Below are 56122 nucleotides of genomic sequence, written 5' to 3'. Positions count from 1 at the left end.
CGATCCACATGGCGGAGGAGGGGGCTGATTTCCTCGAGGTCTATCACTTCTACCGCGAGCAGGGTTACAGCATGGAGGAGAGCTATGGCAGCGCCAGCCGCGCCTTCCGGGGTTCGTTGCCGGGCGGGCTGCCGTTCACCAAGGACCTGTCCTACCTGAAGGGCTTCATCCTGATCTACAACTACATCCAGCTCGCAGTGCGCAAAGGCAAGCTGGAGCAGATCCCGCTGCTGTTCTGCGGCAAGACCACCCTGGAAGACACCCGCACGCTGCGTCAGTTGGTGGACGAAGGCCTGGTGGTGCCGCCGAAGTACCTGCCGCCGCAGTTCCGTGACCTCAACGCGCTGTCGGCGTGGATGTGCTTCTCCAACTTCCTCAACCACTTGAGCCTGGAGCGCATCGAGGCGGACTACGCCAACATTCTCTGACCGACCTTGTCGGGGCGAAGGCACTCGCCCCGGCAGAGCGGCACGAACCCTGTAGGGGCGAATTCTTTCGCCAACCAGCCCGCAGGGCTGGCCTGTGATGTTTCAGGAAGGAAATGCACATGCCCGCTTCCCGCCTCTTGCTGATCCTCTTCGTTCTGATCCTGCAAGGCTGCAGTGCGCTGCTGTTCTACCCGGACCAGCACCTGCCCTTCACGCCGGAAAAGGCCAAGCTGGAGTATCGCGATATCAGCCTGACTGCCGCCGATGGCACACGCCTGCATGCCTGGTGGCTGCCGGCCAAGCCTGGCGTGGAGGTGAAGGGGACGGTGCTACACCTGCATGGCAATGGCGGCAATGTCGCTACGCACCTGGGCGGCAGCTGGTGGTTACCAGCGAAGGGCTACCAGGTGCTGTTGCTGGATTATCGTGGCTACGGCCGCTCCGAGGGTTCGCCCAGGCTGCCGGACGTCTACCAGGACATCGATGCCGCCTTCGCCTGGCTGGACCAGGCGCCGGAGGTCCAGGGCAAGCCGGTCGTGCTGCTTGGCCAGAGCATCGGTGGCGCCTTGGCCGTGCACTACCTCTCCGAGCGTCCACAACGGCGCGATCTGCTCAAGGCCCTGGTGCTCGATGGGGTGCCGGCCAGCTACCGCGAAATCGCCCGCTACAGCCTGTCCAATGCCTGGCTGACCTGGCCATTGCAGGTGCCGTTGTCCTGGCTGGTGCCCGACGGTGACAGCGCCATACGTGGCATTGGCGAGCTGAAGGGCTTGCCGCTGCTGATCTACCACAGCATCGATGATCCGGTGGTGCCTCTTTCCAACGGCGTGCGCTTGTATCAAGCTGCGCCCCCGCCGCGGGTGTTCCAGCCGGTCCGTGGCGATCATGTGCAGACCTTCGCCGATCCCACCTGGCGGAAGGTAATGCTGCTTTACCTCGAAGACCCCACGGGCTTCGTCGGACTGCGCCGGCTGGCTGAAGTCCCGAATACAGAGAGTCCCCAATGAGCGAACGCAATCCCATCCCGCTGATCCTCACCGGCATCGGCAGCATTGTCGGCACCGTGATGGTGCTCTGGTTCTACGGTTACCTGCACTTCGCCAAACCCGAGGACGCGCTTCTGCTGTCCGACTTCACCATGCTCAAGACCATCCCCGGCGAGGACTACAAGGTTTCCCTGGAGCCCGCCGCGCAAGTGGCGCAGTGCATCGACGGCGTGCTGGTGATGTTCGATACCCAGCAAAAAGGCCTGACTGGCGTGCTCGTGGACAACAAGAAGAAAGCGGTGCGCTGCGTGGGTCAGGAGACCCCGCAAGAGGTCAAGTAAGGGGCTAGCTTCCGTAAGGAGGTGACTCGCATGAACATTCGTATCTGGCAGGGCGATATCACCACCCTGGAGGTGGACGCCATCGTCAATGCCGCCAACTCCTCGCTGCTTGGCGGCGGGGGTGTTGATGGCGCCATTCACCGCGCCGCCGGCCCCGATCTCCTCGCGCTGTGCCGTACCCTTGGCGGTTGTCCCACGGGCGAGGCACGCATCACGCCGGGCTTCCGCCTGCCTGCACGGTTCGTGATCCACACCGTCGGCCCGGTTTGGCGCGGCGGCAATCATCGTGAACCGGAACTGCTCGCCAACTGCTACCGCAACAGCCTGGCCCTGGCCGAAGCCGAAGGGCTGGCGAGCATCGCCTTTCCGGCGATCAGTTGCGGCGTGTATGGCTATCCGCTGGAGGCAGCGGCGCGTGTCGCGGTGGCCGAGTTGAAGCGGTCGAGGCCCGAGGGCAGCAGTTTGCGTGAAGTGCTGTTGGTGGCGTTCGGCGGGGACATGGTCAGGGTCTATCAAGAGGCTCTGACGTAGGTTGGTGCTGAGGAGCGATGCCCAGCACCATAGTTTCCGGCTTTGACACCATCGTTGGGCTTCGCTGCGCTCTGCACCAACCTACGTTTCGTTAGCGCAACGACTTCGGCGACAACAACCGCAGCCCATTGAACACCACCAGCAGGCTGGCTCCCATATCGGCGAAGACCGCCATCCACAGCGTGCCTTCGCCCATCAACGTCAATGCCAGGAACACCGCCTTGATGCCCAGTGCCAGGCTGATGTTCTGCATCAGCACCCTGTGGGTACGGTGAGACAGACGGATGAATTGCGGCAGCTTGCGCAGGTCGTCGTCCATCAGCGCCACGCCGGCGGTTTCGATGGCGGTATCCGTGCCGGCGGCGCCCATGGCGAAGCCGATGTCGGCGCGGGCCAGCGCAGGCGCGTCGTTGATGCCGTCGCCGACCATGCCCACGGGCACGTTGCCGGACTGGCGCCTGCTGATTTCCGCCAGTTTGTCCGCGGGCAGCAAGTTGCCGCGTGCGTCGTCCATGCCCACCTGGCTGGCGATGGCCTGCACCGTGTGCGGGTTGTCGCCGGACAGCATGAGCGTCTTCACCCCCAGCTCATGCAGCTGGCCGATGGCCTCGCGGCTGCTGTCACGCACTGTGTCGGCCACCGCGAACAGCGCCAGCACGGCGTTTTCCCCACACAGCGCCACCACTGTCTTGCCCTGGGTTTCCAGGCCGTCCAGACGCGCTTCCAGGCCTGCCCCGCAAAGGCCGAGTTCCTCCACCAGGCGGTGATTACCCAGGTGGTAGGTTTGACCCTCGATCTGACCGCTGACGCCCCGGCCGGGCAGGGCGGCCAGGTTATCCACAGCGTAGAGCGCGATGCCGTCTGCCTCGGCGGCGCGGGCCACGGCCTGGGACACCGGGTGGTCCGAACGGGCCGCCAGGCTGGCCGCCAGGGCTCGGGCGTCACGCTCATCCGCGTGCAGCAGCTCGAAGTCTGTCTGCCGGGGGCGGCCCTCGGTCAGGGTGCCGGTCTTGTCCAGTGCGATCCAGGCCAGCTTGCGGCCAAGCTCCAGGAAAACGCCTCCCTTGATCAGGATGCCGCTCCGCGCCGCCGCGGACAGGCCGCTGACGATGGTAACGGGGGTGGAGATCACCAGCGCGCAAGGGCAGGCGATCACCAGTAGCACCAGTGCCCGGTACAACCAATCGAGCCAGAGGCCGTCGAACAGCAGGGGCGGGAGCAGGGCGGTGAGTACGGCGATGAGGATCACCACTGGGGTGTAGATGCTCGAGAACCGATCGACGAAGCGCTGGGTAGGCGCGCGCGAACCCTGGGCGGCTTCCACCGCATGAATAATGCGTGCCAGGGTGCTGTCGTCGGAGGCACGGGTGGCGCGGTATTCCAATTCGCCCTCGCCATTGATTGTGCCGGCGAACAGCGGATCGCCCAGGTCCTTATCCACAGGCAGGCTCTCGCCGGTAATCGGGGCCTGGTTGACGCTGGAGCGCCCGCTCAGCACTTCACCGTCCAGAGCGATGCGCTCGCCCGGCCGCACCCGCAGGCGGGTGCCGGGCTGTACCTCACGGGCTGGGCGTTCGCGCCATTGGCCGCTTTCGAACACCGTGGCCTGTTCGGGCGCCAGTTGTAGAAGGCCGCGAATGGCGTCCCGCGCGCGTTCCAGCGATCGCGCTTCAAGGAGCTCGGCAATGGCGAACAGCACGCTGACCATGGCTGCTTCTGGCCACTGACCTATCAGCAGGGCACCGGTGACGGCGATGCTCATCAGTGCATTGATGTTCAGGTTGCGGTTCTTCAGGGCGATCCAGCCCTTCTTGTAGGTGGGCAGGCCGGCGCCGAGGATGGCGAGTATTGCCAGGCCGGCAATTGCCCATTCTGGCGCCAGGCCAAACCACTCGCAGGCTTCCGCTGCCAGCGCGGCCAGTCCAGCCAGCGCCAGGGGCCACCAGGGTTTTTTCGCTTGAGCCGGGGCCGTGGCGGAAGCGCCTTCGGCGAGTGGCACTGCCTGCATGCCCAGACTCTCGATCAGGCGTTGCAGGGGCTCGACGTCGTCGAAGCGATGGCGTACGCGCAGCAGACGCTGCATCAGATTGAATTCCAGCGCCTCGACTGCCGGGACCTTGCCCAGGGCGTCGCGGATCAGGCGTTCTTCCGTGGGACAGTCCATGGCATCGATGCGCAGGCTGCTCCAGCGAGCTTCGGCGGTAGCGGCGATGGCGGCTACTTCCGGCGTGGCGGAGCGGGGCGCATGGTCATGGTCGTGGCAGCAATGGTGGCTCATGGGTCAATTCCTGTTTGACGCTTCGAGTGGCATTGCACACCCTGTAGCAACTACAGAGTCAAGCGGAGGTGCCGCATGAAGATCGGCGAACTTGCCACCCTCACCGGGTGCCCTGTGGAAACCATCCGCTACTACGAGCGCGAAGGCCTGTTACCGGCGCCCTCGCGCAGCGCGGGCAACTACCGGCAGTACGACACGGTCCACGTCGAGCGGCTGTCGTTCATCCGCCACTGTCGTTCGCTGGACATGACCCAGGAGGAAATCCGCGCCCTGCTGGCCTTGCGCGATCGTCCCGAGGCCGATTGCGGCACCGCCAACCGGCTAATCGAGGAGCACCTGCACCATGTGGAGGTGCGCATCGCGGAGCTGCAGTCACTGCGCGACCAGCTCCATGACCTGCGCGCGCGCTGCAGCGGGGAGGGCGCAAGCGAGGCCTGCGGCATTCTCCGCGAACTGGAGCAACCGGGGCCGCCGCCGGTGACCAGCGAGGAATGCGCGCACGCCGGCCACCTGCACGTACCGGGCGTGCATCGGCGGGGCTGACTTGGCGTGCGACGGTCTAGTGGTTCGTGTTGTCGCGCTGATCACTCAATTGCCGCAGGTAGCGGCGTGAAAGGGCCAGGAAACGGGGCGTCGGCCCGATATCCTCGTACAGCGGGTCGCCCTGTTCATCGGTGGCGACCACCTGGCTGCCCTTGACGTAGGGGAAGCTGGCCTCCAGTTCCTCCAGTGCGGAACCGACCAGTTCTCCAATCAGCTCCTCGACACTGCGCTTGGGGTACATCTCGGCCAGGGCGGCCAGTCGCGCGGCGGACTCCAGGTCCAGGTGAATGCTGTACTCGCTGCGGGTCAGGCGACCCTTGGCGTTCTGCTCCCAATGGCGGACTAGTTCTCGGATTTTCATAGACACCTCATCCTCTTCCCACGTGGTTGTGGGTGGCTTTGAACTCCGGGCGGTCTCTGCCACCCGGGAGTCGTCATTCGTGATGGCGGCTATTGTTCAGACTAGCTCGCAGGCGCCTGGGGATACGCCGTTCGTCGCGCCCTTGTATCTGCATGGCGCTATCGGCAATCTGGAGGTCGAATCCAGCTAAGGAGGGGAAGGCAATGGCCGAAATAGACGCGCGCTTGCGCGAGGACGTCCACCTGCTCGGCGAGTTGCTCGGCGACACCATTCGCGCCCAGCTGGGAGATGCCTTCCTCGATAAGATCGAGCGCATTCGCAAGGGCGCCAAGGCCGCGCGTAAAGGGTCGGCTCAGGGAGAACGCCAGCTCATCGAGACCCTCGACAGCCTCAGCGACGGCGAGCTGCTACCGGTGGCTCGTGCCTTCAACCAGTTCCTCAACCTGGCGAACATCGCCGAGCAGTACCACCGCATCCGTCGGCGCGGCCCGGACGAACCGCAACCCTTCGAAGACTCGGTCCTCGGTGACCTGCTGCAGCGCCTGATCCATGCCGGTCATGGACCGGAGCAGCTGGCCCGGCAGCTCGGACGCCTGGACATCGAACTGGTGCTGACCGCCCATCCCACGGAAGTCGCGCGGCGCACCCTGATTCAGAAATACGACGCCATGGCCGCGCAGCTGGCGGCCCTGGACCATGCGGACCTTAACGAAGCCGAGCGCGAACAGACGCGCCTGCGCCTGCTGCGGCTGATCGCCGAAGCCTGGCACACCGAGGAAATCCGCCGCAGTCGGCCGAGTCCGGTGGATGAGGCGAAATGGGGCTTCGCGGTGATCGAACACTCCCTCTGGCACGCCCTGCCCAACGTGCTGCGGCATGTCGATCAGACGCTGCACGCCGCCACCGGGCTGCGCCTGCCATTGACCGCCGCGCCGGTGCGTTTCGCTTCATGGATGGGGGGCGACCGCGACGGCAATCCCAACGTCACCGCCGCCATTAGTCGCCAGGTGCTGCTGTTGGCGCGCTGGATGGCGGCCGACCTCTATCTGCGCGATGTCGATCACCTCGCCGCCGAGCTGTCCATGCAGCAAGCCAGCGATGAGTTGCGGGTGCGGGTGGGTGTTCATCCCGAGCCATACCGTGCAGTGCTCAAGCAACTGCGCGACCGCCTGCGCGCCACCCGTGCCTGGGCTGAAGCGGCGCTGGAGCGCGAAATCGCACCCGGTGCCGAGGTGCTCAGCGAGAATGCTCAATTGCTGGAACCCCTGGAGCTCTGCTATCACTCGCTACACGCCTGCGGTATGGGCGTGATCGCCGATGGCGCGCTGCTCGACTGCCTGCGCCGTGCGGCCACGTTCGGTCTGTTCCTGGTGCGCCTGGATGTCCGCCAGGACGCCAGCCGTCACGCTGCCGCCCTCGGTGAGATCACCGATTACCTTGGCCTCGGCAACTATGACAAATGGGATGAAGAGGCCCGCCTGGTCTTCCTCCAGCGCGAGCTGGACAACCGCCGTCCTCTGCTGCCTGCGAACTACCGGCCCTCTGCCGATACCGCCGAAGTGCTCGCCACCTGCCGCGTGGTGGCCAACGCTCCGGCAGCCTCCCTCGGCTCCTACGTTATCTCCATGGCCGGGGCGCCGTCCGACGTGCTGGCCGTGCAGTTGCTGCTCAAGGAAGCCGGGTTGCAACGAGCTATTCGTGTGGTGCCACTTTTCGAAACCCTGGCCGACCTCGACAACGCGGGTCACGCCATCGACCGTCTGCTGAGCCTGCCTGGCTATCGCGCCCGGTTGCACGGTCCGCAGGAAGTGATGATCGGCTACTCCGACTCGGCCAAGGACGCCGGCACCGTCGCCGCCGCCTGGGCTCAATATCGTGCCCAGGAACGCCTGGTGGACGTTTGCCGCGAGCATCAAGTGGAGTTGCTGTTGTTCCACGGCCGCGGTGGCACCGTGGGGCGCGGCGGCGGTCCGGCGCACGCGGCCATTCTGTCGCAACCACCGGGGTCGGTGGCTGGGCGATTCCGCACCACGGAGCAGGGCGAGATGATCCGCTTCAAGTTCGGTTTACCGGGTATCGCCGAGCAAAACCTCAATACCTACGTGGCGGCTGTCCTGGAGGCGACCCTGCTGCCGCCGCCGGAGCCAGAGCCCGCCTGGCGCGCAGCCATGGACCGCCTGGCTGCGGACGGTGTGACCGCATACCGCGCCGTGGTGCGCGAGCATCCGCAGTTCGTGGAGTATTTCCGCCAGGCCACGCCCGAGCAGGAACTGGGCCGCCTGCCTCTGGGCAGTCGACCCGCCAAGCGCCGCGCCGGTGGGGTGGAAAGCCTGCGGGCGATTCCGTGGATCTTCGCCTGGACCCAGACCCGCCTGATGCTACCGGCCTGGCTAGGCTGGGAAGCGGCCCTGGCCAACGCCCAGCAACGTGGCGAAACCCAGTTGCTGGCGCGAATGCGCGAGCGTTGGCCGTTCTTCGCCACGCGCATCGACATGCTTGAGATGGTCCTGGCCAAGGCCGATGCCAATATCGCCGCGCTTTACGACGAGCGGCTGGTGCCTGAAGAGCTGAAATCACTGGGTGCGCAGTTGCGCGACCTATTGTCGCAGGCGGGTACTTCGGTACTGGCTCTGACCGGCCAGTCCGAGCTTCTGGCGCATAACCCGGAGACCCGTGAAGCCATCAGTGTGCGCAATACCTACCTTGACCCCTTGCACCTGCTTCAGACGGAGCTCCTGGCCCGTTCCAGACGCTGTGAAGAGCATGTCGAGGGCCCTCTGGAACAGGCCCTTCTGGTGAGCGTGGCGGGTATCGCGGCGGGGCTTCGCAACACTGGTTGAGGCCGTTTTAGCCCCTACTTCCGGCGTCTTGTGCGCTATAGGGGCGCTGTGTATCTTGAACGTCCTTTTTGGCCCGACAGCGACGCCGAAACCCTATTCTGAGATTGGCCCCATGAGGCAAATCCGACCGATCTGAAAACAAAATCTTTGAGGAGCACATCGATGCGCGTGATTCTGCTGGGGGCCCCTGGTGCCGGCAAAGGTACTCAAGCCGGTTTCATCACCAAGAAGTTCGGCATTCCGCAAATTTCCACCGGCGACATGCTGCGCGCAGCCGTCAAGGCCGGTACCGAGCTCGGCCTGCAGGCCAAGAGCGTGATGGATGCCGGTGGCCTGGTTTCCGACGACCTGATCATCAACCTGGTCAAGGAACGCATCGCCCAGCCCGACTGCGACAACGGCTTCCTCTTCGATGGCTTCCCGCGCACCATTCCTCAGGCTGAAGCAATGAAGCAAGCCGGCGTGAGCATCGATCACGTGGTCGAGATCGCCGTGGACGACGAGGAAATCGTCGGCCGTATCGCTGGCCGTCGCGTACACCCGGCTTCCGGCCGCGTCTACCACACCGAGCACAACCCGCCGAAGGTTGCCGGCAAGGACGACGAAACCGGTGAAGATCTGATCCAGCGCGAGGACGACAAGGAAGAGACCGTGCGCAAGCGTCTCGCCGTGTACCACTCGCAGACCAAACCGCTGGTGGATTTCTACCAGAAGCTCTCTGCTGCTGAAGGCACCCCGAAGTACAGCGCCATTGCCGGCGTAGGCTCGGTGGAAGAGATCACCTCCAAGGTGCTGGCCGCGCTCAGCTGAGACGCTGCCCGTATCTGACCAACGGCCCGCTTGCGGGCCGTTGGCGTTTATAATGCGCGCCTTTTTCTGCGTCTGGACTGATCGATGACCACTCTGCTGGCCCTGGATACCGCCACCGAAGCCTGCTCCGTCGCCCTGCTGCATGACGGCAAGGTGCTTAGCCACTACGAGGTGATCCCGCGTCTGCACGCCCAGCGCCTGCTGCCGATGATCCAGGCCCTGCTGGGCGAGGCCGGCGTGCCGCTGTCGGCGCTGGATGCCATCGCCTTCGGTCGTGGCCCCGGGGCTTTCACCGGTGTGCGTATCGCCATTGGTGTCGTCCAGGGGTTGGCCTTTGCCTTGGATCGTCCGGTGCTGCCGGTGTCGGACCTGGCCGTGCTGGCCCAGCGCGCCCACCGCGAGCAGGGTGTCGATCAGGTGGCCGCCGCCATCGACGCTCGGATGGATGAGGTCTACTGGGGCTGCTACCGCCTGGACGCCGGTGAAATGCGCCTGGCTGGGTTGGAAGCCGTATTGCCGCCCGAGCAAGCGCTGCTGCCGCGTGATGCCAGCGGTGACTGGTACGGTGCCGGTACTGGCTGGGGTACTTTCGCCGCGCGGATTCCGGTTGCGATCAGTGGTCAGTCGCCGAACCTGCTGCCCCACGCCGAAGACCTGCTGAGCCTGGCCCGTTTCGCCTGGGCGCGAGGCGAGGCTGTGCCCGCCGATCAGGCTCAGCCGGTCTACCTGCGCGACAACGTCGCCACGCCCAAGGCGCCGCAGTAGAATTGCGTCAATGAGCCCTGCGCCGCGGATTGCCAAGCCGTGGCCGGGCGGCTAGAGTCCACCCGCAATCATTTCGAAACGCCAGCACTGCCGAGCAGTAATCGATGCGCATCGACGGCTTCACCTCTTCCTTTCCGCTGGAACGCAGCCCCCGCCAGGGCAGCGCGGTCACGCCTTTTCGCGAGATCCAGCGTGAAGAAGAAGCTCGCCGCGAGCAGCCGGGCACCCCGTCCTCGACCCAGGGTTACGAACAGGCTCCCCAGCCCCGCCGCGTGCAGGCCAGCAATGGCTCCGGCGACAGCCTGCCGGTGCGTCCGCAGGATCTGATCCAGCAGCAGCGCAACATGAGCAACCGCGCCGCCCAGGCCATTGCCAGCTACAGCACCACCGCCCGCATGACCGCCGAGTACGACGCCCCCGAAGTCCTCGGTCTCGATCTCTACGCCTGATGCTGCCTTACCATCTGGGCTGCCCGTCCTGGAACGAGCCGGCCTGGCGCGGTAGCTTCTATCCCGCCGACCTGCGTCCTGCCGATACCCTTGGCCACTACGTTCAGGTGTTCAACGCGGTGGAAGGCAATACCACCTTCTATGCCCGTCCCTCCGCTGACACCTTGCAGCGTTAGGCGAATACGATGCCGGAGCGGTTTCGATTCTGTGCAAAGGTGCCCCGCGATATCAGCCACGAAGGCGATCTGCGTGACCAGTTCGCCGCCACGTCGGACTTCCTCAAGCTCCTGGCTCCCCTTGGCCAACGCCTGGCGCCGCTCTGGCTGCAGCTGCCGGCGGCCTTCGGCCCGAGCCGCCTGGGCGAACTGGCTTGCTGGCTGGACGAGTTCCAGCATCAGCCCATCGCGGTGGAAGTGCGAAGCCCGGCCTTCTTCGACAAGGGGGGCGATGAGCGGCTGCTCAACCGCCTGCTGCATGAGCGTGGCGTGGAGCGAATCTGCCTGGATTCACGGGCGTTGTTCAGCGTTCGTTCTCAGGACCCGGCGGTGCTTCATGCTCAGTCGAAGAAGCCACGTGTGCCGGTGCGGCCCACGGCCTTCAGTGGCAGTCCGCAGGTGCGCTTCATCGGTGGGCCGGACCTGGACGCCAACCAGCCATTCCTCGAGCCCTGGCTGAACAAGGTCGCCGACTGGATCGAGCAAGGCCTTACGCCGAACGTCTTTCTGCACACCCCGGATAACCATCTGGCCGCGGCCCAGGCCCTGCGCTTTCATGCCAGCCTGTGCGAGCGCTTGCCTGAATTGCCGGAGCTGGTGATTCCGGAGCCGCCTGCGCAACAACTGGGCCTGCTCTGAGAGTTAGCGGGGGTGCGCGCATCCACAGTTCGCGGGATCACGAAATGACCTGCTTCGCCTTGGGCTAGGCTATCGAACTCTTCCCCACGGATTGCGGAGCCTGCCATGTCCACACAAGCCCAACGCGGTGAAGCCTTCGCCAGTCTGCATCGAGGCCCTGGCGTTCTCGTTCTGCCCAATCCCTGGGACGCCGGCTCGGCGAAGATGCTCGCCCACCTGGGGTTCCATGCACTGGCCACTACCAGTGCCGGCCTGGCGTTCGCCTTGGGCCGAAGGGATGCCGAAGGCAATGTCAGCCGCGACGAGGCCCTGGCCAATGCTCGCGAAATCGTGGAAGCCACATCGTTGCCGGTGGCGGCGGACCTGGAGAATGGTTACGGCGATCATCCCGAGGACTGTGCGGCGACTATTCGTGCCGCCGCTTCCGTTGGATTGGTTGGCGGTTCCATCGAAGACGCCAGTGGGCGTCCGGAAGCCCCCATCTACCCCATGGACCTGGCCGTGGAACGTATCCGTGCCGCAGTTGTGGCCGCTCGCGGCCTTGGTTTTCCGTTCACCCTGGCGGCCCGGGCGGAGAATTACCTTCATGGCCGTCCCGACCTGGACGATACCCTGCGCCGCTTGGTGGCTTATGCTGAAGCCGGTGCCGACGTGCTCTATGCGCCTGGCCTGAGCACTCGAGAACAGATTCACGAGGCGGTGCTTGCCGTGGCACCGCGGCCAGTGAATGTGCTGGTGGGATCGGCCAGTTTCAAGCTGAGCCTGGATGAACTGGCCGAGCTTGGGGTCAAGCGCGTCAGCGTTGGTTCGAACCTGGCGCGCGTGGCTCTTGGTGCCTTCTACCAGGCTGCCGAAGCACTGCGCCGGGGCGACTTGGCATCCATGTCCCATGCGATGCCCTTCGACCGCCTGAACGACCTGTTCAAGCCCTGAGCCTGACTTGCGTCGAATCCTGCTCGGTATCGCGGCGCTGACTGTTCTGCTGGCGCCGCCTGTGGGGCAGGGGTGGCGTCTGGAGTTGCCGCCGCGCTGGAATCCCTGGGCGCCGCTGGATGTGCGGGAAGCGCCCAACCTGATGACCCGCTTCAAGGTCTCTCGCATGCAGGGCCATCCCGAACTTTGCCGACAGGCCCTGGCCAGTTCTCCACTGCGGTATGCGGCATTGCCCGATAGTGCCCCGATCGCCGGTTGTCCTCTCTCCAATAGCGTGCGTATCAGCGCATCCGATCTGACCTTCAGCAGCAGCTTCATCGCCACGTGCGAACTTGCGGTAGCCTTCGCCCTATTCGAGCGCCATGGCCTGCAGCCCGCTGCTCAGCAGGTATTCGGCCAGCGAGTGACGCGCATCGACCACCTGGGAAGCTTCGCCTGCCGCAACATCGAAAGCAGCCAGCGTCGGAGCCAGCATGCGTCGGCCAACGCGCTGGATATCGCTGGCTTCCGACTGGCCGACGGTCGCCATATTTCGGTGGCCAGGGATTGGGCTGGGGAGGGAGACAATGCCCGATTCCTTCGTGAGGTGCGGGAAGCAGCCTGTAAACACTTCAAAGTGACCCTCGGCCCGGATTACAACGCGGCTCATCGCGACCACTTCCATCTGGACATGGGGCGATTCCGCATGTGTCGCTGAGACGGGCGCGAAACTGCGTCACCGGTCTGGCAGAATGCGCGGGTTTTTACCGGTCAGGCGATTGCGTCCATGAGTGAAGATTCTGTCAGGGTGAGGGCCGAGGCCCTCGAGCCGGCTTTTACCGAAGCGCTGGATGTTTGGGCTGCGCGCCTGGGCCTGACGCGCGAAGGTGAGGCGGAGTTCGCCCTGCAACTGGGGGGCGAGGGTCTGCAACTGCTACAGCTCGGGCCGGACTCACCTGGGCCGGTGCGGGTGGATTTCGTCGAGGGCGCCGCTGCTCACCGGCGCAAGTTCGGTGGTGGCAGCGGGCAGATGATTGCCAAGGCTGTCGGCGTGCAGCCGGGCGTGCGCCCAACGGTGCTGGATGCCACGGCCGGGCTTGGTCGCGATGCCTTCGTCCTGGCGACGCTGGGTTGCGACATGACCCTGATCGAGCGTCAGCCGTTGATCGCCGCCTTGCTGGAAGATGGCCTGGCTCGCGCCGGTCATGACCTGGAAACGTCGGCCATCGCTGCACGCATGCGCCTGCTGCATGGCAATGCCATCGAGCTGATGCGCAATTGGCAGGGTGAGGCCCCCCAGGTCATCTACCTTGACCCGATGTTTCCGCACCGCGACAAGAGCGCCCTGGTGAAGAAGGAAATGCGCCTGTTCCGTCCCCTGGTCGGGGACGACCAGGACGCGCCGGCCCTGCTGGAGGCCGCCCTGGCCCTGGCCAGTCACCGGGTCGTGGTGAAGCGCCCGCGCAAGGCGCCGATCATCGTAGGCGCAAAGCCGGGTTATGCGCTGGAAGGCAAGTCCAGCCGCTACGACATCTATCCGAAGAAGAAGCTCGGGGCCTGAACTACAGCGTTGGCACCAGCGCAAGCATCACGCTGGACCACCGCACCCCGGAAATCAGGGCGCATACGCCCTGATGAACAGCTCGACCACTTCCTTTACATGCTCTTCGGCTTCTTCCCCTTCCAGGGCTGTCGCGCAGCCAATCAGCATGCGGAAGTTGTGCCCGCCCTTGATCAGGCAGAAGAAATGCTCGGCAGCGTTCTGCGGGTGGTCAATGCGTAGCTTGCCGGCCTGGTTGGCGTGCTCCAGCAGCCCGGTCATTTCCTGCAGGATCTGCAGCGGTCCCGCCTCGTAGAACATGCGCGACAGCTTCTGATCCTGGTTGGCCATGGCCACCATCACCCGGTGCAGCTCCAGGGATTCCCGGCTGTTGATCAGCTGGTGGAAGCTGCGGCCGATGTTCAGCAGCACATGCTCGATGCTGGCGTCCGCCGGCAGCTCGAACAGCAGCTCCGGCAGCTGCTCCTCGCATTTCGCCTTAACCGCGGCAGAGAACAGCGTCTCCTTGTCGGTGAAGTGGCTGTACACGGTCAGCTTGGACACGCCGGCCTCGGCGGCGATGGCGTCCATGCTGCTGCCGTCGTAGCCGTTCTGTAGGAAAAGATTCTTCGCGGCTTCGAGAATTGCCTTTCTCTTCGCGGGATCTTTCGGGCGGCCTGGGCCGCTAGTCGGAAATGAATTGTCTGACATTTCTTTATAAATACTGGACTGGTGAGTTTGCTATTTTTACTATACCCAGCAGTATAAATATTCCAGCTGCTCTTCGCGAAAGGTCATTCATCATGTTTCGCCATGCCTTGCCCCTCGCTTTGCCCATTTCCCTCTCCCTTTTGATCACGGCCTGCGGTAATGGGGAGCCCGTGCAACAAGTGGTGCGACCGGCCATGGTGGCGCAACCCGAGCCTGCTGCCGATGCGGTGGATACCTTCCCGGGCGAGGTGCGCTCGCGTTACGAGCCGGATCTGGCCTTCCGTATCGGCGGCAAGATCGCCAAGCGCCTGGTGGAAGTGGGCCAGCGGGTGAAGAAGGATCAGGCCCTGGCCGAGCTGGACCCGGAGGACGTGCGTCTTCAACTGGAAGCCAGCCGGGCTCAGGTGGCCGCGGCTGACGCGAACCTCAAGCTGGTGCGGGCCGAGCGGGATCGCTACCGCACCTTGCTGGACCGCCAGATGATCAGCCGTTCCCAGTACGACAACGTGGAGAACCAGTACCGGGCCGGCGAGGCGCGGGTGAAGCAGATCAAGGCCGAACATAACGTCGCCAGCAACCAGGCTGCCTATACCGTTCTGCGCGCGTCCCAGGACGGTGTGATCGCCAGCCGACGAGCTGAAGTAGGACAGGTGGTGGCCGCCGGGCAGACCGTCTTCACCCTGGCTGCCGATGGTGAGCGCGAAGTGGTGATCAGCCTGCCGGAACATGCAATCGATCGCTTCAAGGTGGGTCAGGATGTGGCGGTGGAACTCTGGTCGCTTCCCGACCAGCGATTCCCGGCGCGAATCCGTGAACTGGCGCCAGCAGCAGATTCACAGTCGCGCACGTTCGCCGCGCGGGTCGCCTTCAACGATGGCAAGGCACCCGCCGAACTGGGACAAAGCGCCCGCGTGTTCATCCGCAGCAATGGCTCCGTGCCGCTCTCCGTACCGCTCTCGGCGCTAACCGCCGAGGCAGGCCAGCCTTACGTCTGGGTCGTCGACCCGAAAGACTCCACGCTGAAGCGCCGCCAAGTGCGCGTCGGCCCCTATGGCGAGGATCGCGTACCAGTGCTCGAAGGTCTCCAGCCTGATGACTGGGTGGTGGCCGCTGGCGTGCAGGTGCTGCGCGAAGGCCAGCAGGTGCGGCCGGTGGACCGTGCGAACCGTTCGGTGAAGATGCTGGCCAAGGAGTAAGGCGTCGTGAACTTCAACCTATCCGCCTGGGCGCTGCAGAATCGCCAGATCGTCCTCTACATCATGCTGCTGCTGGGCATCGTTGGGGCCATTTCCTACACCAAGCTGGGGCAGAGCGAAGATCCGCCCTTCACCTTCAAGGCCATGGTGGTGCGTACGAACTGGCCGGGCGCCAGCGCCGAGGAAGTGTCCCGCCAGGTCACCGAACGCATCGAGAAGAAGCTGATGGAGACCGGCGAGTACGACAAGATCATCTCCTTCTCCCGCCCCGGCGAGTCGCAGGTGACCTTCATCGCTCGCGATTCCATGCATTCCAATGAGATTCCCGAGCTCTGGTATCAGGTCCGCAAGAAGATCAGCGACATTCGCCACACCTTGCCGCCGGGAATCCAGGGGCCGTTCTTCAACGACGAGTTCGGTACCACCTTCGGCAATATCTATGCGCTGACCGGCGAAGGCTTCGACTACGCAGTGCTCAAGGACTATGCCGACCGCATCCAGCTGCAGCTGCAGCGAGTCAAGGATGTGGGCAAGGTGGAGCTGCTCGGCCTGCAGGACGAGAAGATCTGGATCGAACTGTCCAACGTGAAACTGGCAACCCTGGGACTTCCGCTCGCTGCCGTGCAGCAAGCCCTGGAAGAGCAGAACGCGGTGGCGGCAGCCGGCTTCTTCGAAACCCCAAGCGACCGTGTGCAGCTGAGGGTTTCCGGCCGCTTCGATTCGGTGAAGGAAATCCGCGATTTCCCTATCCGCGTGGGCGACCGCACCTTCCGCATCGGCGATGTCGCAGAAGTTCGCCGTGGCTTCAATGACCCGCCGGCACCGCGCATGCGCTTCATGGGCGAGGACGCCATTGGTCTGGCTGTGTCCATGAAGGCCGGAGGCGACATCCTGGTGCTCGGCCAGGCGCTGGAAACCGAGTTCGCCCGCCTGCAGCAGAATCTGCCGGCCGGCATGCAGCTGCGCAAGGTGTCGGACCAGCCGGCAGCGGTGAAGACCGGAGTAGGGGAGTTCGTCCGCGTGCTCACCGAAGCGCTGATCATCGTGTTGCTGGTGAGCTTCTTCTCCCTGGGCCTGCGTACGGGCCTGGTGGTGGCGCTGTCCATTCCGCTGGTGTTGGCAATGACCTTCGCCACGATGTACTACCTCGGCATCGGCCTGCACAAGATTTCCCTTGGCGCCCTGGTGCTCGCGCTTGGCCTGTTGGTGGACGACGCGATCATTGCGGTGGAGATGATGGCCATCAAGATGGAGCAGGGCTACGACCGCCTGAAGGCGGCGAGCTATGCCTGGAGCAGCACCGCATTCCCCATGCTCACCGGCACTCTGATCACCGCCGCCGGCTTCCTGCCCATCGCCACCGCGCAGTCGGGTACGGGCGAATACACCCGCTCGATCTTCCAGGTGGTGACCATCGCCCTGGTGGTGTCCTGGATCGCCGCGGTGATGTTCGTGCCCTACCTGGGCGACCGACTGCTGCCGGACCTTGCCAAGCTGCATGCGAAGAAGCACGGCGGCAGCGACAAGGGCCACGACCCATACGGCACGCCCTTCTACCAGCGCGTCCGTCGCGTGGTGGAGTGGTGCGTGCGGCGGCGCAAGACGGTGATCCTGCTGACCCTGGCGGCGTTCGTCGCTTCCATTGCCCTGTTCCGTTTCGTGCCCCAGCAGTTCTTCCCATCCTCCGGACGCCTGGAGCTGATGGTCGACCTCAAGCTGGGCGAGGGTTCGTCCCTGGCCAATACCGAGGTCGAGGTGAAGCGCCTGGAGCAACTGCTCCGCGAGCATCCGGGTGTGGACAACTATGTGGCCTATGTCGGCACCGGTTCGCCACGCTTCTATCTGCCGCTGGATCAACAATTGCCGGCGGCGAGTTTCGCCCAGTTCGTCGTGCTGGCCAAATCCATCGAATCGCGCGAAGAAATTCGCAGTTGGTTGATCCAGGTGTTGAACGACGAGTTCCCCACTCTGCGCAGCCGTATCTCGCGTCTGGAGAACGGCCCGCCGGTGGGTTACCCGGTGCAGTTCCGCGTTTCCGGTGAGCACATCGACGAAGTCCGTGCCCTGGCCCGCAAGGTTGCCGACAAGGTTCGTGAGAACCCCCATGTCGTCAACGTGCATCTGGACTGGGAAGAGCCCAGCAAGGTGGTGCGCCTGAATATCGAACAGGACCGCGCGCGTGCCATGGGTGTGAGTACCGCCGATCTATCGCGCTTCCTGCAGAGTTCACTGACCGGCGCGCCGGTGAGCCAGTACCGCGAGGACAACGAGCTGATCGAGATACTCCTGCGCGGCACGGTGCGCGAGCGCCAGGAGCTGGCCCTGTTGCCGAGCCTGGCGGTGCCCACCGACAGCGGCCACAGCGTGCCGTTGTCGCAGATTGCCACCCTGGAATACGGTTTCGAGGAAGGCATCATCTGGCACCGCAATCGCCTGCCGACCGTTACCGTGCGTGCCGATATCTACGACAAGTCGCTGCCGGCGGGGCTGGTCAAGGATATCTCGCCAACGCTGGATCCGATCCGCGCAGAGCTGCCGGACGGTTACCTGCTGGAAGTGGGCGGCACGGTGGAAGACTCCGCTCGCGGGCAGAAGTCAGTGAATGCTGGCATGCCGCTGTTCATCGTGGTCGTGCTGACGCTGCTGATGTTGCAGCTGAAGAGCTTCTCGCGCTCGGCCATGGTGTTCCTAACCGCGCCTCTGGGGCTGATCGGTGTGACCCTGTTCCTGTTGGTGTTCCGCCAGCCGTTCGGCTTCGTCGCCATGCTCGGCACTATCGCTCTGGCGGGGATGATCATGCGCAACTCGGTGATCCTGGTTGACCAGATCGAGCAGGACATCGCCCTCGGACTGGATCGCTGGCACGCCATCATCGAAGCCACGGTGCGGCGCTTCCGGCCCATCGTGCTCACCGCACTGGCGGCGGTGCTGGCGATGATCCCGTTGTCGCGCAGCGTATTCTTCGGGCCGATGGCCGTTGCCATCATGGGTGGCCTGATCGTTGCCACGGCCCTGACGCTACTGTTCCTGCCTGCTCTCTACGCGGCCTGGTTCCGGGTCAAACCGGCTGAAGCGGAACAGGTCCGGGCGGTACCGGTGCCAGACACCCAGCCCAGCCATTGACGACAAAGGCCCCTCCGGGGGCCTTTTTCATGGGCGTCCCGGTCGATCCTGCCAATCATCAGGCCACTTCTTCCCGAGCTCTTGGCGTTGATCGCCTGTGGGCAGAGACTGGCCGGGCCTGTCTCCGCCCATCACAACAAGACGAGGTGCCCATGCAGCACGCGACCCAGGTGGACTTGCTCAAACGGACCCTGGCCCTGGTGGAACGGGGCGTCTCCGAATGCGTCGAGACGCCCTCATCACTACCCGTGGACCTGTACCTGGACGAGCAACGCTACCGCCGCGAGCGAGACGAGGTCCTTCGGCGCGAGCCGTTGCTGGTGGCTCGCTCCGTGGAGATTCCCGCGGGCCACTTCATTACCCGTGATCTGTTGGCGCCGCTGCTGCTGACCCGCGACGAACAGGGCAGGTTGCGGGCCTTCCTCAATGTCTGCAAGCACCGAGGTACCCAGCTGGTGGGCGATGTGGCCGGGCGCAACCGCGTCTTCGTCTGTCCTTATCACGCCTGGTCCTACAACCCCGATGGCCAGCTGCGGGGTATCCCCCATGGCTACGGCTTCGAGGGCATCGACCGTACCTGCCTGAATCTCACCGAAGTCCCGGTGGCCGAGCGCTTTGGCGCCATTTGGGCCCGGCACTCACCGGGGCCTGCGCTGGACATGGATGCCTTCTTCGGCGAACAGATCCTGGCCGATTTCGACAGTTTTGCCTTGGAAGGGCACGTGCTCTTCGACCCCCAGGACATTCGCCGGCCGGTGAACTGGAAACTGACCATCGACACCTTCCTCGAGAACTACCACGTCTCCCGCGCCCACCAGGCCACCATCGATCACCTGTTCTGGCCCAACCTGGGACTGTTCGAGCGTTTCGGCCGGCATATCCGCAACTACTACGTGAAGCGCAACCTGCGGGAGATCCTCGACCAGCCCGAGCGGGATTGGGACCTGCGGCGCCATGGCAACCTGTTGTACTTCCTCTGGCCCAACACGCTGGTGCTGGTGGAGCCGGACCACATCGACTTTTCCACCGTATTCCCCGACGGTCCCCTCGCGACCCGCGTGCTGGGCCATACCCTGCTGCCGGAGACTCCGGCAACGGAAAAGGCACAGCGCTATTTCGAGAAGAACAACGCCATTCTCTATTCGGCATTGGAGGAAGACTTCGCCATGGCCGCACGAGTGCAGGCGGGAATCCAGGCCGGCGCGAGCGACCGGCTCTGGCATGGCCGGTTCGAACAGGCGCTGAGATGGTTCCATCAGGGGCTGGATGAGGCGTTGGCGGAGGAGCGGGTGGAGGTTTTATGATTGGTTCCGCATCGCCGGACAGCGCTGGCCTGAAATTTGGCAACCTAGGGGGGGGCGGGGGCTCCGGCGCGGCTGGAGCCGGATGTAGGAGCAAGTTTTTTGCTTCCTTTTCACGGAGCTGGCCATCCGGCGATTGGAAAAGAGAGTCGCCCGGCAAGGCGAAACGAAAGCCCGAACCAACTCGGTAAGGAGCTGAACAACAAGTTCCCAAGCCCTCACACCGGAATGCTCATCCGGCACGAACCGCATTGCCCGTATCTGTCCGGTCACTCACAAAAAAGCCCGGCATCAAGCCGGGCTTTTTTAGTTCCGCATGATTATGATTCATTCCGAGAAGCCTCGTTAATACGGGGATTTCAGGCTATTATGCGTCCATTACGTTCTGATTCATTCCAGCTCATTCTGCGAAAAAGTGTGGGGCTGGGTGTGGGGTCAGATCGGGCGATGAGGACGCAGCATGAGCGGATTGAACCCCAAGCAGGTAGAACACTTGAGCGAACCGGGCCGGTACCTGGACGGGGACGGGCTGTACCTTGTGATCAGCAGTTCGGGCGGCAAGTCCTGGCTGTTGCGTTACCAGCTCGGCGGCAAGCGCCGTGACATGGGGCTGGGGCCGTATCCCACTGTGGCACTCAAGGCTGCACGGTTGGCGGCCACTGAGGCGCGCGCGCTCATCATGCAGGGCCGTGATCCGCTGGACGAGCGCAAAGCCGAACAGCAGCGCCTGAAGGAACAGCGGCAGTCAGACAAAGCCAAGGCCATTACCTTCAAGTCACTGGCGGAGGATTACCACCGGGCGCATTTCGAGCATGTAACCAAGGCTTGGCGCGCCGGCTGGCTGTCGAAGATGCAGCGCTATGTGTTCCCGGTCCTGGGTGAGCTGTCGCCCGCCAGTATCGACACTGAGCTGGTCATTCTCTCGCTCAGGCCGATATGGAACGCGAAACCGCGCACGGCCAATGAGGTCCGGGGCCAGATTGAAAGCGTCTTGGACTCCGCCAAGGCGCTTGGCCTGCGAACTGGCGAGAATCCGGCCCGCTGGCGCGGCCATCTGGACAACCTGCTGAGCCGTGCCGACAAGAAGCGGGCTGCGCAGAAGACCAATCATCCGTCGATGCCTTGGCACAAACTGCCCGCATTCATGGGCAAGCTCGCCGCTACCACTGGCCGCGATGCACAGGCGCTGCAACTGGTGATCCTGACCGCCGCGCGGGCGGGCATGGTGCGCTTGGCGACCTGGGATGAGTTCGACCTGGAGGCCGCTACCTGGAACTTGCCAGCCGAGCGGATGAAAACTCGGCAGGCGTTCTCCATCCCATTGCCAGAGCAGGCCGTTGAACTGCTGCGAGCCATCCCGCGCACGGTGGGCAGTCCGTACCTGTTTCCCGGTAGTGGTAAGTCGGGCGTGATGGGACGAATCGCGTTCCTCCAGTTGCTGCGCGCCCTGGAGCAGCCGGACATAACCACGCACGGATTCCGGGCCACCTTCCGTACCTGGGCGAGCGAATGCACGCACTACCCGCGCGAGGTCTGCGAGCTGGCGCTGGCGCATGATGAACGCGACCAGACCGAGGCCGCCTACAGTCGCAGCAACCTGCTGGAGAAGCGTCGCGAGCTGATGCAGGTATGGGCAGACTTTGCCACCACTCCGCCTGCGTCGAATGTCGTGCATGGTGCGTTCGGTCGGGCCGAAGCATGACCGGCAAACGTAAAGGCCTTACCCCGCTCAAGGTAGGACTATTGACGTCGATGGAAGAAATAGACCGGCAGTTCATGCAGCGAGCCGCAGAGAAACGGCGAATCCTATTTGAGCTGGCTGATGGGATGGGAATACCAGAGACCCCTTATCGTGAGCATGCAACGCTTTGGGCGCTGGTCGAGCGCCATGTCCCAGAGTTTAAAGAGCGCAAGCCGGATGGTGCTAAGGCAAAGTGGACTGTCGCCCACAAATTCGTTTTGGTTCACTCAATTGCCCTACTAATGCGTGCAAAAGGGTGCAGCAAGGCTGAGGCTTGCGACCTTTTGGCTGAGGCCCGTCCCTCATGGTTGCCCAAGTCAGAACTTCGTCGAGGTGGTGAGGCGTTGGCCAGGCAATGCCCTTCCCGCGCGCTGAAATCTGCTCAGGAGTTCCTAGAGGACGCTGAAAGCCTAGGAAGGTTGCAATGCTTTTTCGACCACATTTTCAAAGGTATCGACTTGATTCATGAGCTCGAGAAAGAGAGTACGGAAAAAAGTTCCGCCTGAGTTTTTTCCGTCCCAGCATACGGCCCATGACGTTCTGAAACCCTCGGAACGAGTTGAAATGGGTTCCCACCATGGCAAAAACTGGCACTCCTTTCCCGCTTCGATTTCTGCGCCGTCGTGACGTTGAAGAAGTCACCGGCCTCGCTAAGTCCACGATCTACATGTACATGGAGCAGGGCACTTTCCCGAAGCCTATTCGGATCGGCGAAAAGGCTTCTGTCATGTGGCTGGAGCATGAAGTTGTCGCGTGGATGCATGAGCAGATAGACAACACGCGGGGCACAGCAGCACACGCATAAAAAAGCCGGACGTAACGGCGTCCGGCTGTGCTGACCACTGGTTTGCCTCAGTGGCGGGCGCGCCCATCGTCGCACCTTGTCTGGCCTTCGACAATTCATCGAGGGCAGTTCCTATGAGTCTCCAAGACGAAGCAGAGGCCCACTGTGGGTCGATGGCTGGCAGGCCCGCACCTGCTGCCAAGATTTCCAGATTTCCCGCATTGAGCGACCAGCCCGGCCGCAGCACGGGCTATGCCGTATGGCTCGCCGATGGCGACCTGCTTCTGTCGGCGGCGCATCCGAACAGCACCTTCATCCTGCACGGCCAGGGCCGGTGCTGCTGGTTGGAGGGCTGAGCGATGGGCAGCAAAATCAGGACAGTGAAACCTGAGTTGTTCAGGCATGAAGCGCTTTTCGAGGCTGAGCGCGAGTCCGGGCTACCGCTGCGGCTGGCCTTCATCGGCCTGTTCACCGTTGTCGACCGCGAAGGGCGTTTCCGGTGGCAACCGCGCACTCTGAAACTCGATGTGATGCCCTATGACGAAGTGGACTTTTCCCACGTGCTAGACGCTTTGCTGGCTGCTGGATTTATTCGGCGTTACACGGTTGAAGGCAAAGAGTGCGGTGCCATTCCGTCCTGGCAAAATCATCAGCGCATCAATGCGAGGGAGCCGGCTTCAGTCCTTACGGAATGCACGCACGTGCATGCATGTGCAAACACTGGTCATGCACATGAAGAGCACGTGCAGGATCGTGAGGAAGTGGAAGTGGAAGTGGAAGTGGAAGTGGAAGTGGATAGGGAAGCGGAAGTGGAAATGGAAGGGCGCGGCGCGGCGTTACCTCCGAAAGACAAAAAGCCAAAGCCAGAGATGACCGCACTCGGCGTTGCCGATCTGGTCGGACTGGGTGTGGCTGAGCAGCACGCCAAGGATTGGTTGGCGGTGCGCAAGGCCAAGAGCAAGCCGATGACCCAGACGGCGCTCGACGCAGTGAAGCGCGAAGCCGCGAAGGCCGGCATCACCCTGGCCGATGCCGTGAAGATCAGCGCCGAACAGGGCTGGCAGGGCTTCAAGGCAGAGTGGTGGGCGAATGCCAACCGCATCCACCAGGGCGGCGTAGGGTTGAGCAAGCAGGAGCGGGCTCAGGCCGTCAGCGATGAAACCCTGCGGCAGATTGCCGAAGAGACGGGCCAGGGAAGCGGCGAGGTGATCGATGGCGAAGTGATTCATCATGCGCGCCACTGACCGTCTGGAGTTCACGCGGCAACTCACCGAAGCCATGTCCGTTTACGGCACGCCACTGTCGCGGTCAATGGCCGATGCTTTCTGGCGTAGCCTGGAGCGTTTCCCCCTTGCCGCTGTGCTGGAGGCGCTCCAGCGGCATGTCGACGACCCAGAGACTGGCAAGTACCAGCCCCGTCCAGCTGATCTAATCCGGTGGATGGTGGAGCGCGACGGCAGGCCAACGACCGGGGAAGCGTGGAGGATCGCGCAACGGGCGGCGGATGAGGCGGACAGTGTTGCCGTGACGCCTGAAATTCTGGCGGCGCTCGCTGAGGTCCAGCCATACCTGAACTCAGGGAATGCCTGGATGGCGGACAGGATGTTTCATGAGGCGTACGCCAAACAGGTGCGCGAGGCCCGTGCCCGTGGTCTGCCGGTGGACTGGTCGATGAGCTTTGGCACGGCACCCGCGCTGCGCCAGTCGGCTGTTGAAGAGGCCGTAATGCTTGGTCGGCTGTCGGCGGAACAGGCCGCGCCCCATCTACAGCGGATCGCTCACGAGACGGGCCAGTTGCCCCGCCCCGCCGACAGCGCCGTCCAGTTGACCGGACCCATCCTCGTGCCGGCTATCAGCGGTGAGGGTGGCCACCAGCTCTGCGAGAAACTGCGCGCTGGCATCACTACGCAGGAGCAGCGGGCAGATGCGAACCGCGCGAAGGTTCTGGCCAGCCAAGCCGACTTGGAGGACAGGAAGCGCCTTGCGGCGCAGGCGGTAGAGGCGCATGGCGAAGGTCAGCCGGGGCCTTCTTCAGCCCGCCCTGGCTCTGCCTGAGCGATCAGTGCTCGTGGACTTTGATCCGGTGGCCCGAGTGGGGCCCCGACTTGTCGGGGTCAAGTGCATCAGGTGACGGATGGGCTGATCTGGGCGAGGTGATGGCGATGAGGGGCTCCGGTGGCGGACGAAAACACGCATATAGCCATGCTGCTGCGCACGATGGACCCGGGTTCAGCTGAAGCTGATCCGGTTGCCGCCATGCTGGGGCTGAGCTTGCTGGCGTATGCCTGCCGGCTGCCATCACTGCTTTCTATGCGCTGGTCTGACATCGACTTGATCGACCACTTGATTTGGATCGATGGGCAGGGCTTGCCGCTGACAAATGCTTTCGCGGTCCTGCTGGAGCATTACCTCCACGCCTTCCCGCCCATCGGCCCGCTGGTGTTCCCAGGTGCTGACGGCCAGCCGTTGAGCCTGCGGAGAGCGAATGCGCGGATAGCCGACGCAGGCGGCGAAGTCTGGACCGTGGAGTTTCTGCGGGAAACGGCGGCGCTGAGCTGCTTGGCCCTGGTGTCTGACCCATGGGTGTCGGATCGTCTTGCCGAGCTGGCCGACCTGGGTGCCGACCCGGCGCTGCTCGCGTCGGTGCGCGGTGAGTATGAAGCCGGGATCAGGGCAGATGTGGTGCGCTATCACGCCGAATTACATCTTGATCGTCGCCCCGACTGGCTGGAGCCATGCAATCAACTGCGAGGTGAGTGCGATGGGTGCGACTGATTATGTGGACTTCAGTGATGCCGCGATCAGGCGAGCGGCGGCGGATGAGGACGTACGCGACCTGCGTGATGCTCGGTATCCGGGAGTGCGGCTGCGATTCCGCCAGGACCGCCGGCAAGGCACGTGGGACGTGCGGCATGACGGCAAGTGGAGGAAGGCCGGCAACTGGCCGGCGATGGGCTGGGGTGATCTCCAGGCAGCCTTGCCGGCCATCCTTTCAGCGCGGGCTGGCGGAGCGCAGCCGACCAGGGTGACGGGAGCGTTGCTCGCCGTGGGCGATCTGCTGACCTGGCATCTGAACCGGCTGCTGAATGATCGGATGGTGTCCGCGAGTCGCAGGGCGGGCTATCGCTCAATGGTCGGCAACTGGTTGCTGCCGCGCCTGGGGCCGCTGCTGTTGGCCGCGCTCGACCGGGAGTCGGTGGATCGGCTGCTGATACAACCGATGCGCCGGACCCTGGCGCCGGCCACCGTGGTGCACGGCTATCGGATGTTGGTTGCGGCCATCCACGCGGCGCAGGCGTTGCGCCTGCTGCCCGGCAACCCCCTGGAGGGCGTGAAGGTCAGTGACTTCGGACTGGGCCCGTTGAAGCCGAAGGCGGCGCGCTTGCTGCCGAAGGATGCGCCGGCCCTGGCGGCCGAGCTGATGGCGTTGTTCCCGCATAAGCCGAGCGCCGCCCTGCTGCCGTTGCTGATGCTGGCCACCGGGGCGCGGGTGGGGGAAACGCGGCGGGCCCGCTGGGCGGACTTCGACCTGGGTGCGGCGGTCTGGGTGATTCCGGCAGAGCGGACGAAGACGCGGACGCAGCTGGAGCTGCCGCTGTCGCCCGCGCTGGTGGCGCTGCTGCGCCGGTTCCAGGCCGCGCAGGCGTGGAAGCACAGTGTCTTCCTGTTTCCAGGGGAGCGGGGGCAGCCGCTGTCGTCGTCGGCGGCACAGGAGGCAATTCGGGCGCTGAGTGGTGGCGTGTGGTCCAGCCATGACCTGCGCAAGATGGCGCGGGCCGGGTGGGCGCTGCTGGGCGTGGACTACCTGGTGGCGGAGTTGCTGCTGAATCACGCGATGCCGGGGCTGTCGGCAACCTATGTGCAGGCGGACCTGTCCAGGCAGAAGCGGGAGGCGCTGGCACTCTGGCAGGGCGTCGGCAATGCCGGGGCAGCGGGTCTGGACCTGGGCGGCCTGCTGGCCGCTGTTTGCGACGTGGAGAAAAGCTAACCACCTGGAACATGGCGAGCTAGATGGCTGTGCCAGGGAAAGCAGGGTGCCAGCGGTAAACCGATGGGGTTTTCGCGGGTTTTTCGCGGGTTTTGCTAACAGGCTTTTCCGTGCGGGTGGCGCGGTGGAAAAGGGGAATGGCCGCCTAGGCCGGGGGATGCCGGGTGGTGGGCAGGAGGGGCCGCGACCTCCAAGGCGTTAAATTTCTGGTTAGGCGATATGCGGCTCTGCGGCGCGGGTTTGCTCGGTCAGCGAAAGGAGCCCGAATAGCGATAAATTATCGCCAGTTCGCGTTAAGGGGCCTTTCTGCACCGATATCGTGATTTGCCTGCTGCCATACCTCTCGCTAAATCAAGTGCTTACGAGAAAAACTGCGGGGAATCGCGGCTTCCAGCGTCAAGGATCACGGTGTTCACCCTCGTCATGGTGATCGGCATCACCAGGTTTACCTGGTCAGTGCAGTGGGTCCAGGATCTCGTCGAGGTGGTCGTCGAGATCGTCATTCGAGGTCGTCCTCATGGTGATCGGCATCACCGGGTTCATCTGGTCAGCGCAGTGGTCCCGGGTTCACCTGGTCAGTGCGGTGGTCGAGGACCTCGTCGAGGTGGCCGTTGAGATCGTCATCGAGGTCGACCTCATGGTGATCGGCATCACTGGGTTCACGCTGGTCGCGCCGTTACGCCGGGCCGGTCGATTTGATCGAGATCAAGGTCAAGGTCCAGATTGAGGTTGATGATGGCATCGTCACCGACTACCACGGTGGACGGCGAACTGACCGGAGGCGGCGCGGGGGACTGCGCCTTTCACACATGAAGACACTGCTGATGCTGACGGCACTTTCGCTGCTGGGTGGCTGCGCGAGTGTGCTGAATTCCGACTTTGTGCGCTGGGCGTCGGCCCCGCGCGCGTACTACCAGAGCCAGGGCTACCAACAAGCCCCAGTGCTGGCACCGAACGGCCAGCCGGTCTATCAGCAAGCTCCTGCACTGACGCCGAACGGCCAGCCGATCTATGACGCCAGCCAATGCATCGGAGCTGTGGTAAATGGCGTTTGCCATGGGTCGACCATGGGCCAGCCGGTGGCCCGTTGCTATGGAACCATGATCAACGGCCAATGCACCGGACCGCAGTTCTGATTAGATCGAGTGCAACGGATTTGAGCAGCCTCTCGTGACTACGACAGGCCGAAACCGATCTACAGCCGCCGTCGTAGTTGGCAGCTATCGGCCGATTCTGTTGAAAAACTCGAACCCGAGCAGCGTTGCTCTGCGCTTGCCTTGATGCTGGCCTGATCCGCTGACTCGGATTGATCTGCGCCAACAGACGAGCCGAATCAGGTCATTCGATGGAGCCATGAAGGGCCCAGATGTATCCGAATGGATCAACCAGGACGCCAAGTTCCATTCCGTCTTCGGATTGATGCGTGAGTTGGTCACCTAACCTTTGAGATGCCCCGAGCTGAATCGCCCGGTTCATGACGCCACGGACATCGTCGACCAGAACCGGGATCAGAGTGCTAACACCGCCCAGTCGCCCGGGGCTGTTTGCCCAGCCGTGCCGAGGAGTTGTTTCGACTCGGGGATTGACCGAGATGACGCGGAAAACGCCGTTGCCTATTCGAATATCGACCGACGGAGGACGAGACGGCTCGATAGAAGTCCAACGCTGAAGAACCTCCGCACCGAATCCATTAACGTAGAAGTCTAGGGCTGCTACTGAATTGGGGACGAAGATGCATAGGCCTACCCAATGTCCTTGAGTTGCTGGTGCACTCGCTGCGATCAGGTCACTTGGAGTCAGATCGAACGCAGAGGCCAGGGCCATTTTCGATTCGGTGGAGCAGACTCCACTGCGCTCTATACGTTGAATGGTGCGAACACTGAGGCCTGAAATGGCGGCCAATTCATCCTGCGACCAAAATCGCTGCTGACGAAGCTGCTTGACCCTGGCTGTGTCGAATGTTGGTTGCATCCCTGACCTCCTTGTTATTCGGTGCCGAAAGGATCGCATAAGACTCTCGTCGAGAGGACGTCAGGCACACGACAGGGGCAATAGCCCGGCGGCCATGGATTTGGCTTCCCTCTCAATCCGCAGGCAGAATCGGCGAGTCGGTGGACATTAGGGCAGGCAGCATGATGGGGCAGTTACCGGGTGGGCAGCAGCGCCTGTTCTACTCGTTCAATCTGGAAGAGCACGTCCCGCCCCAACACCTCCTGCGCAGCATCGACCGGTGCCTGGACCTCAGCGATCTGCGCGTCCACTTGGCTGACTTCTACAGCCCCATTGGGCGACCGTCGATTGATCCGGAGTTGATGGTGCGCATGCTGGTGGTCGGCTACTGCTACGGCATCCGTTCCGAGCGGCGGCTATGCGAAGAGGTGCATCTGAACCTGGCCTACCGCTGGTTCTGCCGGCTGGGCCTGGAAGACGAAGTGCCCAATCACTCGACCTTCTCGAAGAATCGTCACGGCCGCTTCCGTGACAGCGGCCTGTTCCGCTGGTTGTTCAATGAGGTGCTCCGGCGCTGCATGGCCGCTGGGCTGGTCAAAGGTGAAGGCTTCGCCGTCGACGCCAGCATCATCAAGGCGGATGCCAGCCGGCAACGCGGGGTGGCGGGCGATGAGGTCGATTGGCGCGATTCGGCGCTCAGCACCCGCGCCGTGCGCGAGTACCTCGAAGCCCTCGATGAGGAAGCGCTGGCCGAGGCCCTGCCCAAGAAGATTTCGCTCACCGATCCGCAGGCGCGGTGGACCGCCGCGCCAGGCGGCCCAGCCTTCTTTGCCTACGCCACCAACTACCTGATCGACACCGCGCACGGTGTGATCCTGGATGTGGAAGCCACGCCGGCGCATCGGACCGCCGAGGTCGAGTCGACCAGGACGATGGTGGAGCGCGTCGAAGCCCACTTCGACCTCACGCCGGAACGCCTCATCGGCGATACCGCCTATGGCACGGCCCCGATGCTGGCCTGGATGGTCGAGGAGAAGGACATCGAGCCGCACGTGCCGGTGTGGGACAAGACCGAGCGCAAGGACGACAGCCTCTCCAGCAACGACTTTCACTGGAGTCAAGAGGCCAATGAATACCGCTGCCCCATCGGCAAACCGCTACGCAGTGAATGGCGCACCTTCACCCAACCAAGATCGCGGGTGACCAAGGCCAACACCATCATCTACCGCTCCAGCCAAACCGACTGCGCTACCTGTCCGCTGAAAGCCAAGTGCTGCCCCAATACGCCGAATCGGAAGATCGTCCGCAGTATCCATGAGGCTGCTCGCGACGTGGCGCGACGCATCGCCAAGACGCCGGAGTACCTCCGCTCTCGCTGCGAGCGCAAGAAGGTGGAGATGCTGTTCGCCCACCTCAAACGGATCATGAAACTCGACCGTTTACGCCTGCGTGGTCTGACTGGTGCTACTGACGAATTCACCTTGGCGGCAACCGTGCAGAACCTGCGTCGCATGGCCAAGCTTTTGCCCCAAGGGCCACCGCTCACGGGATAGGTACGCCTGCTGCGAGCAGAAACCCTCGAAATAACCTTCAAACCTGAGCCGGGACGCTCAGTGAAACGCCGAAAGGCAACTTGAAGTGGCTTGCAGCCACTTCGAAAGCAGGTGCACCTGGCTGAGCAGCTGCCGCAGAACTGCCTTTTTTCAACAGAATCGGCCAACAGCTGTCATCTAGTGTCTACAAAACTAGGGGGATTCATTATCCAGCTCGAGGCCAACCTGGAAGAAGGCCATGTCCAGGAGGCGGCCCTTGGGGTAGGCGAGCCGCAGGCATTCGGTTCTGATGGCGGGAAGCTCGAAGCCCTCCGTCTCTACCAACTCCATCAGCGAGGTAAGCGAACGGCCACTAACTTCGACTAGGCCCTGTTTCGGGTACAGCGAACGGACACCAAGCTTATAGTAGCGGTCGAGTGCTGGATACTCGCCCCAGACGCCTAGCAGGATCTTGCTGATTAGGGTGTCGGTCCAGGACACCTTTCCCGGCATGTTGTGAAAGATCTGCACCACCTCATCGAACAGCGCCTGATTGCGCGCAAGGCTAGACGCACTCGGTAGGAAGTCCTCGCCGCTAAGGTCGAAAAGCTCGGGACCCTTGCCCTGGAATAGGCGCAGTACCAGTTCCTTCATCAGGTCGAGATTGCTATTGCGCAGCAGCTCTGAGCGGCCGCGAAACATTCCCCAGTTGGCCAGATAGAACCCCACGTGCAAGGCGGTGGTGTCTAGGTTGGCCGCATTGGTCAGCGAATTCCAGGAGCGACCCTGGCCCCAGATGTATTCGTAGAGAAACTCCCAGGCCTTCAGGCGCGGAAAGGGATTGTTATCCTCGTCGATCTCTACGGCGGCGTAATAGCGCTCGATGTAAGCGAGCGGGTTGAAGGTCTTCACTGCTATTTGCTGCATATCAGTTCCCTCTGATGTGTTTCAAAAGTTGCCGTAGGCTGTTGATGAGTTACTAAGACTTAGCTTTTCGTAAGCCGAGCTACGAAACGGCTTCGGCTTGAATGAATTGTTAGGCACTGACTCTGGATGACTCGACAGCCGCTTTTGCGAGGCACCCAAGGTTGCTTCTTGGGTGATTTTCCTCTCCTAGCCAGTTCGGAATCAGTGCTCCTTGAGAAGCAAAGTGCTCGACGTGAACTACTGTGATTTTTCCGTCCGTGTAGGCAACCGAATTAATCATTTTCCAGTCGCCGGGGCGAGCGCTCCGAAACATGCGGTAAGCGGACGCTACATAGTTAAGGTTGGTACCCAGACCAAACATGATAATGAGCCGAGTCTCTTCAGGCAGGTCACGGAGAAAGGTAGTTGTACAGTTAGTCGTGACTAATTTTCCAAACGGAGTCTCAATAAATTTATCCAACATGCCGCCGCCAGATCCTTTCCAGGATGCAGATTTGCGGTCGTATCGCTCTACAGTACAGCGAATGAGTGATGCGAAGTGAAACCGCCCAGACTTATCCGCGATAAGCTGGTCTACATGTTTTTTTAGTCTATCGGGCTCGTCGGTGGGGATGAGTCCAACATGAGCCAGAATCTTGCCCACGTTAAGGCGACTGCCCTTGTACGCAATTTCGTCGTGAGGTGTGAAATCAAGTGCGCCAACTTGAGTTGGCCCCTTGGAGAAGCCAAGTACAACGATCTCGGGCTTGGTACTGCCCCATGACATAGGGTTGGCAGTAATTCGCCAATCACCTTCCGTGCGCTTTGATGCATCGAATTGTGGCGCGATGTCACTATGACAACGCGAACAGGAGACTCTGCCGTGACTCGGTAAGCAACTCATCAATGCTCCTGGTACTGCAATTGGTGCCTATGTCTGAGGCAACCGACGCCGGAGCGCCGAGGGTACCCACAAACGCATCTTTTGGGCGTCCGCTTGTCCAGCCAGCCAGCCAGCCAGCCAGGTAGCCATACAGACATACATACAGAGGAAGGTTTACTGTTACGTCTTTCCTGCGTACTTGTTTTCTGACGGTGCAAGAAGCTCGGGTAGCAGCTCTTCGATAGTGACAATGCGCGAATGGTTTTGAAGCTTTTTGTTGAGGCCCTCGGCACTTTCCGCAATAGCTGCATGCAAAGCATTGAGCCAGTCGTCCGATCCGACTGTGCTGTAGTAGAACTCTTCATTCAGCTCGCGGAAATCGTAGCCATCAAGACGGTAGCGAAGGCCAACAGGTAGTGCATTTAGCGGCTGAACGAATGGTTCTATTTTTGCCCACAGACTAGCGTCAATGTGTCCCTTGACGTCAGTTGCAAGCTTGTTGATCTTATGGCTGTACTTCTCTATCTTGCCAATTGTTTCGCGCCTACTTAATTTCGGTGATACGTTGTACGCCAAATAAGCCTTCATCAGGCATTCTGCTGCCATACGCAGATCGAGGAATAGCTTCATTCGCTTTGATTTGACGGCGTAGAAGGACTCGACCGTAAGTCGATAGCGATGCAAGAAGTCCTGGCAATCATGGAAGAAGTCATTTGCAATTTCAACGCTCGGTGATGCCATGTGTTTGCCTTGCTATAAATAGACACCACCAGACACGTTTAAAAGCCCCGTGTGGTGGGTAAATGAAGTTTTGGATCCAGCGCTCTGCTATGGAATAGGGTGGTGGTAAAGCTGCGGATCGAATGTATCATTCCTGCAACTCCCGCAGCTGACGCTATTCAGGTTTGCGCAAGGCTAGACTCGGAGATACCCGCCCACAATCCCTGCCCCACTTATCCATAGCGCCTGACCGCTATCGGTCGGTACCTGCCACTCGCGAACGGCAGAAATCGGCTAACAGCGACATTTAGCGTCGACGGACCCTCTGCGCGATGCACTGTGCCTGGCTGTCGCTCGCCAACTGAACTCTCGCCAATATCACGAGTTCCCTAGAAAGTTTGCGTTACCAGTAAGGCGACAGGGATAGATTCCCATCCCTGTCGTTTTATGCATGGGTGCGCTGATAGCCAGCTTGGCAACTGCAAGCTCCTGCCTAGCGCTCAATCAGCGCTCGACCTGCGGCTTGGTAAACCAGTAGCCCAACGGAGCATGTCGCCCAGAATGGGAAAGATGTCATTGTGCTTGGCACCGAAGCGCATGAAATCCCCTTGCTTAGACCCGATATCTCGGTTCACACCAGGCACCTCTTCGGGAAGATATTCGGCCAAGCCAGAGAGCCCGCTATCCAGTCGCTCTCCCAGGCTCAGTGCGTAGAAGTTCCACATCGGGTTCTCATGCGAGAAGTCGACTGATGGAATGCGCTCCAAGAACTGCTGAAACTGCTCATTGGAGTCTTCCGGGCGACGGTTGCTGAAATTCAAGTCGTAAGCGATTTTTGCCATCGCTTTCAAGACAACCGGTTGCGCTGCGACCGTCTTCTCTTTCGCTTGATGGCTTCCGAAGTGGGGGATTTCGATAATCTTGCTCCACAAATCGAGCACTACCTGTTCGCGAGGCTCAATTACTGCAGGAGTAGCGCCACTGACGTTACCCTTGTTCATGAACGCAATTGCGTTGATGGCGACCGAGTCCTTCAGCAAGATAGCACCGGAGTCCTGCGACCAGTCCTTGGGTTCGCTATCAGTAAGCGCAACTCCCAGCTCTCCAGACAGCTTGCGCTTGATGAACAAGGTGATGGGGTTGGAGCCATCGAACTGGAACGCGAGAGAGGCATCCACCTTTTTGCCAAGGCGATTGAGATCATGAAAGAGCTGACGCTCTTGCTCGATATCAAGTCCAAGGTGGACTTCAACAGTCAGCGTGGCGAATTGCCTTGCTGCTTCGTATGCCTCATTCCAGACAAGCATTTCAGCTTCGGAAACGAGCTTACCCTTTTCAGTAAACAAGACCGCCCCTTTGCCTGGGTACTTGCCTGACTGACGGACCTGCTCCAAGAAGATCATTGCCATATCTGCTGCGTGGCGACGGTGCTGTCCATCAACTACCCAGAGGGTGTGGCGTTCAGAGAGGAAGACCTTGAATCCAGCCGTCTCCCCTGTTTTCGTTTCCAGGCGAAGACCACGGATTCCTCCCTCGCCGTTGCCGCCCGGGGGAATGTTGCGAATGTTGCAAACGAGTGGTTGCAAGGAAAAATAAGGTTGCTCTCCAAGGACGCGGATAAGTGCGTCAAACGTCTCGGGCACCGGTTTGTTTGCAGCGATTCGCCGCATCTTCGCAGCGGAGATAAGGCCCTTGACCATGTAGATGGCCAGCTTCTTCGCATGGCCTTCGTCGAGCTGGCGCTGTGCGACCGGTCCGGCTTCGCGGTCATTCGCCACATCAGAGATGTCGGCAAATTTGCGGAAAGGCACGGACATCGTGAATACGCGATGGCCAAGATTGTGGCCAATGAAGACATTGAACGGGGTCTCGTTCACATCGCCCGCATCTGCCAAGCTGTCGAGAGACTCAAGGCCCTGGAGCGCCCCCGTGCCGACAATGGGTGTGGGCATTTCGTCAATTTTCGGATACATATAGATTTCCTGTTGGTAGTCGGATTGATTGCTACTGCCGCACTGAAGGGGTATGGATTTCTCAGGTCTCTATCCCCTGGTGCATGGGAATAATGCCCCTGGTGAGTTTTTGTGTCAATAAAAACTCACCAGGGGCGTTTTTGTTTTTTCCCTGGATTAAGTGTGTTGTGTGCGGCGGCATTCATTTCAGCGGTTAGCAGGCGGACGACGATTTTCTACGCCTTGGCCAATCCACTACGCTGCCCTGCTTGGCTTTCTTCCTGGGAGGGTAGATGGCCTGAGCGTCAGCAGAACCATCCGAAGCATGTCCAGGCGTCCCTCGTTGGCATCACCCGAATCCTTTCGGCGATGTATTGGCTTCCGAAGAAATCTGTTCCTCACGGTTCTCCGCATTTGACGCCAGGCCATACCTGGGCGAATCAGGAGGGGCAGCAAGAGAAGCGGAAAGCTATTGCGAAGCCTGATCGTTGCGCCCTAATTGTGTGGGGTTGAGTGTGGGGTTGTAAGAGTATTTTTTTTCAATGCCTAGTCCTGCGTGGCATATAAGAGTTAAAAGCCCGGCATCAAGCCGGGCTCTTCGCGACGGAGAACGCTCAAAGCGCCCCGAACACCTTCTTCGCCAGGCTGGTGGCTGCGCCCGCCGGGTTCTGGCGGATGCTGGCTTCCTGCTCGGCGATCATCTTGAACAGGCCGTCCAGGGCTTCTTCGGTCACGTAGCTTTCGATATTGGCACTCTTGGCATCCACCACACCGAAGCTCGCGGCCTGGCCGGCGAAGCTGTTGTATTGCTGGGCGAGCCCCACCTTGTCGGTGGCCTGCTTGACGATGGGCAGGAACTTGGCGCGGAGCTGGTCGCGGCTGGACTTGTTCAGGTACTGGGTGGCGGCGTCGTCCGGGCCGCTGAGGATGCCCTTGGCGTCCTGCACGGTCATCTTCTTCACCGCGTCCACCAGCAACGACTGGGCTTGCGGCACCGCGGCCTCGGCGGCCTTGTTCATGGTGTCTTCAAGCTGTTCCACCTGGGCGCCCATGCCCATCATCTTCATGGTCTTGGCGGCCTTGCCGAGGTTGCCCGGTAGTTCGATGCGGACGTCCGGGTTGTTGGCGAAGCCGCCCGGCTTGCCAAGTTGCTGGACGGCGACCTTGGCACCTTGGGTCAATGCATCCTTCAGGCCCCCGCTGGCATCCGACTGGCTGAGATCGGCAATGGACAGGGCAAAGGCGCCGGCGGACAGGGCGAGGCCTGCGCAGAGGGTGGCGAAGCGGATCATGGCTGCATCCTTGTGGCTATTTGGGGGCGGTCCGTCTCGATGATCAGCGGACCGGATCGACCTTGATGCGCAGTGGTTGCGGATCGGAGCCGTCGAGTTTAACCGAGTGCTGCTCGGTGCTGATGAACATCAGCCTGCCGTCCAGTTCGATTCGCGCACTCACTGCGTAGTGGTGGTTGGGCTGGATCTTGGCAGAGTCGTAGTCGAGGCGGAACGCGAGGGGTATCTGGCCCTGGACCGGCGCCTGCTGGCGAGCCAGTTCCACCGCAGGGGCATCGGCCATGGATACGTCCTGCAGGCTGACACTGAGGGTGGCGGCGGGAGGCAGCGCGATGCGTTGCAGGTAAAAGACTTCACCTGCCAGATGGCTCTTCTGGTCGGCGGGCTGGCCAGCACAGGCGGCGAGCAGGCCGCTGGCGATGATCAGGGGCAGTGATTTCATTGGGGCCTCGGGACCATGTGGTGTCGATAGCACCCACTATAGAAGTCGAAGTGCGTTGAACCATGGCGTCGGGTCAAGGCGCCCGAAAAGAAATCGCCCCCGATCGGGGGCGATGTAGGGTCAGTGCGCGCTGTCGTCCAGCGCGGTATTGGAGATGGCGTTGAGGGTGTCGTTGAACTGCACGGTTTCGTTGAAAGACTTGACCAGTGCCCGGAAACGATCCTTGGCGGCGATCAGCTGTTTGAGGTTCTCGGCCAGTTCGTCCTCCTTTCGACCGAGCGCGGCTTCGCGTTCGTCCAGGGCATCGCTGCGGCGCTGCAGGGCTTCGGTCAACTCGTCATTGCGCTGCTTTTCGTGGCGCAGGGTTTCGGCGAGCCTGGCAGTGCTGCGGTCCCGCGCCTCCACGTTCTCGGCCAGGGATTTGAGAGCGGCACTGCGCTCGGCCAGGGCCCGTGCATTGTCTTCGGCGCTGCGCTCCAGATTGCCGACTTCGCGAGTCAGGCGCACTTCAAGCAGGCGCAATTGCTCTTCCTTGTCGGCGAGGAGGCGTTCCTTGTCCTGCAGTTGGGCCTTGCGTTGCTCCAGGCTCTCCTGATGCTTCAGTGCGTCCAGCTTCTGCTGGGTGAGACCCTTTGCCATATCCGCGAGGGAGTCGAGTGTGTTCTGCACATCGCCCAGGAGATTGTCGGCCTCGCCGCCAACGGACACCGACACCGTGGATTGGGGTATTGGTCCAACCTCCGGCTGCTCCGACGTTGCTGCATCGGGTTGCTCGCACGGGACTTGTGTCGCGAGTTCGACTCTGAAGCTCCGCAGGTCTTCGGCCTCGATATTCCCCTCTGCTTCGGTGCCAGGTTTATCCCAGGACTCCGGCTCCGGTTGGGAAATAGCCAGCGGCACCATCGCTTCCTGGTTGGCGTCCTGATCGACAACTTGTGCTTCCTGCGACTCTGCGCGTCTTTCCTCGGATTCGGGCAGTGGCTCCGCTGCAATCACGGCTTCGGCTGATGGTGGCAGGCTGAAATCCACACTCAGGAAGCGGCTGTCGAAGGATTGGGGAGGTGCGACTTCCTCGGTGCCCTGATCTGCCAGCGGTGGGCGGGTGGATGGCAGCGTATCGCCGGTGTTGGCGCTCTGGCGAGTGGCAATAAGCTTGTCTATCGAGGAGCGGTTGATGGCGAGGCTGCGGTGTTCACGGGTTGTCGGAGGTTGCCGGTCTTCGCCAGTAATCTCGCCGTCGAAATGGACGAAGTGGAACTGAATTTTGTCGGTCTTGCTCACGATTGATTCCCCTTGGTGATCTGTCTGAGCACCTCCAGGGTGTACTGCCACTCCTGTTCGGACTCCAGATTGGCCAGGCGGAATCCGTTCTCCTGGGGAACTGCACTCGTCACGTACACCTTGGCGGTGCCGTGATTGCCTTCTTCGTTGAGGGTGTAGACGAGGATGTTTCTGTCGATCAGGGGAATGGCGAAGCTGCAAAGGACGGCAGCGTTGACCACCTCTCCAGTGCCGTCCTCGACAGTGATGGTTCTAAGCATCATGGGGCGGGCCTTCCGTGTTCAGGGCTGGTAGCGCGCTCGATTGACCGAGGCGGCGCAGCGCCGAATGGTACGAAGTGGCCCCGGCCACGCCTGCCGGAAGCTGTCTGGATGTCTTGTAGGAACGGTCTAAAGCGAGAATTGCAGGAGCATGCCAGGCCCGGAGGCCTGGCAGATACGTGGTCAGCCGGCTTCTGCCGGGACTTCCGGCTCCGGCTCGGCCTGGCGATCGAATGCCACCTGGCGGATGGACAGTCGAATCTCCGCGGGTAGCACACGCTTGGCGGCACCCTCGGCCAGTTCGCCGAGCAACTCGTGGTAACCCAGCTTGCCGGCCTCGTCCCGGCGTAGCACGCGCTGGTCCAGCAGGGTCTGGATGAAGTTGCGGAACAGACTCTTGTCGAAGAACTCCGGGGCGTTCAGGCCATGGAGGATCGACAGGCGCTGGGCCATTACGGTGCAGAGGTCTTCCAGTTCTTCGGCGCTCAACTGGTTCTGCCCAGCGTTCAGCAGCAGGGCGATGGCCATGTAGAAACGCTGCAAGGTCTGGACTATGGCGCGGGCCAGCAGGGTCAGCAGGACGAATTGCCGCGAGCTTGGTGCCGGACGCACGTAGATGTCGCCTTCCACCTTGAGCAGGTCCTGCTCGACGAAGGCGGCCAGCCATTGGTCCACCACGCTTTCCAGTTCGCCCGCGTCCCAGCGGATGAACAGTTCGGCTTGCAGATAGGGATAGAGCGCGCGGGTATAGCGCAGGATCTGCTCGCGGCTCATGCGCGCACTGCTCTGGAAGAAGCACGCGAGCAATGCCGGCAAGGCGAAAACGTGGAGGACGTTGTTGCGGTAGTAGGTCATGAGGACGGCGTTCTGCTCGTCCAGATAGAGGATCTTGCCCAACGCGTCTTTCTGCTCGGCCAGCAGGTTCATGCTCTGCACGTACTGGATCAGCGCCTGGCCGTCGCCTTCCGGCAAAGTCGCATGGGGTGAATAGGGAACGGCTCGAAGCAGCGCCAGGTAAAGGTCGAGCACACGGGTGAGGGCACGCTCATCCAGAGCCAGGCGGCTAGTGGAAAGCAACGCCAGGGCCACCAGGTTGACTGGATTGATCGCCGCCGCGTCGTTGAGGTGGCGGGCGATGCGCACGGCGAGCTGGTTGGTGGTGTCGTTGAGCCATGCCGGGCGGAACTGCGGGCCCAGTTCCTGAGCACGCCAGTCCGGTTGCTGCTGGTCGAGGAATTCAGCCAGCTTGATCGGCTCGCCAAAATTCACCGCCACAGAGCCGAAACGCAGCTTGAGGGCGCTGATGACCTTGAAGATGTCGAAGATGGATTCCTTCTTCTTGCTCGCGCCGCGCAGTTCGCCCAGGTAGGTACGGCCTTCCAGTACGCGCTCGTAGCCGATGTAGACCGGCACGAAAACGATGGGCAGGCGCGAGGAGCGCAGGAAGCTGCGCAGGGTGATGGCGAGCATGCCGGTTTTCGGATGCAGCATGCGCCCGGTGCGCGAGCGCCCGCCCTCGACGAAGTACTCCACCGGGAAACCGCGGCTGAAGAGGGTGTGCAGGTACTCGTTGAATACTGCGGTGTACAGCGGGTTGCCCTTGAACGTACGACGCATGAAGAATGCGCCGCCACGGCGCAGCAGGCCGCCGATGACCGGCATGTTGAGGTTGATGCCGGCGGCGATGTGCGGTGGCGTCAGGCCATTGCGGAACAGCAGGTAGGACAGCAGCAGGTAGTCGATATGGCTGCGGTGGCAGGGCACATAGATGACTTCGTGACCATGCACGATCTCCTGCACCTGCTCGATGTGGTTGACCTTGATGCCCTCGTACAGCTTGTTCCAGAACCAGGACAGCACCACTTCAAGGAAGCGGATGGCGGTATAGGCGAAGTCCGAAGCGATCTCGTTGCCGTACTTGAGCGCCTGGGCTTCGGCAATGGCCAGGCTGATCTTCTCGCGCTCAGCCTCTTCGGCGATGGCCTGGCGCACAAGCGGGCCGCGCACCAGGCCCTTGACCAGATTGCGGCGGTGGGAAAGGTCGGGACCGATGACAGCGGTCTTCTGGTTGCGGAAGTGCACCCGCAGGATGCGGTTGACCATGCGCAGCGTGCGCTCCGGGCCCTTGTCCTGCTCCACCAGCTCGCGCAGGTGGATCGGTGCGGAGAACTGCACGCGGGTCTTGCGCCCGAGAATGAGGATGCTGACCAGCTTGCGCAGGCGACCGGTCACCGCCCAGCTATCGGCGAACAGCAGTTTCCAAGGGCTGGTTTCACGGTCGGGCGACTGGCCCCAGAACACCGTCACCGGGATGATCTGCGCGTCTTCCACAGCCTGTCGCTCGATCGCGCCCAGTACCCGCACCAGCGTAGGGGAGGCGGCGCGTTTGTCCTGGCCGCCGAGCCAGCCAGGCTCTGGCGACAGGTAGAAGAACGCTGCCGGCTCCATCAGGTCGCCCACCCCCACAGGCAGTACCGGGCGCGGCAGGCCGGCCTTGGTGCATTCCCGATCCACCACCGCCAGATCGCTGGCCGACGGTTGTTGCAGGACGTAGAACACCGGCTTGCTGCGGTCGAGCTTCAGGGTGAAGGCCGATTGGTTGATGGTTTCCGAACGTACCCACAGGTAGAGCAGGCGGCGCAGGGCACCAAAGGCAAGGCGGCGGAAGGGGGAGCGGGTCATGGCGGGGTAATGCTGTGAAACGAGCAATTGCTCGGGGCGGCTAGTTTGCCGTATTCGCCGCCGGGTCGCAAAAAGGCGCGGGCCGTCGATTTAGCCCGAATAATCCTGCAACTTTTCGCGCAAATGGCTGTCTTGCAATGCCGGCGGATCACTCCTTATAGTCCGCCGGCGTTTTGCAAGGCCCCGGTGGCCAGCATGGCCAGGGGCTGCTCCCTACGGGACTAAAGGCCATGATCGAGATAACAAATCTGACTAAGCGCTTCGCGCAGCATACTGCCGTGGATAACCTGTCCTTCAGCGTCGCACCTGGGGAGGTGCTGGGGTTCCTTGGCCCCAATGGCGCAGGCAAGTCCACCACCATGAAGATGCTTACCGGCTTCCTTGCTCCTACTGCCGGTAGCGCCAGCATCTTTGGCTTCGATATCCAGACCCAGACCCTGAAGGCCCAGCGGGAAATCGGCTACCTGCCGGAAGGCGCTCCCTGCTATGGCGATATGACGGTGCGTGGCTTTCTCGAGTTCATTGCCGAAGTACGTGGCTTCCGTGGTGTCGAGAAGAAGTCCCGCGTGGCTCGCGCCGTAGGACAGGTAGAGCTGGACAACGTCCTCGGCCAATCCATCGAAACGCTCTCCAAGGGCTACAAACGTCGTGTCGGCCTGGCCCAGGCGATCCTCCACGACCCGCGCGCGCTGATCCTCGACGAGCCCACCGATGGCCTCGATCCGAACCAGAAGCACCAGGTGCGTCAACTGATCCAGAGCCTGGCTCGGGACAAGATCGTGATCATCTCTACCCACATCCTCGAAGAGGTCGCCGCAGTCTGCACCCGTGCGCTGGTGATCGCCTCCGGCAAGGTGGTGGCTGACGGCACGCCGTTCGAGCTGGAGAGCCGCTCGCGTTATCACCAGGCCGTTACCCTCGTGGCCGAGGAGCCTCTGGACATGCTGGCGCTGGCGGTGCTTCCGGGTGTCGCTGGCATCGAGGAGAACGCCATACAGGGCGGCCTGACCATCCTGGCCAAGCCGGGCGAAGTGATCTTCCCGCAGGTGAACCAACTGATTCACCAGCGGGGTTGGAAAGTGAAGGAGCTGGACGTGGAGCGCGGTCGTCTCGACGAAGTATTCCGCCGACTGACCCGAGGAGAAGCGGCATGAGGCAGTTGCCGGTGATTTTCAAACGCGAGCTGGCGAGCTACTTCGCAACGCCGCTGGCCTATGTGTTCATCGTGATCTTCCTGGTGCTCTCCGGGGTCTTCACCTTCTATCTGGGCGGTTTCTACGAAAGTGGCCAGGCGAGCCTTGCGCCGTTCTTCAACTTCCATCCGTGGCTGTACCTGTTCCTCGTTCCCGCCATCGCCATGCGACTCTGGGCCGAGGAGCGCAAGTCCGGCTCCATCGAGCTGCTGATGACCCTGCCGATCACCCGCTTCGAGGCGGTCACCGGCAAGTTCCTCGCGGCCTGGGCCTTCTCTGGACTGGCGCTGCTGCTGACCTTCCCGATGGTGATCACGGTCAACTACCTGGGCGAACCGGACAATGGCGCCATCATCACCGGCTACATCGGTAGCTGGCTGCTTGCCGGTGCCTTCCTCGCCATTGGTTCGTGCATGTCGGCGCTGGCGAAGAACCAGGTGATCGCCTTCATTCTCGCCGTCAGCGTCTGCTTCCTGTTCATCGTCAGCGGCTTCCCGCTGGTGCTGGACGCCTTCAGCGCCTGGGCACCGCAGTGGCTGCTGGATGCCGTGGCTTCGCTGAGTTTCCTGACCCGTTTCGATGCCATCAGCAAGGGCGTGATCGATCTGCGTGACCTGCTCTACTTCGTCACCCTGATCGCGGCCTGGCTGGCTGCCACCGCTGTGGTGGTCGATCTGAAGAAGGCCGACTGAACATGAAAAGAATGATGTATTCCGGCGCCGGACTGCTGCTCATCGCCCTGGCTTTCCTTGCCTTCAACATGCTCGCCGGCCTGACCCTGACCAACGCGCGGGTCGATCTCACCGAGCAGAAGCTCTACACCATTTCTGACGGTACGAAGCAGATCCTTGGCGAGATCGACGAGCCGATCAACCTGTACTTTTTCTACTCCGACAAGTCCGCCAAGGACCTGGTCGTGCTGCGCAACTACGCCCGCCGCGTAGAGGAGATGCTGAAAGCCTACGAGCGCGCCGCCGACGGCAAGATCAAGTTGCACGTCATCGATCCCGAGCCCTTCTCCGAGGACGAGGACAAGGCCGCCGAGTTCGGCCTTCAGGCCGTGCCGTTGCAACAGGGGGGCGACCAGATCTATTTCGGCCTGGCAGGCACCAACGGAGTGGATGACACCCAGATCATTCCGTTCTTCCCGCTGGACCAGGAGGAGTTCCTCGAATACGAGGTCAGCCGCCTGGTGCAAAGCCTGGCCAAGCCGGAGCGCCCGGTGGTGGGGATTCTCTCCGGTCTGAAGCTCAATGGCGGCTTCGACATGATGACCCGTCAGCCGACCCAGCCCTGGATGGTGATGGAGGAAGTTCGCCAACTGTTCCAGATCGAGAGCCTGAAGAGTGATATCGACCAGATTCCCGAGAAGGTCTCTGTATTACTGCTGGTGCATCCGAAGAACCTGCCACAGCAGACCCAATACGCCATCGACCAGTTCGTCCTGCGTGGAGGCAAGCTGCTGGCCTTCGTGGACCCTTGGAGCGAAGCGGACAGCGGCATGGAAATGCCGGGTGAGCCGGGCGGGGACAAGTCGTCTGACCTGGACGCGCTGTTCAAGGCCTGGGGACTGCAGATGGTGCCGGGCAAGGTGCTGGGGGACGGTGCCAATGCGATGTCCGTCAGCGTGGGCCAGGACAAGCCGCCGGCGCGCCATGCCGCCTGGCTCAACCTGCCAAGGCATAGCCTTGATCAGAACGATGTCAGTACCGCCGGCCTGGAGAACATCACCGTGGCCACCGCTGGCATCCTCAAACCGCTGGATGGCGCCAAGACCCATTTTGTGCCGCTGATCCAGAGTTCCGAGTACTCCATGCCCTTCGACGTGCAACGCTTCGGAATGCTCGCGGATCCCGAAGAATTGATTCGTGAGCTCAAGCCGACCGGCCAGCGCTACACCGTGGCCGCGCGGATCAGTGGGCCGGCAGAATCGGCTTTCCCTGAGGGTATCGAAGGTCGCAAGGACGGCCTGAAGTCCGCCGAGAACATCAACGTGATCGCCGTCGCCGACACTGACATCCTCAGCGACCGTATGTGGGTGCAGGTGCAGGACTTCTTTGGCCAGCGCGTACCGCAACCCTGGGCCGACAACTCGGGCTTCGCCATCAACGCGCTGGACAACCTGGCCGGCTCCGATGCACTGATCAGCGTACGTTCCCGCGGCCGCTACAGCCGCCCGTTTGACGTAGTGGAGAAGCTCCAGCGCGATGCCGAGGTCAAGTTCCGCGAGCAGGAGCAGGAACTCCAGCAGCGCCTGGCGGACACTGAGCAGAAGCTGGCCTCGCTGCAGCAGAACCAGGACCCTGCCAAGGCCCTGGAACTGACTCCGGAACAGCAGGCGGCGCTGCAACAGTTCGTCCAGGAAAAGCTGCGCATTCGCAAGGAACTTCGCGATGTGCGCTTCCAGCTCAACGCCAGCATCGAAGACCTGGGGCGCACCCTGAAATTCATCAACATCGCCCTGGTGCCGCTGGTGCTGACCCTGGGTGTGCTGGTGCTGTGGTTCTGGCGCCGCCAGCGCAAGGCCTGAGGGAGACACAATGGGACACAAAGGTCTGATCGTTCTTGCGTTGCTGGCCGCCGGTCTTGGCACCGCCTATGTCATTCAACACGACAGCTCGCGGCCCCAACCGCAGCCGACCGGTGTCACACGCGAGCTGCTGTTACCTGCGCTGCAAGGCAGGCTGGCGAGCGTGTCCGCCCTTGACGTGCAAATACCTGGGCAGCCGGATCTGCGACTGGCGCGCAAGGATGGCCTCTGGGTACTACCGGCCAAGGCCGACTACCCAGCGGCCGGACTGCCCGTGGCGACTCTGCTGCGGGCGCTGGCAGATGCGCGCAAGGTGGAGGCCAAGACTGCCAATCCGGAGTTGCATGGCCGAGTCGGCCTCGCTGACAAGGGAAGCGCCGAGGAACAGGGAACGAGGATCAAGCTGGAGCGCGGTGGCGAGCCCCCGTTGGAGCTTCTCGTGGGAAAACCGGCGCAACAGGGCAACGGTCAGTTGGTGCGTCTCTACGGCGACAATCAGGTCTGGCTGATCGACCAGGCCATCACGTTGCCTGCGAACGAACTCGGCTGGCTGGATCGTCGGGTGGCCGGCATTCCGTTCGCCAGCGTGAGGCAGGTGGAAATCACCTATCCGAGTGGCAACCGCCTGACTGTCTATCGCGATACGGCCGAAGAACCCAACCTCAAGCTCAAGCAACTGCCCAAGGGGCGCAGGCTGGCCTTTGATGCTGCGGCCAATGGCATGGCGACGCTGTTCGCTGGCCTCGAGTTCGCCGACAACGCGCCCTTGGCGCAAGTGCAGTTCAAGGGCAAGCCGATGCTCCAGTTCAGTCTTTCCACCTTCGATGGTGGAGAGCTTCGCGGCGAGGTCTTCAGTCAGGGCGAGCAGGCCTGGATGGTTCTGAAGGACAAGAAGAAACTTGTCGATGAGCAAGTGCCGGGCAAACTGGATTGGGCCTATCGGCTGGAACCATTCCAATATCAGGCATTGGCCAAGAAGCTCGAGGATGTACTTGCGGCCAAGTAGTGCAAGTTGTTGAGGGGGCGGTAAATCGGACAATAGCCAGTTCATTTCCGCCTATCCTTATGCCCCATTTTGTACTTCCAAAGAGCCAAAAAAGGGCGCCCAGCCCGCGTGGCACGGCCATTCTGCACTGTCATAAAAAAGTGCTTTTCAGCGCGAACTCTTGTCGTATACTCCGGTCGCGGTCAAAAAAAGAACGCCATTCGAAGTAGCCGCTCCAAGCTTGATTCGGCCGGGGTCGGATATAACAAGAAGAACGTCTTTGTCGTACCGTCGAAACCCCCACCAAAGGGGGTAAACAACAAAATTGTGAGTTGGAGAGAGCAGTAATGGCTGATCGTGAGGTCGGAACCGTCAAGTGGTTCAATGACGCCAAGGGCTATGGTTTCATTCAGCGCGAAAGCGGTCCTGATGTATTCGTTCACTACCGCGCTATCCGCGGCGAGGGCCACCGCTCTCTGCTGGAAGGCCAGAAGGTAGAGTTTTCCGTGATCCAGGGTCAGAAAGGCCTGCAGGCGGAAGACGTCGCCAAGGTCTGAGACTCAAAAACAAAAGGCCCGTCAGTGACGGGCCTTTTGTTTTCTGCGAATCCTGCACCGGGCGGCCGAAAATTCATTCGGTGCGCCAGATGATCTCCTGCTCGCCTTCCGCATTAACCTTGATCCAGCGGTCGGCATCCTCCTCGCCCTGTACTTCCTGCCAACCACCTGGCGCGCAGCGGATTTCCACTCCGAGAGCCGCGAAGGCCGCGCGGGCACAACCCAGATCGTCCTCCCAAGGCGTTGTGTCGCTTTCCAGGTAGAGGCTGTTCCACTTGCCCACGGCCTTCGGTAGCCAGGTCACGGGAATGTTCCCTGCCAGGCATTTGAAGGTCTGCCCTTTCTGCTGCCAGGGCGTGCATGAGCCCAGCGCCTCGTTGAGCCAGACGGTGACGGCGTCCTGGTCGGCGTCCTTGAGGTAGATCTCGATATCGGGTTGGCGCATGGGGACTCCCTAGATTCGTTCGATCCAATCGTAGCGGATTGAAACCGTGACCTCGAATGGTGCCGACACTACTGCCTCACGGCGCTCGGCATTGGCGCGCCAGCCGTGGGGGGTCATCGCCAGCAGGTCGGCGCGGGCGTCTGCTTCGTCCAGTTGCAGGCGATAGGTCAGGTTTTCGCTGTGGGCCAGGCGCATGCCAGCAGGGATCTGCGCCAGGTGCTTCTGGTCGTCGTAGTCGCGCACTTCGTCATAGAGCTTCTCGCGCAACTCCAGCAGGTGCTCACGAGTTGGCCCCATTCGCAGCAGGCCACCACCTGGAGAAAGCAGGCGCAGCGCTTCCTGCCAGTCCAGCGGGCTGAAGACGCTGGCGAGCAACTGGCAACTGGCATCGGCCAGGGGCACGCGCGCCATGCTCGCCACCAGCCAGTGCAGCTGCGGTGCGCGGCGACAGGCGCGTTTGACCGCCTCGCGGGAGATGTCCAGGGCATAGCCGTCGGTGGCGGGAAGGGCCATCGCCAGTTGGCTGGTGTAATAGCCCTCGCCACAACCGATATCCAGCCAGCGCTCCGGATCCCGTTCGGCGGCCAGGGCGGCCAATCGGCTGGCGAGCGGTGCATAGTGGCCGCCATCGAGGAAGCGTCGGCGTGCCTCGACCATGGTGGCGTTGTCGCCCGGATCGCGGCTGTTCTTGTGTTGCACTGGCAGCAGGTTGTAGTAGCCCTGGCGGGCGCGGTCGAAGCTGTGGTTCGCCGGGCACGCCAGGCCCTGGTCGCGGGCGCTCAGCGCGCCCTGGCAGAGGGGGCAGATGAGCGTCATTGTGCGAGCAGTCGGACCAGGGTCTGCTGGTAGATGTCGGTCAGCAGATCGAGATCGCTGGCCAGCACCCGCTCGTTCACCTGGTGGATGGTGGCATTCACCGGACCGAGCTCGACGACTTGAGTACCCATGGTGGCGATGAAGCGGCCATCGGAGGTGCCGCCACTGGTGGACGGCGTAGTGTCGCGGCCGGTGATGGCCTTGATGCTCGCGGAAACTGCGTCCAGCAGTTCACCCGGCTGAGTCAGGAAGGGCAGGCCGGACAGCGACCACTCCAAGTGGTAGTCCAGGCCATGCTTGTCGAGAACCGCCTCGACGCGGCGCTGCAGGCCTTCCACCGTGGATTCGGTGGAGAAGCGGAAGTTGAATACTGCTACCAGATCGCCCGGGATCACGTTGGTGGCGCCTGTGCCGGAGTTGAGATTGGAGACCTGGAAGCTGGTCGGCGGGAAGAAGGCGTTGCCGTCATCCCAGTGCTCGGCGGCGAGTTCGGCCAGGGCGGGAGCTGCCAAATGAATGGGGTTCTTCGCCAGGTGCGGGTAGGCCACGTGTCCCTGGACGCCGCGCACGGTCAGCTTGCCGCCCAGGGAGCCGCGACGGCCGTTCTTCACCACGTCACCCACCAGCGAGGTGCTCGACGGTTCGCCGACGATGCACCAGTCCAGGCGCTCGCCACGAGCGGCCAGGCGCTCGACTACGGCCTTGGTGCCGTGATGGGCCGGGCCTTCTTCGTCGCTGGTGATGAGGAAGGCGATAGCGCCCTTGTGCTGCGGGTGTTCGGCGACGAAGCGTTCGACCGCGATCACCATGGCCGCGAGGCTACCTTTCATGTCCGCCGCGCCACGACCGCAGAGCATGCCCTGCGCGTCGATCAGGGCATCGAACGGCTGGTGCTGCCAGGCTTGCACGGGGCCGGTGGGGACCACGTCGGTATGGCCGGCGAAGCAGAGCACCGGGCCATCGCCGCCACGGATGGCCCAGAAGTTTTCCACATCCTCGATGCGCATGCGCTCGATGCGGAAGCCTACGGCCTCCAACCGACGCATCATCAAGTCCTGGCAGCCTTCGTCGACCGGGGTGACCGAGGGACGACGAATGAGGTCGCAGGCGAGTTCGAGGGTGGGGGACAGGGACGACATGAAGGGCTCCGGAGGGCAGCGCGGCAACGCAAGGGATGAAAAGGCCGATATCTTAAAACAAGAACGGCGGCCATAGGCCGCCGTTTAAGGGTTTCGCTCGCCAATCAGGCGGTGGCGACCTCCTCTTGCTCCTCTTCCTGACCCTTGGGCAGGGAGGAGAGGAGGGCCATGATCAGCGCTGCCAGGTAAGGCAGCGACTGCACCAGCAGCATGGCCACCCAGAACTTCACGTCCGGACTGGGCATGCCCTGGACGATGGCGATCCCGATCGCCGCACCCCAGAGCAGAAGCATCACGAAGACTTCTTCGCGGGCTTCGGCCAGGGCCATCAACAGGCCGTGATTGCTGCGCATCTTCGGCGTGCGGAAGAACGGGATGCTCTTGGTGAAGAAACCATAGAGCACGGCCTTGGCGATGGTATGCGAGAGGGCAAGGCCCGCCACCGCTGCGCAGAAGGCGTCCTTCAGGTTGACCCCCACCGCGCGCTGGTAGAGGAAGACGATTTTGCCGACTTTGAAGAAGAACAGCGCCAGCGGCGGGATGGCGAAGATCAGCAGCGGCGGGTCGACCCGTTGCGGCACGATGATCATCGCCGCCGACCAGAGCAGGGCACCGGCGGTGAAGAAGATGTTCAGGCCATCGGCGACCCAGGGCAGCCAGCCCGCGATGAAGTGGTAGCGCTGGCCTTGCTTTAGCTTGGAGTCCTTGCCGAGGAACAGGCTGCGGGCGTGGCCTTTCATGATCTGAATGGCGCCATAGGCCCAGCGGAAGCGCTGCTTCTTGTAGTCGATGAAGGTGTCCGGCATCAGCCCACGACCAAAACTCTCGTGCGCGTAGGCGGCGGCATAACCGCTCTTGAACACGCGCAGACCCAGTTCGGCGTCTTCGCAGATGGTCCAGTCGGCCCACTTCAACTCGTCCATCACACTGCGACGGATCATGGTCATGGTGCCGTGCTGGATAATGGCGTTGCGGTCGTTGCGGGTGACCATGCCGATGTGGAAGAAGCCCTTGTATTCCGCGTAGCAGAGGCGCTTGAAGGTGTTCTCGTTGCCGTCGCGATAGTCCTGCGGTGACTGCACCACGGCGATCTCCGGGTCGGCGAAGTGCGGAACCATGTGCTTCAGCCAGTTGCGGTCGACGCAGTAGTCGGAGTCGATCACCGCCACAACTTCGGCGTCTGTTGCGGTGTACGGCAGGATGTAGTTCAGCGCACCACCCTTGAAGCCTTCCAGCGGGGCGACATGGAAGAATTTGAAGCGCGGGCCCAACTGCTCGCAGTAGTCGCGCACCGGTTCCCAGACAGCCGGGTCCTTGGTGTTGTTGTCGATGATCAGGACTTCGTAGTCCGGATAGTCGAGGTTGGCGAGGGCGTCGAGGGTCTGTTTGACCATCTCCGGCGGCTCGTTGTAGCAGGGCACGTGTACCGAGACTTTCGGACGGTAGGCGCTGTCGGCCAGCACCGGCAGGAACGGACGGCGGCGCTTGCGCACCCAGACCGCCTCGGCGAGTTCATGGGCTTCGGTCAGCAGCACGATGAATACGCCCAGGGCGCCGACACCGAGGAGCAGACCGACGGTCAGGCTGAACCAGGTGCTGTACTGCTGGCTGTAGTCGTAGGCGATCCACACCAGTACCGAGCCGCCGGCGAAGGCGACGAAGGTCAGGAAGGTGCGGCCGCGCTGGCGCAGTGCGCTGCCATCGATCAGCATCAGGGCCAGGGCCAGCAGTGCCATGACCACAGAAGCGACCGCGAGCATGCGCCATTGCGGGATGGCGATCACCGGCCCTTCGAAGGCGAACTTCGGCTGGCGGTCGAGGTTGTAGACGCCCCAGTAGGCGCCCACCGAACCTTCGTCACTGGCCTTCCACGGCTGGTCGAAGGCCTCGATCACGAAGTAGTTGTAGCCCTTGGCGTTGAGAGCGTTGACCAGGGTTCGCAGGTAGATGGCCTGGTCGGCTTGGGAAGCGTCGGCACCGCCGCGCATGCGGCCGTTGCTCGGCCAGCCCACTTCGGAAAGCAGCAAGGGCTTCTTCGGGAAGGCTTTCTTCAGGTCCTTGGCGCGCTCCAGGACGAACTCGGTGGAGTCCTCCATCGGCACGAACTCCCAGTAAGGCAGCACGTGGGCGGCCACCAGGTCGACGTGCTTGGCCAGTTCCGGATACTTCAGCCAGATGTGCCACTGCTCGGAGGTGGTCACCGGTACCTTCACGGCTGCGCGCACGCGGTCCAGATAGACCATCAGGTCCTTGCGGCTGATCTCGCGACGGAACAAGGCTTCGTTACCCACTACCACGCGAACCACGCTACGGGAGGCGTTGGCGATTTCGATGGCCTTGGCGATCTCGCGCTCGTTGCGTTCCTCGTCCGGGCTGATCCAGACACCAAGGGTCACCCGCAGGCCGAACTCTTCGGCCAGGCGCGGAATGTCGGCCAGGGTGCCGTCCACCGAGTAGGTGCGGATGTTGTCGGTCTGCTTGCTTACCAATTCGAGGTCCTGGCGGATCTGCTCGTCGTTGGGATAGCGGTTGGTTTGCGGGTTCTGGTCCGCCCGGAACGGCGAGAAGGAGTAGCCGGATATCTGTTCCGGCCAGTCCGGCGCGGTGACCGGGCGGTTGTAGAGCGCCCAGATACCGGTGAACAACGCGGCGACTGCCACGAAGACCACCAGGTTGAGTCCAAATTTACGCGATGGCATAGAGGTCAAGGGTTCCGAATCGAGGAACTGGGTTCCATACGAGAATGATCGCCATTTGATCAAAATTCGTACAAAACCTGGGGTAGGGCCAGCGATATGCTGGTCGGCGCGAATCCTACCCCGGCGCCCAACAGCTGTATAGATTGCGACCAGCCGGGGAAGCCGGATAGCTGTCCCCGCCAGATGGTTTGTTTGCCCGCGGCGCGAGAAGTTCGACCGACGAATCGAAATGCCGCTTCGGCTTGACCTGGATCAGCTTCAGAGGGCGCGCAGCAGAATGCGTTCGCTGGCTTCCAGGTCAAGGTCTCGGCGCTCGCTCAGCGCGGTCATTCCATGGCGCTCCAGTTGCGCGAGCACCTGGGGGATCACATCGGCATCCAGGCCATGTTCGGACAGACGGGTAGGCACGCCCATGCGCTTGAAGAAATCGCGGGTAGCCTGAATCGCTGCGTCGATACGCTGTTCTTCGTCGCCTTCCTTCAGACCCCAGACGCGCGCCCCGTATTGAAGCAGCTTCTCGCGCTTGACCTGGCGGCGTTCCGCCAGGAGGGCCGGCAGCACCACGGCCAGGGTCTGGGCGTGATCGATGTGGTACAGCGCAGTCAGCTCGTGGCCGATCATGTGGGTCGACCAGTCCTGGGGTACGCCGCAGCCGAGCAGACCGTTCAGCGCCTGAGTGGCACACCACATCAGGTTGGCGCGTATGGCGTAGTCCTCCGGGTTGGCCAGGGCCTTGGGGCCTTCTTCTATCAGGGTCAGCAGCAGGCCTTCGGCATAGCGGTCCTGCAGGGGCGCATCGGCAGGGTAGGTGAGGTACTGCTCGATGGTGTGGACAAAGGCATCCACCACGCCATTGCCGATCTGCCGGGGCGGCAGGCTGAACGTGGTGCGCGGGTCGAGGATGGCGAAGCGCGGGTAGAGCAGGGCGCTGGAGAACGGCAGCTTTTCCTGGCGGCCAACGTGGGTAACCACACCGTGGGGATTGCTCTCGGAGCCGGTGGCGGCCAGTGTCAGTACGCAGCCCATGGGAAGGGCGGCGGTGATCCGCTTGCCACTGAGCAGGTCCAGCGGGTCACCGTCGTAGCAGGCCGCCGCAGCGATGAACTTGCTGCCATCGATTACCGAGCCTCCACCCACGGCAACGATGAAGTCGCACTGTTCGGTTTTGGCCTGTTCGGTTGCTCTGACCAGGGTGTCGAACTGCGGATTGGCCTCGATTCCGCCGAAACGGACGACCTTGTGATCAGCCAACGCCTCCTCGACCTGTTGCCAGACACCGTTCTGGAAGATGCTTCCTCCGCCGTGGGTCACCAGCACCCGGCTACCGGCCGGGACATCCCGCGTCAGCTTGCTGATCTGGCCTTCGCCGAAGTGGATGCGGGTAGGGTTGTAGAAGGTGAAGTTGCGCATGACCGGCTCCCTTGTCGTTATCGGCCGACTATAGCCCTGGCGCACCGTGCCCGAATCTATAGGTCGCCATTCAGCGGCAATGGACTTGGGCCGAGGGATAGCGCTTCCTATAATGCGCGCCCGCCCGAAAGTTGGCGATGGGAGTGATTGGGATGAGTACAGACGAGCGTTTTGGCGGCATCGCCCGGCTATATGGCCTGGAAGGACTTGCCCGGCTGCAGGCCGCCCATGTGGCTGTGGTCGGCATTGGCGGCGTGGGTTCCTGGGCGGCCGAGGCCCTGGCGCGCTCAGGGGTGGGGGAGATATCCCTGTTCGACCTGGATGACGTCTGCATCACCAACACCAATCGCCAGGTGCATGCCATCGAGGGAGCCGTGGGCAAGGCCAAGGTGGATGTGATGGCCGAGCGCCTTCGTGCCATCAACCCGGCTTGTGTCGTTCACGCCGTGGCCGACTTCGTGACCCGCGAGACCATGGCCGAGTACATCACGCCCGCACTGGACGCTGTGATCGACTGCATCGACAGCGTAGCGGCCAAAGCCGCGCTGATCGCCTGGTGCAAGCGACGCAAGATCCAGATCGTTACCACCGGCGGTGCAGGCGGCCAGGTGGACCCGGCCCAGATCCAGGTCGCCGACCTGAACAAGACCTTCAACGACCCGCTGGCGGCCAAGGTGCGTTCCACCCTGCGCCGCGACTACAACTTCTCCCGTACACCGGGGCGCACCTACAGCGTGCCCTGCGTGTTCTCGACGGAGCAGTTGCGCTACCCGATGCCGGATGGCTCGGTGTGCCAACAGAAGAGTTTCGTCGGCGAAGGCGTGAAGCTGGACTGCGCTGGCGGATTCGGTGCGGTGATGATGGTGACCGCGACCTTCGGCATGGTAGCGGCAGCGAGGATTGTGGATAAGTTGGTGGCAGGGGCGCGCAGGCCGTCGGAGCGCCAGGCGGGCTAGGGACGGCTGCGCCGTCCTTTTGCGAATGAATTAGCCCCCAGAGTGCTCATGCCTGCGCCATTTCCCGCATTTTCTTGAGGACGGCGTTCAGGCCATTGCTGCGTGAAGGCGACAGTTGGCGGCCGAGGCCGAGCTGGCTGAACCAGTCCGCCAGATCGACGGCAGCCAGTTCGCCCGCCGACAGCCCTTCCACCCGTGCTACCAGCACTGCCAGCAGGCCGCGAATCAACCGGGCGTCGCTGGCAGCACGAAAGTGCCAATGCTCGTCTTGCCGTTCGCCCACGAGCCACACCTGGCTTTCACAGCCATGCACCCGATTGGTGTCGTTGCGCTCGGTATCCGTAAGCGGCTCCAGCCGCTCACCCCATTGCATCAATAGACGCGCGCGCTGTTCCCAGCCTCCGGCGGCAGTGAAGGCGTCCAGGGCTTCCTGTGCCTTTGCGGGTAGGCTCATCGCAGCAACTCCAGGGCCTTGTCCAGCGCGGCAAAGAACCGCTCCAGATCATCGCCGTTGTTATACAGGCCGAGGGACACGCGAACAGCACCTTGCACGCCAAGGGTCTGCATGAGCGGCATGGCACAGTGATGCCCGGCACGCACGGCAATACCCTGCTCGGTGAGAAGGTGGGCCAGGTCAGCGCTATGCACGCCATCGATGCTGAAACTGGCGAGCGCCAGTTCCGGGGCACCGAGGAGACGCACGCCGTCTCGTGCGCCAAGGCCGGCCAGTAGCTTGGCGTGAAGGGCCGCCTCATGCCCGGCGATGGTGGCAGCTTCCAGGTTGCCCAGGTAGTCCAGCGCCGCGCCCAGGCCGATAACCGAAGCAATCGCCGGGGTACCGGCTTCGAAGCCCAGGGGCGCGCCATGGAAATCGGCCGTCTGGTAGCCGGTGGTATGGACCATCTCACCTCCAAACTGCCAATGCTTCAGGCGGCCCAGGGCCTCGTTACGGCCATAGAGCACGCCGACGCCGTCCGGGCCGTAGAGCTTGTGGCTGGAGAATGTGTAGAAGTCGCAACCCATAGCCTGTACGTCATGGCGGCCATGGACTGCGCCCTGGGCACCGTCGACCACGGTAATGGCGCCTTGGCTGCGCGCCAGGGGCAGCAGTTCGGTCAGCGGCTGCCAGCGACCGAGCACATTGGACAGCTGACTCACCGCCAACAAGCGGGTACGCGGGCCAATCAACTGCCGGGCCTGCTCCAGATCTATCAGGCCACGATCATCCAGTGGCAGCACCACCAGCTTGAGCTGCCTGCGCAGGACGAGTTGCTGCCAGGGCAGCAGGTTGGCGTGATGCTCCAGCGCGCTGATGGCGATCTCATCGCCAGGCTGGAACAGGTGCTCCAGGCCGTAGGCCAGCAAGTTGATTGCCTCGGTGACGCCTCGGGTGAAGAGGATTTCCGCCGGATTCGCGGCATTCAGCCACTGCGCTGCGCGCATCCGGGTCCCTTCAAAGGCTCGGGTGGCGCGTTCTCCGGGCAAGTGTTGGGCGCGATGTACATTAGCCGCGCCACTGGCGTAGTAGCCGAGCAGGGCGTCGAGCACTGGCTGGGGCTTCTGCGAGGTGGCGGCACTGTCCAGATAGGTCTGCCCCTCGGCCGCCAGGGCCGAAAGGGCGGGGAAGTCGGAGCGCCAGGGTGAAATCAGGGACATGGCTTGCAGCACGCAAAATAAGGAGTGAAGCGTTGCGAATAACGGCCAGCTGAAACATGAACAGGCCCGGACACACGTTCTACTGAGTGTAAACGAGCGTCCGGGCCTGGTCGGAAACTGTCCCGAAGCCGAGGCTTCGGGACCATGGCTCAGTTGTGAGCGTGCAGGGCTTCGTTCAGCTCGATGGCAGTCTTGTTGGTCTTGCACTCAACGGCGCCGTTCTGCGAGTTGCGGCGGAACAGCAGGTCAGCCTGGCCAGCCAGGTCGCGGGCCTTGACCACTTTCACCAGCTGGTTCTGGTCGTCCAGCAGGGCCACCTTGGTGCCAGCGGTGATGTACAGGCCTGCTTCAACGATGTTGCGGTCACCCAGCGGAATGCCGATGCCGGCGTTGGCGCCGATCAGGCAGCCTTCGCCTACGGAGATGACGATGTTGCCGCCGCCGGACAGGGTGCCCATGGTGGAGCAACCGCCGCCCAGGTCCGAGCCTTTGCGTACGAAGACGCCTGCGGACACGCGGCCTTCGATCATGCCCGGACCTTCGGTGCCGGCGTTGAAGTTGACGAAGCCTTCGTGCATCACGGTGGTGCCTTCACCCACGTAGGCGCCCAGGCGTACGCGGGCGGTATCGGCAATACGCACGCCGGCCGGAACCACGTAGTCGGTCATTTTCGGGAACTTGTCCACGGAGAAGACTTCCAGCAGCTCGCCCTTCAGGCGGGCTTCCAGCTGGCGCTCGGCCAGTTCGGCCAGGTCGACGGCGCCCTGGCTGGTCCAAGCCACGTTCGGCAGCAGCGGGAAAATGCCGGTCAGGTTCAGGCCATGGGGCTTGGCCAGGCGGTGAGACAGCAGGTGCAGCTTGAGGTAGGCCTCCGGGGTGGAGGTCAGGGCGGCGTCTTCGGCCAGCAGGGTGGCGACCAGCGGCTTGTGGCTTTCGGCCAGGCGGGTCAACAGGGCTGACTGCGCTGCGTCGATATCCTTGAGCACGGTCGCCAGTTGGGCGGCCTGGGCATTGCTGATGGTGATGGCCTGGTTGCCGGCACTGTAGCCGAGCACCGGGGCGACTGCAGCGACCAGTTGCTCGGACGGCTTGAGCAGCGGAAGGGCGTAGAAGACTTCCAGCCAGTTGCCCTGGCGATTCTGGGTACCGACGCCGAAGGCGATGCTGAAGAGAGCGTTGGACATGAGGATTCCTCTTGCTGAAGGGGTTGATCAGGCGGGGCGGCGGCTGAGCAGCAGGCCCAGGCCGGCGCTGCCCAGCAGGACAGCGCAGCCACGGTTGAACAGGCGCCGGGCACGAGGCCCGGCGAGCAGGCGGCCGAGATTCAGCCCGGCCAGGGCGTAAAGCAGAATGG

Annotated in this window: 54 protein-coding genes and 1 pseudogene (2 of these 55 running past the window's edge); 33 read left to right on the top strand and 22 right to left on the bottom strand. The window is 62.5% G+C overall.

The window, feature by feature from the left end:
• The 4 genes from SA496_RS20315 to SA496_RS20300 form a co-directional block, all read left to right on the top strand.
• Window positions 1–428 carry the final stretch of a flavohemoglobin expression-modulating QEGLA motif protein gene (locus tag SA496_RS20315; RefSeq protein ID WP_330114377.1) on the top strand. It extends 862 nt beyond the left edge of the window, so only the last 428 of its 1290 coding nucleotides appear in the window; its start codon lies beyond the left edge, outside the window; it ends in the stop codon at window positions 426–428.
• Between the two features lie 113 nt (window positions 429–541).
• A complete protein-coding gene (locus tag SA496_RS20310) occupies window positions 542–1435 on the top strand; it encodes an alpha/beta hydrolase (RefSeq protein ID WP_120654818.1) in 894 nt (297 codons plus the stop codon).
• On the top strand, window positions 1432–1755 hold the full coding sequence (locus tag SA496_RS20305) for a hypothetical protein (RefSeq protein WP_120654819.1): 324 nt from the start codon (window positions 1432–1434) through the stop codon (window positions 1753–1755). The genes SA496_RS20310 and SA496_RS20305 overlap by 4 nt, the downstream gene beginning before the upstream one ends.
• A gap of 30 nt (window positions 1756–1785) precedes the next feature.
• The gene (locus SA496_RS20300) at window positions 1786–2286 is read left to right on the top strand and encodes an O-acetyl-ADP-ribose deacetylase (protein ID WP_120654820.1); all 501 of its coding nucleotides are present in this window, start codon (window positions 1786–1788) and stop codon (window positions 2284–2286) included.
• Between the two features lie 91 nt (window positions 2287–2377).
• On the opposite strand, the gene SA496_RS20295 is transcribed toward SA496_RS20300, so the two are convergent.
• A complete protein-coding gene (locus SA496_RS20295; protein WP_330114376.1) occupies window positions 2378–4564 on the bottom strand; it encodes a heavy metal translocating P-type ATPase in 2187 nt (728 codons plus the stop codon).
• 75 nt (window positions 4565–4639) lie between these two features.
• Between SA496_RS20295 and cadR the strand changes: the two genes are divergently transcribed.
• A complete protein-coding gene (gene cadR, locus SA496_RS20290; RefSeq protein ID WP_028627406.1) occupies window positions 4640–5107 on the top strand; it encodes a Cd(II)/Pb(II)-responsive transcriptional regulator in 468 nt (155 codons plus the stop codon).
• A 16-nt stretch (window positions 5108–5123) separates the two neighbouring features.
• Here the strand turns inward: cadR and SA496_RS20285 are convergent, their stop codons facing one another.
• Entirely contained in the window at window positions 5124–5468 is a 345-nt protein-coding gene (locus SA496_RS20285; RefSeq protein WP_120654822.1) for a pilin assembly protein, read from the bottom strand.
• 203 nt (window positions 5469–5671) lie between these two features.
• On the opposite strand from SA496_RS20285, the gene ppc reads away from it, so the two are divergent.
• The 8 genes and pseudogenes from ppc to SA496_RS20245 all read left to right on the top strand — a co-directional run bounded on the left by ppc (window position 5672) and on the right by SA496_RS20245 (window position 13659).
• Window positions 5672–8308 carry a phosphoenolpyruvate carboxylase gene (gene ppc / locus SA496_RS20280; protein WP_153920804.1) on the top strand — a complete coding sequence of 879 codons (2637 nt, stop codon included), beginning with the start codon at window positions 5672–5674 and terminating at the stop codon, window positions 8306–8308.
• A gap of 162 nt (window positions 8309–8470) precedes the next feature.
• Complete coding sequence (gene adk / locus SA496_RS20275) at window positions 8471–9118, top strand: adenylate kinase (RefSeq protein WP_120654824.1); 648 nt, start codon at window positions 8471–8473, stop codon at window positions 9116–9118.
• Window positions 9119–9202: 84 nt separating this feature from the next.
• Complete coding sequence (gene tsaB, locus SA496_RS20270; RefSeq protein ID WP_120654825.1) at window positions 9203–9883, top strand: tRNA (adenosine(37)-N6)-threonylcarbamoyltransferase complex dimerization subunit type 1 TsaB; 681 nt, start codon at window positions 9203–9205, stop codon at window positions 9881–9883.
• Between the two features lie 104 nt (window positions 9884–9987).
• Window positions 9988–10332, top strand: a complete 345-nt coding sequence (locus SA496_RS20265) for a hypothetical protein (protein WP_120654826.1) — start codon at window positions 9988–9990, stop codon at window positions 10330–10332.
• Window positions 10332–11186: pseudogene (locus tag SA496_RS20260) on the top strand (DUF72 domain-containing protein). Before SA496_RS20265 ends, SA496_RS20260 begins: the two are co-directional and overlap by 1 nt.
• A 105-nt stretch (window positions 11187–11291) precedes the next feature.
• Window positions 11292–12119, top strand: a complete 828-nt coding sequence (locus SA496_RS20255; RefSeq protein WP_153920808.1) for an isocitrate lyase/PEP mutase family protein — start codon at window positions 11292–11294, stop codon at window positions 12117–12119.
• A 28-nt stretch (window positions 12120–12147) separates the two neighbouring features.
• Window positions 12148–12816 carry an extensin-like domain-containing protein gene (locus SA496_RS20250; RefSeq protein WP_256661053.1) on the top strand — a complete coding sequence of 223 codons (669 nt, stop codon included), beginning with the start codon at window positions 12148–12150 and terminating at the stop codon, window positions 12814–12816.
• Between the two features lie 69 nt (window positions 12817–12885).
• Window positions 12886–13659, top strand: coding sequence for a class I SAM-dependent methyltransferase (locus tag SA496_RS20245; protein ID WP_330114375.1), 774 nt, complete (start codon window positions 12886–12888; stop codon window positions 13657–13659).
• A gap of 54 nt (window positions 13660–13713) precedes the next feature.
• Here SA496_RS20245 and SA496_RS20240 read toward each other — a convergent pair whose 3' ends face one another.
• Window positions 13714–14349: a TetR/AcrR family transcriptional regulator gene (locus tag SA496_RS20240; protein WP_120654830.1), complete on the bottom strand. Its 636-nt coding sequence runs from the start codon at window positions 14347–14349 to the stop codon at window positions 13714–13716.
• A gap of 92 nt (window positions 14350–14441) precedes the next feature.
• On the opposite strand from SA496_RS20240, the gene SA496_RS20235 reads away from it, so the two are divergent.
• The 13 genes from SA496_RS20235 (at window position 14442) to SA496_RS20175 (ending at window position 27618) form a co-directional block, all read left to right on the top strand.
• Complete coding sequence (locus tag SA496_RS20235; RefSeq protein WP_330114374.1) at window positions 14442–15545, top strand: efflux RND transporter periplasmic adaptor subunit; 1104 nt, start codon at window positions 14442–14444, stop codon at window positions 15543–15545.
• Between the two features lie 6 nt (window positions 15546–15551).
• A complete protein-coding gene (locus SA496_RS20230) occupies window positions 15552–18668 on the top strand; it encodes an efflux RND transporter permease subunit (protein ID WP_120654832.1) in 3117 nt (1038 codons plus the stop codon).
• 152 nt (window positions 18669–18820) lie between these two features.
• Window positions 18821–19972: an aromatic ring-hydroxylating oxygenase subunit alpha gene (locus tag SA496_RS20225; protein ID WP_178123538.1), complete on the top strand. Its 1152-nt coding sequence runs from the start codon at window positions 18821–18823 to the stop codon at window positions 19970–19972.
• 457 nt (window positions 19973–20429) lie between these two features.
• Entirely contained in the window at window positions 20430–21671 is a 1242-nt protein-coding gene (locus tag SA496_RS20220; RefSeq protein ID WP_330114373.1) for a tyrosine-type recombinase/integrase, read from the top strand.
• On the top strand, window positions 21668–22216 hold the full coding sequence (locus SA496_RS20215; protein WP_330114372.1) for a hypothetical protein: 549 nt from the start codon (window positions 21668–21670) through the stop codon (window positions 22214–22216). Before SA496_RS20220 ends, SA496_RS20215 begins: the two co-directional genes overlap by 4 nt.
• Before the next feature lie 71 nt (window positions 22217–22287).
• A complete protein-coding gene (locus tag SA496_RS20210; RefSeq protein WP_330114371.1) occupies window positions 22288–22515 on the top strand; it encodes a helix-turn-helix transcriptional regulator in 228 nt (75 codons plus the stop codon).
• Between the two features lie 113 nt (window positions 22516–22628).
• The gene (locus SA496_RS20205) at window positions 22629–22850 is read left to right on the top strand and encodes a hypothetical protein (RefSeq protein WP_330114370.1); all 222 of its coding nucleotides are present in this window, start codon (window positions 22629–22631) and stop codon (window positions 22848–22850) included.
• 3 nt (window positions 22851–22853) lie between these two features.
• On the top strand, window positions 22854–23738 hold the full coding sequence (locus SA496_RS20200) for a hypothetical protein (protein WP_330114369.1): 885 nt from the start codon (window positions 22854–22856) through the stop codon (window positions 23736–23738).
• Complete coding sequence (locus tag SA496_RS20195; RefSeq protein WP_330114368.1) at window positions 23725–24549, top strand: hypothetical protein; 825 nt, start codon at window positions 23725–23727, stop codon at window positions 24547–24549. The genes SA496_RS20200 and SA496_RS20195 overlap by 14 nt, the downstream gene beginning before the upstream one ends.
• Before the next feature lie 147 nt (window positions 24550–24696).
• Entirely contained in the window at window positions 24697–25269 is a 573-nt protein-coding gene (locus SA496_RS20190; RefSeq protein ID WP_330114367.1) for a site-specific integrase, read from the top strand.
• Complete coding sequence (locus SA496_RS20185; RefSeq protein WP_330114366.1) at window positions 25256–26482, top strand: site-specific integrase; 1227 nt, start codon at window positions 25256–25258, stop codon at window positions 26480–26482. Before SA496_RS20190 ends, SA496_RS20185 begins: the two co-directional genes overlap by 14 nt.
• Before the next feature lie 517 nt (window positions 26483–26999).
• A complete protein-coding gene (locus tag SA496_RS20180; RefSeq protein ID WP_330114365.1) occupies window positions 27000–27209 on the top strand; it encodes a hypothetical protein in 210 nt (69 codons plus the stop codon).
• Window positions 27178–27618: a hypothetical protein gene (locus SA496_RS20175; RefSeq protein WP_330114364.1), complete on the top strand. Its 441-nt coding sequence runs from the start codon at window positions 27178–27180 to the stop codon at window positions 27616–27618. The genes SA496_RS20180 and SA496_RS20175 overlap by 32 nt, the downstream gene beginning before the upstream one ends.
• A 202-nt stretch (window positions 27619–27820) precedes the next feature.
• Here SA496_RS20175 and SA496_RS20170 read toward each other — a convergent pair whose 3' ends face one another.
• Window positions 27821–28453 (bottom strand): helix-turn-helix domain-containing protein, encoded by a 633-nt coding sequence (locus SA496_RS20170; RefSeq protein WP_330114363.1) that lies wholly within the window; start codon window positions 28451–28453, stop codon window positions 27821–27823.
• Between the two features lie 161 nt (window positions 28454–28614).
• Here SA496_RS20170 and SA496_RS20165 point away from each other — a divergent pair, with 161 nt between their 5' ends.
• Window positions 28615–29985, top strand: a complete 1371-nt coding sequence (locus SA496_RS20165; protein WP_330114362.1) for an IS1182 family transposase — start codon at window positions 28615–28617, stop codon at window positions 29983–29985.
• 192 nt (window positions 29986–30177) lie between these two features.
• Here SA496_RS20165 and SA496_RS20160 read toward each other — a convergent pair whose 3' ends face one another.
• The 9 genes from SA496_RS20160 to plsB all read right to left on the bottom strand — a co-directional run bounded on the left by SA496_RS20160 (window position 30178) and on the right by plsB (window position 40382).
• The gene (locus tag SA496_RS20160) at window positions 30178–30876 is read right to left on the bottom strand and encodes a hypothetical protein (RefSeq protein WP_330114361.1); all 699 of its coding nucleotides are present in this window, start codon (window positions 30874–30876) and stop codon (window positions 30178–30180) included.
• A gap of 124 nt (window positions 30877–31000) precedes the next feature.
• Window positions 31001–31774 carry a hypothetical protein gene (locus SA496_RS20155; protein ID WP_330114360.1) on the bottom strand — a complete coding sequence of 258 codons (774 nt, stop codon included), beginning with the start codon at window positions 31772–31774 and terminating at the stop codon, window positions 31001–31003.
• Window positions 31775–31933: 159 nt separating this feature from the next.
• Window positions 31934–32494, bottom strand: a complete 561-nt coding sequence (locus SA496_RS20150; protein ID WP_330114359.1) for a hypothetical protein — start codon at window positions 32492–32494, stop codon at window positions 31934–31936.
• A gap of 479 nt (window positions 32495–32973) precedes the next feature.
• Window positions 32974–34446, bottom strand: coding sequence for a DNA sulfur modification protein DndB (locus SA496_RS20145; protein ID WP_330114358.1), 1473 nt, complete (start codon window positions 34444–34446; stop codon window positions 32974–32976).
• Window positions 34447–35039: 593 nt separating this feature from the next.
• A complete protein-coding gene (locus tag SA496_RS20140; protein WP_330114357.1) occupies window positions 35040–35717 on the bottom strand; it encodes a DUF4197 domain-containing protein in 678 nt (225 codons plus the stop codon).
• Window positions 35718–35760: 43 nt separating this feature from the next.
• Window positions 35761–36159 (bottom strand): YbaY family lipoprotein, encoded by a 399-nt coding sequence (locus tag SA496_RS20135; RefSeq protein ID WP_330114356.1) that lies wholly within the window; start codon window positions 36157–36159, stop codon window positions 35761–35763.
• 120 nt (window positions 36160–36279) lie between these two features.
• Window positions 36280–37440, bottom strand: a complete 1161-nt coding sequence (locus SA496_RS20130) for a hypothetical protein (RefSeq protein WP_120654836.1) — start codon at window positions 37438–37440, stop codon at window positions 36280–36282.
• Complete coding sequence (locus SA496_RS20125; RefSeq protein ID WP_120654837.1) at window positions 37437–37703, bottom strand: hypothetical protein; 267 nt, start codon at window positions 37701–37703, stop codon at window positions 37437–37439. The genes SA496_RS20130 and SA496_RS20125 overlap by 4 nt, the downstream gene beginning before the upstream one ends.
• Window positions 37704–37883: 180 nt before the next feature.
• A complete protein-coding gene (gene plsB, locus SA496_RS20120; RefSeq protein ID WP_120654838.1) occupies window positions 37884–40382 on the bottom strand; it encodes a glycerol-3-phosphate 1-O-acyltransferase PlsB in 2499 nt (832 codons plus the stop codon).
• Window positions 40383–40612: 230 nt separating this feature from the next.
• On the opposite strand from plsB, the gene SA496_RS20115 reads away from it, so the two are divergent.
• The 5 genes from SA496_RS20115 (at window position 40613) to SA496_RS20095 (ending at window position 45647) form a co-directional block, all read left to right on the top strand.
• Window positions 40613–41536, top strand: a complete 924-nt coding sequence (locus SA496_RS20115) for an ABC transporter ATP-binding protein (protein ID WP_120654839.1) — start codon at window positions 40613–40615, stop codon at window positions 41534–41536.
• The gene (locus SA496_RS20110) at window positions 41533–42267 is read left to right on the top strand and encodes an ABC transporter permease subunit (protein ID WP_120654840.1); all 735 of its coding nucleotides are present in this window, start codon (window positions 41533–41535) and stop codon (window positions 42265–42267) included. The genes SA496_RS20115 and SA496_RS20110 overlap by 4 nt, the downstream gene beginning before the upstream one ends.
• A gap of 2 nt (window positions 42268–42269) precedes the next feature.
• Window positions 42270–44105, top strand: a complete 1836-nt coding sequence (locus SA496_RS20105) for a GldG family protein (RefSeq protein WP_120654841.1) — start codon at window positions 42270–42272, stop codon at window positions 44103–44105.
• A 10-nt stretch (window positions 44106–44115) separates the two neighbouring features.
• Window positions 44116–45111, top strand: coding sequence for a DUF4340 domain-containing protein (locus SA496_RS20100; protein WP_120654842.1), 996 nt, complete (start codon window positions 44116–44118; stop codon window positions 45109–45111).
• 326 nt (window positions 45112–45437) lie between these two features.
• Window positions 45438–45647, top strand: coding sequence for a cold-shock protein (locus tag SA496_RS20095; protein ID WP_016494409.1), 210 nt, complete (start codon window positions 45438–45440; stop codon window positions 45645–45647).
• Window positions 45648–45720: 73 nt separating this feature from the next.
• On the opposite strand, the gene SA496_RS20090 is transcribed toward SA496_RS20095, so the two are convergent.
• From SA496_RS20090 to SA496_RS20070, 5 genes are all read right to left on the bottom strand, one after another.
• Entirely contained in the window at window positions 45721–46092 is a 372-nt protein-coding gene (locus SA496_RS20090) for a hypothetical protein (RefSeq protein WP_120654843.1), read from the bottom strand.
• Window positions 46093–46101: 9 nt separating this feature from the next.
• Entirely contained in the window at window positions 46102–46908 is an 807-nt protein-coding gene (locus tag SA496_RS20085; RefSeq protein WP_153920816.1) for a putative RNA methyltransferase, read from the bottom strand.
• Window positions 46905–48047: a succinyl-diaminopimelate desuccinylase gene (gene dapE, locus SA496_RS20080; protein ID WP_153920818.1), complete on the bottom strand. Its 1143-nt coding sequence runs from the start codon at window positions 48045–48047 to the stop codon at window positions 46905–46907. The genes SA496_RS20085 and dapE overlap by 4 nt, the downstream gene beginning before the upstream one ends.
• Before the next feature lie 104 nt (window positions 48048–48151).
• The gene (locus SA496_RS20075) at window positions 48152–50746 is read right to left on the bottom strand and encodes a glycosyltransferase (RefSeq protein WP_330114354.1); all 2595 of its coding nucleotides are present in this window, start codon (window positions 50744–50746) and stop codon (window positions 48152–48154) included.
• A gap of 258 nt (window positions 50747–51004) precedes the next feature.
• Window positions 51005–52156 (bottom strand): iron-containing alcohol dehydrogenase, encoded by a 1152-nt coding sequence (locus SA496_RS20070; RefSeq protein WP_330114353.1) that lies wholly within the window; start codon window positions 52154–52156, stop codon window positions 51005–51007.
• Window positions 52157–52308: 152 nt separating this feature from the next.
• Between SA496_RS20070 and tcdA the strand changes: the two genes are divergently transcribed.
• Window positions 52309–53112: a tRNA cyclic N6-threonylcarbamoyladenosine(37) synthase TcdA gene (gene tcdA / locus SA496_RS20065; protein WP_330114352.1), complete on the top strand. Its 804-nt coding sequence runs from the start codon at window positions 52309–52311 to the stop codon at window positions 53110–53112.
• 46 nt (window positions 53113–53158) lie between these two features.
• Here the strand turns inward: tcdA and SA496_RS20060 are convergent, their stop codons facing one another.
• The 4 genes from SA496_RS20060 to SA496_RS20045 form a co-directional block, all read right to left on the bottom strand.
• Window positions 53159–53566: a SufE family protein gene (locus tag SA496_RS20060; RefSeq protein WP_120654849.1), complete on the bottom strand. Its 408-nt coding sequence runs from the start codon at window positions 53564–53566 to the stop codon at window positions 53159–53161.
• Window positions 53563–54768 (bottom strand): aminotransferase class V-fold PLP-dependent enzyme, encoded by a 1206-nt coding sequence (locus tag SA496_RS20055; RefSeq protein WP_330114351.1) that lies wholly within the window; start codon window positions 54766–54768, stop codon window positions 53563–53565. The genes SA496_RS20060 and SA496_RS20055 overlap by 4 nt, the downstream gene beginning before the upstream one ends.
• A 149-nt stretch (window positions 54769–54917) precedes the next feature.
• Entirely contained in the window at window positions 54918–55952 is a 1035-nt protein-coding gene (gene dapD, locus SA496_RS20050; protein ID WP_120654851.1) for a 2,3,4,5-tetrahydropyridine-2,6-dicarboxylate N-succinyltransferase, read from the bottom strand.
• Between the two features lie 27 nt (window positions 55953–55979).
• On the bottom strand, window positions 55980–56122 hold the end of the coding sequence (locus SA496_RS20045; protein WP_120654852.1) for a LysE family translocator. Its footprint extends 481 nt past the window's final position; 143 of the gene's 624 nt are visible here — the last part of the coding sequence; its start codon lies beyond the right edge, outside the window; its stop codon occupies window positions 55980–55982.

The organism is Pseudomonas sp. JS3066 (genome assembly GCF_036328175.1).
Taxonomy (GTDB): domain Bacteria; phylum Pseudomonadota; class Gammaproteobacteria; order Pseudomonadales; family Pseudomonadaceae; genus Metapseudomonas.
Note: the sequence above shows the minus strand (reverse complement) of the source record. Positions and strands in the feature narration are given on the sequence as shown.

Excerpts from the sequence above, each read along its gene's own strand:
- SA496_RS20310 (WP_120654818.1), top strand. The coding sequence starts at position 542 with ATGCACATGCCCGCTTCCCGCCTCTTGCTGATCCTCTTCGTTCTGATC.
- SA496_RS20305 (WP_120654819.1), top strand. The coding sequence starts at position 1,432 with ATGAGCGAACGCAATCCCATCCCGCTGATCCTCACCGGCATCGGCAGC.
- SA496_RS20300 (WP_120654820.1), top strand. The coding sequence starts at position 1,786 with ATGAACATTCGTATCTGGCAGGGCGATATCACCACCCTGGAGGTGGAC.
- SA496_RS20295 (WP_330114376.1), bottom strand. The coding sequence starts at position 4,564 with ATGAGCCACCATTGCTGCCACGACCATGACCATGCGCCCCGCTCCGCC.
- cadR (WP_028627406.1), top strand. The coding sequence starts at position 4,640 with ATGAAGATCGGCGAACTTGCCACCCTCACCGGGTGCCCTGTGGAAACC.
- SA496_RS20285 (WP_120654822.1), bottom strand. The coding sequence starts at position 5,468 with ATGAAAATCCGAGAACTAGTCCGCCATTGGGAGCAGAACGCCAAGGGT.
- ppc (WP_153920804.1), top strand. The coding sequence starts at position 5,672 with ATGGCCGAAATAGACGCGCGCTTGCGCGAGGACGTCCACCTGCTCGGC.
- adk (WP_120654824.1), top strand. The coding sequence starts at position 8,471 with ATGCGCGTGATTCTGCTGGGGGCCCCTGGTGCCGGCAAAGGTACTCAA.
- tsaB (WP_120654825.1), top strand. The coding sequence starts at position 9,203 with ATGACCACTCTGCTGGCCCTGGATACCGCCACCGAAGCCTGCTCCGTC.
- SA496_RS20265 (WP_120654826.1), top strand. The coding sequence starts at position 9,988 with ATGCGCATCGACGGCTTCACCTCTTCCTTTCCGCTGGAACGCAGCCCC.
- SA496_RS20255 (WP_153920808.1), top strand. The coding sequence starts at position 11,292 with ATGTCCACACAAGCCCAACGCGGTGAAGCCTTCGCCAGTCTGCATCGA.
- SA496_RS20245 (WP_330114375.1), top strand. The coding sequence starts at position 12,886 with ATGAGTGAAGATTCTGTCAGGGTGAGGGCCGAGGCCCTCGAGCCGGCT.
- SA496_RS20240 (WP_120654830.1), bottom strand. The coding sequence starts at position 14,349 with ATGTCAGACAATTCATTTCCGACTAGCGGCCCAGGCCGCCCGAAAGAT.
- SA496_RS20235 (WP_330114374.1), top strand. The coding sequence starts at position 14,442 with ATGTTTCGCCATGCCTTGCCCCTCGCTTTGCCCATTTCCCTCTCCCTT.
- SA496_RS20225 (WP_178123538.1), top strand. The coding sequence starts at position 18,821 with ATGCAGCACGCGACCCAGGTGGACTTGCTCAAACGGACCCTGGCCCTG.
- SA496_RS20220 (WP_330114373.1), top strand. The coding sequence starts at position 20,430 with ATGAGCGGATTGAACCCCAAGCAGGTAGAACACTTGAGCGAACCGGGC.
- SA496_RS20215 (WP_330114372.1), top strand. The coding sequence starts at position 21,668 with ATGACCGGCAAACGTAAAGGCCTTACCCCGCTCAAGGTAGGACTATTG.
- SA496_RS20210 (WP_330114371.1), top strand. The coding sequence starts at position 22,288 with ATGGCAAAAACTGGCACTCCTTTCCCGCTTCGATTTCTGCGCCGTCGT.
- SA496_RS20205 (WP_330114370.1), top strand. The coding sequence starts at position 22,629 with ATGAGTCTCCAAGACGAAGCAGAGGCCCACTGTGGGTCGATGGCTGGC.
- SA496_RS20200 (WP_330114369.1), top strand. The coding sequence starts at position 22,854 with ATGGGCAGCAAAATCAGGACAGTGAAACCTGAGTTGTTCAGGCATGAA.
- SA496_RS20195 (WP_330114368.1), top strand. The coding sequence starts at position 23,725 with ATGCGCGCCACTGACCGTCTGGAGTTCACGCGGCAACTCACCGAAGCC.
- SA496_RS20190 (WP_330114367.1), top strand. The coding sequence starts at position 24,697 with ATGCTGCTGCGCACGATGGACCCGGGTTCAGCTGAAGCTGATCCGGTT.
- SA496_RS20185 (WP_330114366.1), top strand. The coding sequence starts at position 25,256 with ATGGGTGCGACTGATTATGTGGACTTCAGTGATGCCGCGATCAGGCGA.
- SA496_RS20180 (WP_330114365.1), top strand. The coding sequence starts at position 27,000 with ATGGTGATCGGCATCACCGGGTTCATCTGGTCAGCGCAGTGGTCCCGG.
- SA496_RS20170 (WP_330114363.1), bottom strand. The coding sequence starts at position 28,453 with ATGCAACCAACATTCGACACAGCCAGGGTCAAGCAGCTTCGTCAGCAG.
- SA496_RS20165 (WP_330114362.1), top strand. The coding sequence starts at position 28,615 with ATGATGGGGCAGTTACCGGGTGGGCAGCAGCGCCTGTTCTACTCGTTC.
- SA496_RS20155 (WP_330114360.1), bottom strand. The coding sequence starts at position 31,774 with ATGAGTTGCTTACCGAGTCACGGCAGAGTCTCCTGTTCGCGTTGTCAT.
- SA496_RS20150 (WP_330114359.1), bottom strand. The coding sequence starts at position 32,494 with ATGGCATCACCGAGCGTTGAAATTGCAAATGACTTCTTCCATGATTGC.
- SA496_RS20145 (WP_330114358.1), bottom strand. The coding sequence starts at position 34,446 with ATGTATCCGAAAATTGACGAAATGCCCACACCCATTGTCGGCACGGGG.
- SA496_RS20140 (WP_330114357.1), bottom strand. The coding sequence starts at position 35,717 with ATGATCCGCTTCGCCACCCTCTGCGCAGGCCTCGCCCTGTCCGCCGGC.
- SA496_RS20135 (WP_330114356.1), bottom strand. The coding sequence starts at position 36,159 with ATGAAATCACTGCCCCTGATCATCGCCAGCGGCCTGCTCGCCGCCTGT.
- SA496_RS20125 (WP_120654837.1), bottom strand. The coding sequence starts at position 37,703 with ATGATGCTTAGAACCATCACTGTCGAGGACGGCACTGGAGAGGTGGTC.
- plsB (WP_120654838.1), bottom strand. The coding sequence starts at position 40,382 with ATGACCCGCTCCCCCTTCCGCCGCCTTGCCTTTGGTGCCCTGCGCCGC.
- SA496_RS20115 (WP_120654839.1), top strand. The coding sequence starts at position 40,613 with ATGATCGAGATAACAAATCTGACTAAGCGCTTCGCGCAGCATACTGCC.
- SA496_RS20110 (WP_120654840.1), top strand. The coding sequence starts at position 41,533 with ATGAGGCAGTTGCCGGTGATTTTCAAACGCGAGCTGGCGAGCTACTTC.
- SA496_RS20105 (WP_120654841.1), top strand. The coding sequence starts at position 42,270 with ATGAAAAGAATGATGTATTCCGGCGCCGGACTGCTGCTCATCGCCCTG.
- SA496_RS20100 (WP_120654842.1), top strand. The coding sequence starts at position 44,116 with ATGGGACACAAAGGTCTGATCGTTCTTGCGTTGCTGGCCGCCGGTCTT.
- SA496_RS20095 (WP_016494409.1), top strand. The coding sequence starts at position 45,438 with ATGGCTGATCGTGAGGTCGGAACCGTCAAGTGGTTCAATGACGCCAAG.
- SA496_RS20090 (WP_120654843.1), bottom strand. The coding sequence starts at position 46,092 with ATGCGCCAACCCGATATCGAGATCTACCTCAAGGACGCCGACCAGGAC.
- SA496_RS20085 (WP_153920816.1), bottom strand. The coding sequence starts at position 46,908 with ATGACGCTCATCTGCCCCCTCTGCCAGGGCGCGCTGAGCGCCCGCGAC.
- dapE (WP_153920818.1), bottom strand. The coding sequence starts at position 48,047 with ATGTCGTCCCTGTCCCCCACCCTCGAACTCGCCTGCGACCTCATTCGT.
- SA496_RS20075 (WP_330114354.1), bottom strand. The coding sequence starts at position 50,746 with ATGCCATCGCGTAAATTTGGACTCAACCTGGTGGTCTTCGTGGCAGTC.
- SA496_RS20070 (WP_330114353.1), bottom strand. The coding sequence starts at position 52,156 with ATGCGCAACTTCACCTTCTACAACCCTACCCGCATCCACTTCGGCGAA.
- tcdA (WP_330114352.1), top strand. The coding sequence starts at position 52,309 with ATGAGTACAGACGAGCGTTTTGGCGGCATCGCCCGGCTATATGGCCTG.
- SA496_RS20060 (WP_120654849.1), bottom strand. The coding sequence starts at position 53,566 with ATGAGCCTACCCGCAAAGGCACAGGAAGCCCTGGACGCCTTCACTGCC.
- SA496_RS20055 (WP_330114351.1), bottom strand. The coding sequence starts at position 54,768 with ATGTCCCTGATTTCACCCTGGCGCTCCGACTTCCCCGCCCTTTCGGCC.
- dapD (WP_120654851.1), bottom strand. The coding sequence starts at position 55,952 with ATGTCCAACGCTCTCTTCAGCATCGCCTTCGGCGTCGGTACCCAGAAT.